Annotated in this window: 49 protein-coding genes and 1 pseudogene; 31 read left to right on the top strand and 19 right to left on the bottom strand. The window is 65.4% G+C overall.

Annotation, left to right across the window (positions count from 1 at the left end; all coding sequences use genetic code 11):
• From NP3_RS39345 to NP3_RS39325, 5 genes are all read right to left on the bottom strand, one after another.
• On the bottom strand, window positions 1-1,151 hold a 1,151-nt coding region (locus NP3_RS39345), incomplete at its 3' end, for an ABC transporter substrate-binding protein (protein WP_245721293.1).
• Between the two features lie 23 nt (window positions 1,152-1,174).
• Complete coding sequence (locus NP3_RS39340) at window positions 1,175-2,302, bottom strand: ABC transporter ATP-binding protein (protein ID WP_063046790.1); 1,128 nt, start codon at window positions 2,300-2,302, stop codon at window positions 1,175-1,177.
• A gap of 8 nt (window positions 2,303-2,310) precedes the next feature.
• Window positions 2,311-3,204 carry an alpha/beta hydrolase family protein gene (locus NP3_RS39335; protein WP_063046789.1) on the bottom strand — a complete coding sequence of 298 codons (894 nt, stop codon included), beginning with the start codon at window positions 3,202-3,204 and terminating at the stop codon, window positions 2,311-2,313.
• Window positions 3,201-3,725 (bottom strand): YiiD C-terminal domain-containing protein, encoded by a 525-nt coding sequence (locus NP3_RS39330; protein WP_063046788.1) that lies wholly within the window; start codon window positions 3,723-3,725, stop codon window positions 3,201-3,203. The genes NP3_RS39335 and NP3_RS39330 overlap by 4 nt, the downstream gene beginning before the upstream one ends.
• An 11-nt stretch (window positions 3,726-3,736) precedes the next feature.
• On the bottom strand, window positions 3,737-4,894 hold the full coding sequence (locus NP3_RS39325) for an acyl-CoA dehydrogenase family protein (RefSeq protein WP_063046787.1): 1,158 nt from the start codon (window positions 4,892-4,894) through the stop codon (window positions 3,737-3,739).
• Window positions 4,895-5,038: 144 nt separating this feature from the next.
• Here NP3_RS39325 and NP3_RS39320 point away from each other — a divergent pair, with 144 nt between their 5' ends.
• The 3 genes from NP3_RS39320 (at window position 5,039) to NP3_RS39310 (ending at window position 7,364) form a co-directional block, all read left to right on the top strand.
• Window positions 5,039-5,965 carry a PDR/VanB family oxidoreductase gene (locus NP3_RS39320; protein WP_063046786.1) on the top strand — a complete coding sequence of 309 codons (927 nt, stop codon included), beginning with the start codon at window positions 5,039-5,041 and terminating at the stop codon, window positions 5,963-5,965.
• Window positions 5,966-6,060: 95 nt separating this feature from the next.
• Window positions 6,061-6,759, top strand: coding sequence for a DUF8020 domain-containing protein (locus NP3_RS39315; RefSeq protein WP_063046785.1), 699 nt, complete (start codon window positions 6,061-6,063; stop codon window positions 6,757-6,759).
• Window positions 6,760-6,962: 203 nt separating this feature from the next.
• Window positions 6,963-7,364, top strand: a complete 402-nt coding sequence (locus NP3_RS39310; protein WP_245721292.1) for a DUF4913 domain-containing protein — start codon at window positions 6,963-6,965, stop codon at window positions 7,362-7,364.
• Window positions 7,365-7,373: 9 nt separating this feature from the next.
• On the opposite strand, the gene NP3_RS39305 is transcribed toward NP3_RS39310, so the two are convergent.
• Window positions 7,374-8,594: an ROK family protein gene (locus NP3_RS39305; RefSeq protein WP_063046783.1), complete on the bottom strand. Its 1,221-nt coding sequence runs from the start codon at window positions 8,592-8,594 to the stop codon at window positions 7,374-7,376.
• Between the two features lie 146 nt (window positions 8,595-8,740).
• Between NP3_RS39305 and NP3_RS39300 the strand changes: the two genes are divergently transcribed.
• The 9 genes from NP3_RS39300 to NP3_RS39260 all read left to right on the top strand — a co-directional run bounded on the left by NP3_RS39300 (window position 8,741) and on the right by NP3_RS39260 (window position 19,031).
• Window positions 8,741-9,787: a substrate-binding domain-containing protein gene (locus NP3_RS39300; protein ID WP_063046782.1), complete on the top strand. Its 1,047-nt coding sequence runs from the start codon at window positions 8,741-8,743 to the stop codon at window positions 9,785-9,787.
• Entirely contained in the window at window positions 9,778-11,298 is a 1,521-nt protein-coding gene (locus NP3_RS39295; protein WP_063046781.1) for a sugar ABC transporter ATP-binding protein, read from the top strand. Before NP3_RS39300 ends, NP3_RS39295 begins: the two co-directional genes overlap by 10 nt.
• Window positions 11,295-12,335 carry an ABC transporter permease gene (locus NP3_RS39290; RefSeq protein ID WP_063046780.1) on the top strand — a complete coding sequence of 347 codons (1,041 nt, stop codon included), beginning with the start codon at window positions 11,295-11,297 and terminating at the stop codon, window positions 12,333-12,335. The genes NP3_RS39295 and NP3_RS39290 overlap by 4 nt, the downstream gene beginning before the upstream one ends.
• A 19-nt stretch (window positions 12,336-12,354) precedes the next feature.
• Window positions 12,355-13,239 carry an SMP-30/gluconolactonase/LRE family protein gene (locus tag NP3_RS39285; protein ID WP_063046779.1) on the top strand — a complete coding sequence of 295 codons (885 nt, stop codon included), beginning with the start codon at window positions 12,355-12,357 and terminating at the stop codon, window positions 13,237-13,239.
• The gene (locus NP3_RS39280) at window positions 13,236-13,847 is read left to right on the top strand and encodes a bifunctional 4-hydroxy-2-oxoglutarate aldolase/2-dehydro-3-deoxy-phosphogluconate aldolase (protein WP_063046778.1); all 612 of its coding nucleotides are present in this window, start codon (window positions 13,236-13,238) and stop codon (window positions 13,845-13,847) included. The genes NP3_RS39285 and NP3_RS39280 overlap by 4 nt, the downstream gene beginning before the upstream one ends.
• A 282-nt stretch (window positions 13,848-14,129) precedes the next feature.
• Complete coding sequence (locus NP3_RS39275) at window positions 14,130-15,074, top strand: sugar kinase (protein WP_063046777.1); 945 nt, start codon at window positions 14,130-14,132, stop codon at window positions 15,072-15,074.
• A gap of 10 nt (window positions 15,075-15,084) precedes the next feature.
• On the top strand, window positions 15,085-15,840 hold the full coding sequence (locus NP3_RS39270) for an SDR family NAD(P)-dependent oxidoreductase (protein ID WP_063046776.1): 756 nt from the start codon (window positions 15,085-15,087) through the stop codon (window positions 15,838-15,840).
• Window positions 15,837-16,982: a galactonate dehydratase gene (gene dgoD / locus NP3_RS39265; RefSeq protein WP_063046775.1), complete on the top strand. Its 1,146-nt coding sequence runs from the start codon at window positions 15,837-15,839 to the stop codon at window positions 16,980-16,982. The genes NP3_RS39270 and dgoD overlap by 4 nt, the downstream gene beginning before the upstream one ends.
• Window positions 16,983-17,168: 186 nt before the next feature.
• The gene (locus tag NP3_RS39260; RefSeq protein WP_245721295.1) at window positions 17,169-19,031 is read left to right on the top strand and encodes an APC family permease; all 1,863 of its coding nucleotides are present in this window, start codon (window positions 17,169-17,171) and stop codon (window positions 19,029-19,031) included.
• Window positions 19,032-19,216: 185 nt separating this feature from the next.
• On the opposite strand, the gene NP3_RS50955 is transcribed toward NP3_RS39260, so the two are convergent.
• The 3 genes from NP3_RS50955 to NP3_RS39245 all read right to left on the bottom strand — a co-directional run bounded on the left by NP3_RS50955 (window position 19,217) and on the right by NP3_RS39245 (window position 21,535).
• A complete protein-coding gene (locus tag NP3_RS50955) occupies window positions 19,217-19,282 on the bottom strand; it encodes a DUF2510 domain-containing protein (protein WP_245721294.1) in 66 nt (21 codons plus the stop codon).
• 432 nt (window positions 19,283-19,714) lie between these two features.
• On the bottom strand, window positions 19,715-20,920 hold the full coding sequence (locus NP3_RS39250; RefSeq protein ID WP_063046772.1) for a lipase family protein: 1,206 nt from the start codon (window positions 20,918-20,920) through the stop codon (window positions 19,715-19,717).
• A gap of 84 nt (window positions 20,921-21,004) precedes the next feature.
• Window positions 21,005-21,535 (bottom strand): CGNR zinc finger domain-containing protein, encoded by a 531-nt coding sequence (locus NP3_RS39245; RefSeq protein ID WP_063046771.1) that lies wholly within the window; start codon window positions 21,533-21,535, stop codon window positions 21,005-21,007.
• A gap of 39 nt (window positions 21,536-21,574) precedes the next feature.
• Between NP3_RS39245 and NP3_RS39240 the strand changes: the two genes are divergently transcribed.
• The 6 genes from NP3_RS39240 to NP3_RS39220 all read left to right on the top strand — a co-directional run bounded on the left by NP3_RS39240 (window position 21,575) and on the right by NP3_RS39220 (window position 27,120).
• The gene (locus NP3_RS39240; protein ID WP_063046770.1) at window positions 21,575-22,537 is read left to right on the top strand and encodes an EamA family transporter; all 963 of its coding nucleotides are present in this window, start codon (window positions 21,575-21,577) and stop codon (window positions 22,535-22,537) included.
• A 102-nt stretch (window positions 22,538-22,639) separates the two neighbouring features.
• On the top strand, window positions 22,640-23,656 hold the full coding sequence (locus NP3_RS39235) for an NADP-dependent oxidoreductase (RefSeq protein ID WP_063046769.1): 1,017 nt from the start codon (window positions 22,640-22,642) through the stop codon (window positions 23,654-23,656).
• Window positions 23,657-23,680: 24 nt separating this feature from the next.
• Complete coding sequence (locus tag NP3_RS39230; protein WP_063825036.1) at window positions 23,681-24,109, top strand: MerR family transcriptional regulator; 429 nt, start codon at window positions 23,681-23,683, stop codon at window positions 24,107-24,109.
• A 79-nt stretch (window positions 24,110-24,188) separates the two neighbouring features.
• A complete protein-coding gene (locus NP3_RS39225) occupies window positions 24,189-25,625 on the top strand; it encodes an amidase (RefSeq protein ID WP_063046768.1) in 1,437 nt (478 codons plus the stop codon).
• Complete coding sequence (locus NP3_RS48580) at window positions 25,622-25,780, top strand: hypothetical protein (RefSeq protein ID WP_157124851.1); 159 nt, start codon at window positions 25,622-25,624, stop codon at window positions 25,778-25,780. Before NP3_RS39225 ends, NP3_RS48580 begins: the two co-directional genes overlap by 4 nt.
• A gap of 110 nt (window positions 25,781-25,890) precedes the next feature.
• Entirely contained in the window at window positions 25,891-27,120 is a 1,230-nt protein-coding gene (locus NP3_RS39220; protein ID WP_063046767.1) for a cytochrome P450, read from the top strand.
• Here the strand turns inward: NP3_RS39220 and NP3_RS39215 are convergent.
• Window positions 27,100-27,993: a LysR family transcriptional regulator ArgP gene (locus tag NP3_RS39215; RefSeq protein WP_063046766.1), complete on the bottom strand. Its 894-nt coding sequence runs from the start codon at window positions 27,991-27,993 to the stop codon at window positions 27,100-27,102. The genes NP3_RS39220 and NP3_RS39215 overlap by 21 nt on opposite strands.
• 65 nt (window positions 27,994-28,058) lie before the next feature.
• Here NP3_RS39215 and NP3_RS39210 point away from each other — a divergent pair, with 65 nt between their 5' ends.
• The 5 genes from NP3_RS39210 (at window position 28,059) to NP3_RS39190 (ending at window position 33,491) form a co-directional block, all read left to right on the top strand.
• On the top strand, window positions 28,059-28,688 hold the full coding sequence (locus NP3_RS39210) for a LysE/ArgO family amino acid transporter (RefSeq protein WP_063046765.1): 630 nt from the start codon (window positions 28,059-28,061) through the stop codon (window positions 28,686-28,688).
• Window positions 28,689-28,793: 105 nt separating this feature from the next.
• Window positions 28,794-29,597: a hypothetical protein gene (locus NP3_RS39205; RefSeq protein ID WP_063046764.1), complete on the top strand. Its 804-nt coding sequence runs from the start codon at window positions 28,794-28,796 to the stop codon at window positions 29,595-29,597.
• A 38-nt stretch (window positions 29,598-29,635) separates the two neighbouring features.
• Window positions 29,636-30,433, top strand: coding sequence for an N-acetylmuramoyl-L-alanine amidase (locus NP3_RS39200; protein ID WP_063046763.1), 798 nt, complete (start codon window positions 29,636-29,638; stop codon window positions 30,431-30,433).
• Between the two features lie 116 nt (window positions 30,434-30,549).
• The gene (locus NP3_RS39195) at window positions 30,550-32,814 is read left to right on the top strand and encodes an MMPL family transporter (protein WP_063046762.1); all 2,265 of its coding nucleotides are present in this window, start codon (window positions 30,550-30,552) and stop codon (window positions 32,812-32,814) included.
• A complete protein-coding gene (locus tag NP3_RS39190) occupies window positions 32,811-33,491 on the top strand; it encodes a TetR/AcrR family transcriptional regulator (RefSeq protein ID WP_084509555.1) in 681 nt (226 codons plus the stop codon). The genes NP3_RS39195 and NP3_RS39190 overlap by 4 nt, the downstream gene beginning before the upstream one ends.
• A gap of 26 nt (window positions 33,492-33,517) precedes the next feature.
• On the opposite strand, the pseudogene NP3_RS50950 reads toward NP3_RS39190, so the two are convergent.
• Window positions 33,518-33,844 (bottom strand): annotated as a pseudogene (locus NP3_RS50950) (anthrone oxygenase family protein); the annotation flags it as partial.
• A gap of 96 nt (window positions 33,845-33,940) precedes the next feature.
• Window positions 33,941-34,795, bottom strand: a complete 855-nt coding sequence (locus tag NP3_RS39185; RefSeq protein ID WP_063046794.1) for an SDR family oxidoreductase — start codon at window positions 34,793-34,795, stop codon at window positions 33,941-33,943.
• 60 nt (window positions 34,796-34,855) lie between these two features.
• Here NP3_RS39185 and NP3_RS48575 point away from each other — a divergent pair, with 60 nt between their 5' ends.
• On the top strand, window positions 34,856-34,993 hold the full coding sequence (locus tag NP3_RS48575) for a hypothetical protein (RefSeq protein WP_157124850.1): 138 nt from the start codon (window positions 34,856-34,858) through the stop codon (window positions 34,991-34,993).
• Window positions 34,994-35,107: 114 nt separating this feature from the next.
• On the opposite strand, the gene NP3_RS39180 is transcribed toward NP3_RS48575, so the two are convergent.
• From NP3_RS39180 to NP3_RS39160, 5 genes are all read right to left on the bottom strand, one after another.
• Window positions 35,108-35,353 (bottom strand): hypothetical protein, encoded by a 246-nt coding sequence (locus tag NP3_RS39180; RefSeq protein ID WP_063046760.1) that lies wholly within the window; start codon window positions 35,351-35,353, stop codon window positions 35,108-35,110.
• Window positions 35,354-35,854: 501 nt separating this feature from the next.
• On the bottom strand, window positions 35,855-36,064 hold the full coding sequence (locus tag NP3_RS39175; protein WP_063046759.1) for a DUF397 domain-containing protein: 210 nt from the start codon (window positions 36,062-36,064) through the stop codon (window positions 35,855-35,857).
• 45 nt (window positions 36,065-36,109) lie between these two features.
• Window positions 36,110-36,319, bottom strand: a complete 210-nt coding sequence (locus NP3_RS39170) for a DUF397 domain-containing protein (protein ID WP_063046793.1) — start codon at window positions 36,317-36,319, stop codon at window positions 36,110-36,112.
• A 48-nt stretch (window positions 36,320-36,367) separates the two neighbouring features.
• The gene (locus NP3_RS39165) at window positions 36,368-36,577 is read right to left on the bottom strand and encodes a DUF397 domain-containing protein (RefSeq protein ID WP_063046758.1); all 210 of its coding nucleotides are present in this window, start codon (window positions 36,575-36,577) and stop codon (window positions 36,368-36,370) included.
• Window positions 36,574-37,464 carry a helix-turn-helix domain-containing protein gene (locus NP3_RS39160; protein WP_063046757.1) on the bottom strand — a complete coding sequence of 297 codons (891 nt, stop codon included), beginning with the start codon at window positions 37,462-37,464 and terminating at the stop codon, window positions 36,574-36,576. The genes NP3_RS39165 and NP3_RS39160 overlap by 4 nt, the downstream gene beginning before the upstream one ends.
• A 323-nt stretch (window positions 37,465-37,787) precedes the next feature.
• On the opposite strand from NP3_RS39160, the gene NP3_RS39155 reads away from it, so the two are divergent.
• The 4 genes from NP3_RS39155 to NP3_RS39140 are packed head-to-tail and all read left to right on the top strand — an operon-like array spanning window position 37,788 to window position 39,033.
• Complete coding sequence (locus NP3_RS39155; RefSeq protein WP_063046756.1) at window positions 37,788-38,138, top strand: hypothetical protein; 351 nt, start codon at window positions 37,788-37,790, stop codon at window positions 38,136-38,138.
• Window positions 38,138-38,476: a hypothetical protein gene (locus NP3_RS39150; protein WP_063046755.1), complete on the top strand. Its 339-nt coding sequence runs from the start codon at window positions 38,138-38,140 to the stop codon at window positions 38,474-38,476. Before NP3_RS39155 ends, NP3_RS39150 begins: the two co-directional genes overlap by 1 nt.
• 6 nt (window positions 38,477-38,482) lie before the next feature.
• Entirely contained in the window at window positions 38,483-38,812 is a 330-nt protein-coding gene (locus NP3_RS39145) for a hypothetical protein (protein ID WP_063046754.1), read from the top strand.
• On the top strand, window positions 38,809-39,033 hold the full coding sequence (locus NP3_RS39140) for a hypothetical protein (protein WP_157124849.1): 225 nt from the start codon (window positions 38,809-38,811) through the stop codon (window positions 39,031-39,033). The genes NP3_RS39145 and NP3_RS39140 overlap by 4 nt, the downstream gene beginning before the upstream one ends.
• A gap of 96 nt (window positions 39,034-39,129) precedes the next feature.
• On the opposite strand, the gene NP3_RS39135 is transcribed toward NP3_RS39140, so the two are convergent.
• On the bottom strand, window positions 39,130-39,873 hold the full coding sequence (locus NP3_RS39135) for a glucose 1-dehydrogenase (RefSeq protein WP_063046752.1): 744 nt from the start codon (window positions 39,871-39,873) through the stop codon (window positions 39,130-39,132).
• 108 nt (window positions 39,874-39,981) lie between these two features.
• On the opposite strand from NP3_RS39135, the gene NP3_RS39130 reads away from it, so the two are divergent.
• Complete coding sequence (locus tag NP3_RS39130) at window positions 39,982-40,440, top strand: MaoC family dehydratase (RefSeq protein WP_063046751.1); 459 nt, start codon at window positions 39,982-39,984, stop codon at window positions 40,438-40,440.
• A 63-nt stretch (window positions 40,441-40,503) separates the two neighbouring features.
• Window positions 40,504-41,412: an alpha/beta fold hydrolase gene (locus NP3_RS39125; protein ID WP_157124848.1), complete on the top strand. Its 909-nt coding sequence runs from the start codon at window positions 40,504-40,506 to the stop codon at window positions 41,410-41,412.
• Between the two features lie 53 nt (window positions 41,413-41,465).
• Here NP3_RS39125 and NP3_RS39120 read toward each other — a convergent pair whose 3' ends face one another.
• Complete coding sequence (locus NP3_RS39120; protein WP_063046750.1) at window positions 41,466-42,863, bottom strand: WS/DGAT/MGAT family O-acyltransferase; 1,398 nt, start codon at window positions 42,861-42,863, stop codon at window positions 41,466-41,468.
• A 240-nt stretch (window positions 42,864-43,103) separates the two neighbouring features.
• On the opposite strand from NP3_RS39120, the gene NP3_RS39115 reads away from it, so the two are divergent.
• On the top strand, window positions 43,104-43,552 hold a 449-nt coding region (locus NP3_RS39115; protein WP_169814661.1), incomplete at its 3' end, for a metal-dependent hydrolase.

Genomic DNA, 43,552 nt, shown 5'->3' with positions numbered 1-43,552 from the left:
CCGGTACGCAGCGGCAGATACCCGATGCCCTGCGAGATCTTCGTGTACGCCTCCTCACTGGTGAGGAACTTGATGAGCTCCCACGACGCCCGCTGCTTGGCCGGGTCGTTGGACAGAATGTGCAGCGACGCACCGGAATTCGTCGGCACGGTCGGCTTGCTGCCGAAGCTCGGCATGGGTGCCGCGCGCAGATCCCACTTGTCCTTGGCGCCGGTGACGAAGGTGCCCTGGATCGCACTGGTCTCCAGGATCATGCCGATCTCACCGCGGGCGAACGCCTCATAACCCTGCTTCTGGTTGAACTTCGGCATACTGCCCGAATCGACCAGCGCCTTGCTCATCTGGGTGACCTCGACCGCGGGCGCGTCCGCGAACGACAGCGTCTTGCGATCCTCGGAGATGACCCGGCCGCCGTTGGAGCGCACCATCGACTGGAAGCACCAGTCCTTGGCGGTCTTGGTCAGGCAGTCGATGTACACACCGCCCTTACCGGTCTTGCCGGTGATAGCGGCGGCCGCATCGGAGACCTGCTGCCAGGTGGCCGGCGGCTTGGCCGGATCGAGTCCGGCCTCGTTGAACAGCGAGGCGTTGAAATACAGGACGGGCGTGGAGAATACGAACGGAACACCGTAGGTGTGGCCGTCCCAATCCGCGAGCGTGCGCGCCTTCGGGGCGTACGGGTACTTGGCGCCGTCGAAGTTGTGCTGCACTTCCTGCTTGGAAACCAGCGTGTCCAGCGGCTTGGCGCCGAGCTGATGGATGGTGTAGTCCAGATCGCTGAAGCCGAGCTGCGCGACATCCGGCGGGGTGCCCGCGACCATCTGGTTCTGAATGCTGGAGATGGTGTCGGTGGCCGGGTTCGGGCTGTTGCCCTGCGGCTTCTGCGCGGTCACCTTGATATTCGGGTACTTCTTGCCGAAATCGGCGATCAGCGCGTTGAAGGTGTCGGTCCACGCGCCGGCGAGTCCGTAGTTGTAGGACTCGAACACGATGGACACCTGCTGATCCGGTTTCAGTTCCGGGATCTGGGCGGTGTCGGCATTCGAGTCGGTGGTGGTGCTCCCGAGGCCGCCGCAGGCGCTGAGCGCGACGGTGGTTGCGAACACCAGGCCCAGTACGGGCAAGGTGCGTTTCACGGTGGTTCTCCTCATCGATGAAGGGTGATTGTTACGAATCAGGCGACGGCGACTACGGCGCTATCGGTAACCGAATCATGTTGCGGCTCTTGCCAAGTCATGCGCAGTCCGGATTCGGGGTGGAACAGGTGCAGGTGTGCGGGATCGACGCGCAGTCCGATCGGTTCGTCGGCGCGTACTCCGGCCGGGCGCGGTGCGCGGGCGCACAGCGTCTGCTCGCCGGTGCTGAAGTGGATCAGTTCCTCACTGCCCAGGTTCTCGACCATCCTCACGTGCCCGCGGATGGCGGGGTCAGCCGAGTCGATGCGCAGTTGTTCGGGGCGGATTCCGGCGACGACCTCGATGTCGGCATCGAAATCCGCTGCGGTTATGGCTAATTCGGTGTCGATGCCATCGGCGACCAGGAACAGGCGGCCGTCGCGCTGGGTCACGGCCGCGGGGAAGAGATTCATCGGCGGGGCGCCGAGGAATCCGGCGACGAAAATCGAGCGGGGCCGGTCGTAGAGTTCGGTCGGCGTGCCGACCTGCTCGACCTGACCGTCATTGAGCAGTGCGATCCGGTCCGCCATGGTCATTGCCTCGACCTGGTCGTGAGTGACGTAGAGGAAGGTCGCTCCCAACCCGCGATGCAGCGAAATCAGTTCGGCCCGAGTGGCGCTGCGCAATTTCGCATCCAGATTGGACAACGGTTCGTCCATCAGGAACGCACCCGGATCGCGAACCATGGCGCGGGCCAAGGCAACTCGCTGTCGCTGCCCACCCGACAACGCGGCGGGTTTGCGGCGCAACAACTCGTCCAACCCGAGCGCTGCCGCCACCTCCGCGACCCGGGCCGCGATTTTCGCGCGCGGTGTGCGCCGCGCCCGCAATGGAAAGCCGATGTTCTTCGCCACCGTCAGATGCGGATACAGCGCGTAACTCTGGAACACCATGGCCAGGTCCCGCTGCTGCGGCGCCCGATGGGTGATATCGGTGTCGTCCAACAGGATTCGGCCGCCGGTCGGATCCTCCAGACCCGCGATCATCCGCAGCAGGGTGGATTTGCCGCAGCCGCTCGGTCCGAGCAAAACCATGAACTCACCGTCGGCGATATCCAGGTTCACCTCCCGCACCGCATAGGTGGTGCCGAAGTGCTTGGATACCTGCTCGATGCGCAGTCGTGCCACCAGATCTCCTAGACCGGCAGCTCGCCCGCGACGACCCAGGTCGCCACCCGGGCCGCGATCGCCGGTGCATCCTTGACCCACTGGAAATGGTCACGGTGGTCGACCGGCGCATTCTCGTCGATATGCCACTGGGTGACCCGGGCGTTCGGCATCCGGGAGACCAGGAAGTCGACATTGGACTTCGGGCCGAGCACATCCTCGGACAGCGAGATGACCAGCACCGGCAGTGTCATCCCGCGCAGCAGCGTGTTGTACTGCCGCGCTGTGCCTTTCGGGCGGTAGTAGCTGGTCAGCGAGTGCATCGACCAGTCCCGCATCACGCGTCCCGGCATCGGTGCGGGGATCAGCACGCCGCCGGGCCAGTGCCCCTTCCAGCGCGATACCAAGCCGATCCACTGGATCTGGCTCAGTGCCTCGAACCAGCGGCGCGGTCCGAACGCCCACCAGAACACGGTGCCGGTCCCGATGACGGTCACTCCGGCGACCTGATCGGGTTCGGCGGCGGCGAAAAGCAGTGCGAGCTGTCCGCCGAGACTGTGTCCGAACAGGTGGACCGGGGCCTCCGGAAAGCGTGTGCGCACCGCGGAAACTATCGCGGGAAGATCGATTTCCAACATCTCGCGATAGCCGAAATCACTGTGCAGCCCGAATTCCGGCTTCGCCTCACCGTGCGCGCGCAGGTCGCAGGTGGCGACCGAAAGCCCCTGGGCGTTCAGCTCTTTGGCGAGGGCCAGGTAGTTCTTCGCCTTCATCGCCATGGCGGGCAGGATCAGCACCACCGGCGCATCGGCCTTCTTGGCGGGCAGGAAGCGGACGGTGAACTCGACGCCATCGGCGGTCGATACCGTGGCCGACTCCAAGGCCTGGAATTCCGAACTTTTCTGGGGTGCCGTACTGGTCACTGGTCGGCCTCCGTGATCGCGATATCGCAGACGTAGTCGAAGGTGAATTTCGCGACGACAACATCGGCGTCGTCGAGCAGCACCGCCTTGCCGGACAATTCGAACCGGTTCGAGGCGGTGGCGGCCAGTACCTCGGCGAGTTCACGCTGGTCGACGGTGGCGATGGCGCGGATCCGCCCGACCGCCGGTTTGCGATAGGACGCCGTGCCCGCGCGCAGCACCAGTCGCTCGACGGTGTCCAGGCGAGTCGCGGCCGCGCCGACGAAGGCCGCCGCGCCGCCGATATCGGCGGCGGTGAACAGCGCACCGGCGTGCACGGTGCCCATGTGGTTGCGCACGGTGTCGGCGGCGGGAATCTCCACGACCGCGCGCTCCGGCGAGATCTCGGTGATCAGGGTGCCGACGTGTCGTCCGAACGGCACCATATCCTGCGATACCGCCCGCAGATATTCGTAATCGACCGCATCGCAATCGAGTTCGGGATAAGCGGCGGCGAATCCGACGATTTCACGCGTTGTCATTGTTGTCTCCTTCAGCGATTGCGCAGTGCGCGACGGGCAATGGACCAGCGCAGCACCTCGGATGGCCCCTCATAGATGCGGAAGGCCCTGGCCTCCACCAGGAACCGGGCGACCAGATAGTCCTCGCAGACACCGAGTCCGCCGTGTAGCTGCACGGCCCGGTCGAGCACTCGCCAGACCGCCTCGGAGACAAAGGTTTTCGCGATCGATGCATCGTGGCGCGCCTGCGAGGATGTCGGCCCCTGCTCGTCGATGGTCTCGGCCGCCGTGCGGATAACGCCACGGGCCGCGGCGATATCGATTTCGCTGTCTGCGACGAGGCCCTGCGCCAGACCGTGATCGGCGATCGGCACACCGAAAGCCTTTCGGGTGCTGATGTGTTCGATGGCGAGGTGGTGCGCGCGCACAGCCAGCCCGAGCCAGTTCATGCAGAACACCAGGCGTGAGGGCGCGAGCCGGACCTGGGCCAGCACCAGTCCCTGACCGACCGCGCCCAGCACGGCGGAATCCGGTACCGCGCAGTCGACGAAGGCGATCTCGCAGTGTCCGCCGGGTGCGCTGGAATGGTCGAGCGTCGGCATCCGGCGGCCGACCTTCAGACCTGGATTGTCCTGGTCCACCAGGAACATGGTGGGTCCATCACTGGTCTGCGCGACACAGATGGTGAACGCGGCGCCTTGCGCGCCGGTGGTGAAATGCTTGGCGCCGTTGATGATCCAGCCGTCGTCGGTCTCCTCGGCGACGGTCTGCAGCATGCCCGGATCGGATCCCGCGCCCGGTGCCGGTTCGGTCATCGCGATGGCCGAACGCACCTCACCGGCGGCCAGCGGCGCGAGATAGCGCTGCTGCTGCTCGGCATCGGCCACGTGGGCGAGCAGGTGGATGTTTCCGTCGTCGGGCGCCCAGGCGTTCACCGCGATCGGGCCGAGCAGACTGGCTCCGGCCGCTTCCAGCACCCGCGCCTGGGCCCTGGTGTCCAGGCCGAGTCCGCCGTACTCCGGGGCGGACAGCGGGCCGAATACGCCCGCCTCTTTCGCCTTCTTCTGTAATTCGAGCCGCAGCGCGTCGTCCATTACGCGCCCGTCGACAACGACCTCGCGTTCCACCGGAATTACCTGGTCACGTATGAACTGGGTGGTCTTGTCCACCAAATGCGCCACAGTGGTCATGGCGTCAGTTTCGGTGGGCGGGCGGCGTCTGAGTCGGGTCGATAGTCAACGTCGATTGTGCGAATCGACTGCGCATTCGTCCGGTGCGCAGCGGCGGTCTCTCGGCGACGGTAGTCGCGAAGACGAGATAGCCGAGGGGACCAGATGACGGACATTCCGGTACGGGTGTCGGCCCGCCGTGACGAGGCCGAGGGTGTGTTCTCGCTCGAGCTGACCCCGGTTGCGGGCGGTCAGCTGCCGTCGTGGGAGCCGGGCGCGCACATCGACGTGACGGTCGGCGCCGCCGGGGTGCGGCAGTACTCGCTCTGCGGTGATCCGGCGGATCGGCTGCACTGGCGGATCGCGATATTGCGCGAGCCCGACGGGCGCGGCGGGTCCGAGTATCTGTACCGGACGGCGCTGGTGGACTCGGAGCTGAGTATTTCGGCTCCCCGCAATAATTTCGAGCTCGTCGAGCGGGCAAGTTACGTGTTCATCGCGGGTGGTATCGGAATCACACCGATCCTGCCGATGGTGGCCGCAGCGCAGGCCGCCGACGCTGACTGGGAGCTGTACTACGGCGGACGCACTCTCGCGCATATGGCCTTCGCCGAGGAGATCGTTCGCCACCCGCACGCCCGACTGCTGCCACAGGACGAGCACGGACTGCTGCCGATCGCCGACATCGTCGCCGAACATCGTGATTCCGCGATCTACTGCTGCGGACCGGAACCACTGCTCGCAGCCGTGGAAACCGAAGGAGCACTGCATGATTCGGCTGTCTTCGTGGAACGCTTCGTGCCGCGATCGGTGGACACGCCGCGCGGCTCATTCGAGATCCAATTGGCAAGCAGCGGAACCACTTTCCGCATCGGCGCGGACGAGTCCATTGCCGATGTGCTCGACGCCGCCGGTATCGGCATCATCACGTCCTGTCGCGAAGGCACCTGCGGCAGTTGCGAAACCGCCGTGCTAGCAGGCGATATCGACCATCGCGATTCGGTGCTCACCGCCGAAGAGCAGGCCTGCGGCAACACCATGATGCTGTGCGTTTCGCGGGCCAGATCGGACGTGCTCGTCCTCGACCTGTGACCGGCGAACCCTGAGCTGTCGGCGCTATCGGCGACCGGCATGCGGCGCGCTCGCGCGCCCGACCTCCCCGAAGAATCGAGAGGAAAGAAGTAAGGATGAGGAAAATCGTTGCGGTGGCCGCCGGATTGGTCGCCGCAGTCGGCATCGCCGCCGGTACCGCCGGCGCCCAGACCGACGGTGACGAAGCGGTCGGATTCACGGCCTACGCCACCGACACCCAGTCCATTGTCAAGACCGATGGCGGCTCCATGGTCATCGAGGACAACGTCTTCAAGATCAAGGCGAGCAACGGCACCGTGCTCACCGGCATGCCGCTGAAGTTCCGCGTCGACGACTTCGAATTCCCGATCGTGGCCGATATCGCCGACCACTCCGCCACCCTCACCCCGCAGTTCGACATCGCGCACGCGGCTTACAAGCCGGTCGCGCTGCCGTTCGAGGACAAGGCGCCGTGGAAGAACGAATACGACCGTGAGCAGGCCGCCTGGTCCCGCATGACCAGCACCATCACCATGGGCGCCACCCTCGGCACCCTGATCGGCGGCCTCAGCGGCGGCGCGGTCGGTTGCGTCCTGGGCGGTATCGCCGGTGCGACCGTCGCCTCGGCCGCCATCGTCGGCCTCTTCGGCGCCTTCATTCCGGCCGCGGCCATCGGCTGCCTCGGCGGCATCGTCGCGGTCGGTGCCCTCGGCACCCTCGCGGGCCAGATCCTGATCACCGCTCCGGTGGCCATCGGCGCTGCCATCCAGTACTTCTCCACTATCAACCAGCCGCCGTTCCCGCCGGCGAAGTAGATAGCGAAGAAGAACCCAACGGCGTTCGTTGGGGGACACCCGACCCCGCCCGGTTCCTCACCCCGGGCGGGGTCTTCGCTGTGTGGTAGCGGTACGGCCCGGCGAAAGATGTCGGTGGCCACGAGTACTCTCGGACTCCAAATGTATGTGGGGGCCGGATGTTTCGCGGCGGCGACATCGAGAATTCGGGAGGTGTGTCCGCTGTGAGCGAAGCGCGGCAGTCGTCGACGATTTACGGAAACGTAGTCGAGTTCGTCGAGAATTACCTGAGTCCGGTCTATCTGCGGCACGTGAGCGATCTCGGCGACATGGTGTGGTGTCCGGAATGGTGGAAGCATGCTGAGGCGGGGGCGCGGCTGGAGGCGCTGTGGCGAGCTTGGGAGTATTACCGGCTCGACGGCCGAACGGGTATGAGCGTGTGGTTCCTCGATCACGCCGACCCACACATGTTCGAATTGCTCGACCGACGCGGCCCGTTCGAATACTGCGGGGCGGTCGGCGGCCACCATGACACGCTCGCTCCGCTGCCGTTGCGGTCACCGCCACCGAATGTCTTTCGTGATCCGACGGTGACAGATTTCGAAACCGATTCGGGCAGTGCATAAGTCAAGCGCCTATGTGGTGGAGCGGATGGCGCGGCGGGCGGCTATGGAGCCGAAGGTTTCGCGGTCGGCGAGGAAGCCTTCGAGGGCGAAGGTGGCGGCGCCGAGGCTGACGGGGTTGTGGGGGAGGGCGCACAGTTGCAGGGTTACCGCGGTGAAGGGGTCCGACATGGCGTGGTGGGCGGCTACGCGTCGGGTCGCGTCGAGGAGGCGGTCGCCGAGGACGTTGGCGACGAGGTCGCCGAAGACCATGGTGCGGGGGTTGAAGAGGTTCACCAGGTTCGCGACGGCGACACCGAGGTAATTGCCGGTCTTTTCGATGACCTCGCTCGCGATGGGGTCGTCGCTGGCGCCGATGGCCGCGATGGTGGCGGCATCGTCGGCCGCGAGTAGCGGGCTGGCCGGGGCGATTTCGCGCAGGGTCTGCACGATGCCGCGCGCGCTCACATAGGCCTCGACGCAGCCGTGACGCCCGCAGCGGCATTCGCGCCCGTCGACGACGAGATTGGTGTGGCCCCATTCGCCCGCACTGTTGGTCACGCCGCGATAGAGCGCGCCATCGATGACGACGCCGATGCCGACTCCGGCACGCAGCGTGACCACGATCAGATCGTCCACATCCCGCCCCGCGCCGAACCAAAGATGCGCTGCCGTACTGGCTTTCAGCGGATTGTCGAGATACAGCGGATGTGGCACCCGCGGTTGCAGCAGCGATTTCAACGACACGTCGTGCCAGTCCCAGTACGGCGAGAACACCGAAACGCCGCCCTCGGGTTCCACCAGTCCCGGAACGCTCAATCCGACGCCGAGTACCCGCTCCGCATCGTCGGCGGTCAGTTCGCCGATGCCGCGAACGATCAGCTCGGTGACATCCTCGGGCCGGGTGGCCGCGGGATCCACCGGAATCTCCACCGACCGCAGCACCGTCATCGCCAGGTCGAAAAGGTCGAAATGAATGCTGGTTTCGGCGATATCGACCCCGACCAGGGTGCCGCGCGCCGGGTTGATCGCCAGCTGTGCACGCGGCCGCCCGATGCCGGGCGCGTCGTAGCCGAGTTCGGCGAGCACCCCCACATCGAGTAGTTCGGCGATCATATTGCCTACCGTCGCGAACGAGAGCCCGGTGGCGCGGGCGATCTCCTGACGGCTGGTGTGGCCCTCGGCGGCATAGACCGCCTGCAGTACATAGAACCGATTCCGGCGTCGGATGTCGCGCGCGGTCAGCTGGTACACGGTCGGGCCATCTCCTTCCGATTGATATTCGCAGACGCTACCCGAGCAGTTCTGACAACACTATTTACAACGGTTAGCCGAAGTCCTACTGTAACCCAGGTCACTACAAGACGCCGAGCGCCCGGCGCAGCATCAGAGGAGCACCCATGTCCTGGACCCGCCGAAGCCGTTGGACCAGAGCCGTTTTCTGCGGGGTATCGCTCGCACTGGCCGCGTCGGCCTGTTCATCGGGCAAGGACGATTCGCAGGCGACCGGTCCGCAGCACACCACCGGCGCGATCAGCCTGGTCTACGCCCAGAAGCAGGGCGATCAGGAGTACTTCATCGGCGAGGCCGAAGGCGCGAAGGCCAAGGCCAAGGAACTGGGCATCGATCTGAAGGTGGTGAACCTCGGCAATGACGCGAACAAGGCGGTCACCGAGGTGCAGAACGCGGTGAACCAGAAGGCCAGCGGCGTGATCGTGGTGGTACCCGATCCTTCGGTCGGTCCGCAGGTCGCCCAGCTCGCGAAGGCCGGTGGTGTCGCGCTGCTGACCTCTGATGACCAGGTATGCACGAACGGGCCGGATCCGACGTCCTGCGCGAAGGACAATCTGGTGCCACGGGTCGGCTTCAGCGGCACCCAGATGGGCACCGAGGTCGGCACCCGCGCCGGTCAGGACTTCAAGAAGGCCGGGTGGAAGCCGGAGGAGACCGCGATCATCGACGCCTGGAAACAGGACGTGACCGTGTGCACCGACCGGGTCAAGGCCAACCAGAAGGCCTTCAAGGATGCCGCCGGTGTGGACGTCAAGGTGATCGAGGTCGGCACCGACAACACTCCGTCGGACGCGCAGAACAAGATCTCGGCGACGGTGTCGGGCAATCGGTCGGTGAAGAACTGGATTGTCATGGGCTGCAACGACGAGAACGTCAGCGGCGGCGTCGCGGCGATCCAGAACGCCGGATACTCGGCCGACAATGTGCTCGGCGTCGGCCTCGGCGCCTACCTGGCCTGTAAGGAATGGCGTGGCGGCAAGCCGACCGGCTTCAAGGCGGCACTGTTCATCAACGGCAAAGACGTTGGCGCACTGTCGGTTCAGACGATCTACGACTACCTGAAGAACGGCAAGCAGATGCCGCCCGAAGCCTATGCCCCGACCAAGATGGTCGACTCGACCAACTGGCAGCAGGCGGGCGTCACATGCAGCTGACCGGACTGCGGGTATCCGGGCTGAGCAAGAGCTTCGCCGGGGTGCCGGCCCTGCGCGAAGTGAGCCTGGATTTTCCCGCTGGCGCGGTGACCGCCCTGATGGGTGAGAACGGGGCGGGCAAATCCACCCTGATCCGCATCCTCGGTGGCGATCACCGCCCGGACGGTGGCCGGCTCGAGTTGGATGGTGTGCGACTCGAGCTGGCCACCCCCGCCGACGCGCGGTCGGCCGGAATCCGGGTGATCGGCCAGGAGCCGGAGATCGTGCCGCACGTTTCCGTCGCCGAGAACGTCTATCTCGGATCGCTGCCGCGGCGCTCGGGCCGACTGCTCGATCGGGCCGCCCTGCGCGAACGGATGCGCGCCGACCTCACCCGGCTCGGCTTCGACCGTGACCTCGACCCGGACACCATCGGATCGAAACTCACCGCGGCGCAACGGCAGTTGGTGGAGATCATGCGCGCGTTGACCACCGATGCCAAGGTGATCGCCTTCGACGAGCCGACCTCGTCGCTGTCGGACCACGAGACCGAATCGCTGTTCGCGCTCATCGGTCGATTGCGTCGGCAGGGCCTCGCGGTGATCTATGTGTCGCATCGGATGCGGGAGATCTTCCGGCTGGCCGATCGGGTAGCGGTGCTGCGTGATGGCGCGCTCGTCGGTGAGCGCGCGACCGCCGACACCAGCGACCGCGAGATCGTGCGGATGATGGTCGGCCGGGATCTGTCGACGTTGTTCGCGCGCAAGCACAATACGCCGGGCCGGGTTGTGCTCGACGCGGATGCGGTGACCACCGACGACGTAACGGACGTGAGTCTGCAGGTGCGCGCCGGTGAGGTGGTCGCGTTGGCCGGGCTGGTCGGCGCGGGTCGCTCGGAACTGGCCGGTGCGCTGGCCGGTGATCTGCCGATCCGCTCCGGCGAGGTGCGGGTGGACGGTAGGAAACTGCGTCTGCGGCAGCCGCGGGACGCGGTGCGGGCTGGGATGGGGTACGCGCCCGAGGAGCGCAAGGCGCAAGCCCTGCTGCTGCATCGCGGTGTGCGCGACAATATTTCGCTCGCGATGCTCGACCGCTTACGGCGACTGCGGTTCGTCCGGGGCGGTGCGGAGCGGCGGCTCGCTCGTCAATACGTCGAATCACTCAGGGTGCGAACACCTTCCATCGAACAGGAGGTGCGCAAGCTCTCCGGCGGCAATCAGCAGAAGGTCGTGCTGGCGCGCTGGCTCGCCCGCAAACCCAAGGTGCTCATCCTGGATGAGCCCACTCGTGGCGTCGATGTCGGCGCCAAAATCGAGATCTACCACGTCATCGAGGAACTGGCCGAATCCGGTGTCGCGGTGCTGGTGATCTCCTCGGAGCTACCCGAAGTGCTCGGCCTGGCCGACCGCATCGTGGTCATGCAGCACGGCCGGGTCACCGGCGAACTGGACCGCGAAGAGGCCAGCGAGGAGGCGGTTCTCGCGCTGGCCATGGCCGCCGACCTGTCGCATACATCGCGAGGAAACCCATGACAGACCAACAACTTTCGATTCCGGTGGAGACCGCCGCGCCCTCGGCGCTTGCTCCCGGCGCAGCCGCCCGTCGTCTGGTGCAGGCGATCGGCACCGGCAACCTCAGCCTCATCGGCGCGCTGGTGGTGATCGTCGCGATCTTCGCCTGGCTCAACGACGGTTATCTGGATCCGGCCAATCTCGCCGGAATCGGCGAAGCGGTAACGGTTTTCGGTCTGCTCGCCGTGGTTCAGACGGTCGTGATCATCTGTGGTGCGCTCGATATTTCGGTCGGCTCGCAAGCCGGTGTCGCCTCGGTGATCAGCGCGATGGCATTTACCGCGACCTCTGGCAATGCCTGGTTGGGCATTCTGGCCGCGATCGGTGTCGGGCTGGTGCTCGGGGCGATAAACGGGCTGATCATCGTCTACGGACGCGTCAATCCGGTGATCGCGACACTGGCCACCCTGGCCGCGTTCAAGGGCGTCGCGCAGTTGATATCCGGCGGTAAGGCACAGGGTTTCGTGCTCGGCGACGACGTATTCATCTTCATCGCTCGCGGCAAGATCCTGGGTCTGCCGGTGCCGGTGGTGATTCTCGCGGTGGTCGCGATCGGTATGCATGTGCTGCTGAAGTACACCGATATCGGCCGCAATATCTATGCCATCGGCGGCAATGACACGGCCGCACGGCTTTCCGGCATCAATATCAACAAGTACCTGATCGCGGTGTTCGTGCTCGCGGGTGCGGTGGCGGCGATCGCCGGAATCATCCTGACCGCGCGAACCGGCTCCGGGCAGCCGGTCTCGGGTAGTGAGGGGCTCGAGCTGAAGGCGATTACCGCGGCGGCTCTGGGCGGGTGTGCGTTGAAGGGCGGTAAGGGCACGATCGGGGGGACGCTGCTGGCCGTCGTGCTGCTCGGTGCGCTGGACAACGGGCTGAACGTTGTTGGTGTGAATACGTTCTGGCAGAACGTCGCTCAGGGCTCGTTGCTGGTGGCGGCGGTTGTTATTCAGCAACGACGCAGCGGGGAACGTGCCGTCGGATTGCCGACCTAGCATCCGTCAGGAGCGAATCATGATCGAACTGAAAGCCGACCGCTGCTCGCCGAGGCCGGGCAGATTGTGCGAGGGACCGGTCTGGGATGACCGCACCGATGAGGTGCTGTGGGTGGACATTCCGGCAGGCCGTATCCATCGCGCCACACTGCGCGACGGCGACCTCGTACAGCGGTCCACCGTGGCGGTGGGGAAGCGGGTCAGCGCGGCGGTGCCGTGCGCATCGGGCGGGCTGATCGCGACTGCCGTCGACACCTTCCTGCATATCGCCGACGGCACGATGACCGAGGTCGCGGCACTGTCGCTGCCCGATGACGGGGTTCGGCGGCGCATGAACGACGCCAAGGCGGACCCGTGGGGGAGACTGTTCGCCGGGACCATGTCGGAAGACGAAATCCAGGGCACCGCGGCGCTTTATCGACTCGATCCCGATGGCGAGCTGAGCACTGTGCGGCAGCAGGTGACGATCTCCAACGGACTCGGCTGGAGCCCGGACGGCGCCACTCTGTACTACGCGGACAGCCCGACACATCGAGTCGAGGCATTCGACTACGACTCGGCCACCGGCACTCTCAGCGGTGGGCGTACCTTCGCGGAATTCCCGGACGGTCTGCCCGACGGATTGACCGTTGACGCACGGGGTTTCGTCTGGGTCGCGGTGTGGGGTGCCGGGCAGGTCCGGGCATTCGATCCATCGGGTCGGCCGCACGCGGTGATCGATGTCGGCCCGGCGCAGGTCTCCAGTTGCGCCTTCGCCGGTCCGGACCTGGATGTCCTCGTAATTACCACGGCCGCCGAAGGTTCCGCCGATCCGAATGCCGGGCGGCTGTTCACCTGCAGGCCGGGTGTGACCGGTCTTCCGGCGAATACCTACTCCGATGCGAGATTGGTGAGCAACCCATGACCGACCACGGCCTGATCCTGGATCCGCCGGTAATCGCGATCCTGCGCGCCCCGACGGCCGCTCGGTTCGCCGAAGTGGCTGCCGTACTGCACGAGTCGGGCATCACGGCGGTTGAGTTCACCCTCAACTCGCCGGGAGCGCTGGACGCACTGCGCGATTGCTCCGGAGCGGCCCACCCGGTCGGTGCGGGCACGGTGCTCACCGCGATCGATGCCGCGCGAGCTGTGGATGCGGGCGCGGCATATCTGATCACCCCGACGGTATGCCCCGACGTGATCGCGGAGGGCCGCCGCCTGGGTGTCCCGGTGATCTGCGGTGCGTTCACGCCCACCGAGATCCACAGTGCGTGGCAGGCGGGCGCGACCATGGTCAAGGTCTTTCCGGCCTCGGTCGGCGGTCCCGGCTATCTGAAGGCGATTCGGGGTCCGCTGAACGAGATCCCGTTGGTGCCGACGGGCGGCATCGGGCTCGCCGATGCCAGAGCGTATTTGGATGCCGGGGCCAGGGCGCTCGGTATGGGGTCGCCGCTTGTCGGTGACGCGTGCGTCGGCGGTGATCTGGATGCGCTGCGTGAGCGCGCGTCGATGGTGCGGAAGGCGTTGCTATGAAATCCGTTTCGCGCGATCCGATTCCGGTCGCGTATCGGTGCGCGAGGGGAGTTGCCATCGGTGGCGTTCTGCAGAATCGAGATCGACGTACCGGGCAAGATCGCCGCGCTGCGGGCTTTCCAGGAGGTCGACCGCGCCATGGTGACAGTCGAACCGATTACCTGAGCGCGCCAGCTCTCGCCGGATGTGCGGGCGGGAGGCGATGCGTGTGAAATACCTTGCTATCAGGGCTGAGTTGCGGGAATCGAATGCTGAGGACCTCAGTGCGCGAAGGTCGTGGCAATGACAGGCGGATTGATAACTCTCGGCGAAGCACTCGGTGTTGTAGCCGCGACTGACCCCGGTCCATTGGCTCCCGGTGCCGCAATGCGGATGGATTTCGCGGGCGCGGAAGCGACGGTCGCGATCGGCGTTCGCAGGCTGGGGCATGAGAGCGCGTGGGTGGGCAGCGTCGGTGCTGACGCCGTCGGCACCATGGTGCTCGACCGACTCCGCGCCGAACAGGTCGACATCTCGCGGTGCCGAATCGATCCAGAACTGCCGAGCGGTCTCATGCTGCGCGAGCGACGAACCGCCGCTCACATCCGAGTCACCTACTACCGCAAGGGTTTCGCGGGCACTCGACTGTCACCCACCGATATCGACACCGCACAGATCGCCGCCGCACGGGTGCTGCATCTCACCGGCATCACCCCGGCACTGAGCCCGTCTGCCCGCGATGCCGTCCACACCGCACTCGACGCCGCTGTCGATGCCGGGGCGATCGTCTCCCTCGACATCAATTACCGCCGCGCATTGTGGTCGGAATCGGATGCGGCCGTGGAACTTTCGAAGCTGGTGTCGCGCGCCGATATCGTCTTCGCCGGTACCGACGAAGCTGCCATCCTGACACCGGCCGCGACTCCCGCCGCGATGGCGGAATCGCTTGCCGCACTGGGTCCTTCGCAAGTCGTGATCAAACTCGGGTCCGAAGGCGCGCTCGCACTGCACAACGGCGAGCTGATACCGCAGCCTGCGGTGGACATCCGCAGCGTCGACCCGGTCGGTGCGGGCGATGCGTTCGTCGCGGGCTACCTCGCCGGTGTGCTCGACAACGGGTCCGCAAGGCACAGCCTGCAATTGGCCGCAGCCTGCGGCGCATTCGCCGTATCCGTACCCGGTGATTGGGCTGGTCTGCCGTTCCGGCACGAGCTCGGCCTGCTCACCGGCGCCGACATCAACCGATGAAGGGAACAGCATGAGTCGTCTGGCAGACCGGGTCGCGGTCGTCACCGGGGGCGCATCCGGCATCGGTGCGGCCACCGCACATCGGCTCGCCGCCGATGGCGCCGCGGTCGTCATCGCCGATATCGCCGAGGCGAGTGGGCGCGAGGTCGCCTCCAAGATCCGTGCGGCCGGTCATCGAGCCGAATTCGTTCGCTGCGATGTGTCTTCGGAGGATTCTTGGATCGAGCTGCGCAATAGCGTCAACGAGCTGTTCGGACCGCTGGACTTCTTGTGCAGCAACGCATCCCGGCAGGCCACCGTCCCGGCACATGAATTGAGCAGGCAGGCATGGGATGACGGCCTCGCGGTCAACCTGACCCCGCTGTTCCTCGGCCTGCGCACCTTCATCGACGATCTGCGCAGCCGCGGCGGCAATGTGGTCGCGGTGTCCAGCGTGCACGCCCAATTCGGGCTGCCCGGATACCCGGTCTATGCCGCCGCCAAGGGTGGGTTGACCGCATTGGTCCGGCAACTCGCCGTCGAGTACGGGCACTCCCACGTGCGGGTCAACGCCGTGCTGCCCGGCCCGATCCTCACCCCGGTCTGGGACGACGTCGACGAGGCAGGTCGGCGGCTGTCCGCCCAGGCAACCGCCCTGGACCGGATGGGCGCGCCCGAGGAGGTCGCCGCCGCGATCGCCTTCCTCGCCTCCGACGACGCATCTTTCATCACCGGTGCCAACCTGGTCGTCGACGGCGGCTGGAGCGTGCGAAAGGAGTCCCGGTGAAGATCACCGCACTCACCACCTACCTGGTCGCACCGCGCTGGTGCTTCCTGAAGATCGAGACCGACGAGGGCATCACCGGCTGGGGTGAACCGGTACTCGAGGGCCGCGCCCACACCGTCGCCGCCGCGGTCGGCGAACTGGCCGACTATCTCGTCGGCAAGGACCCGATGAGTATCGAAGCGCACTGGCAGGTGCTCACCAAGGGCGGCTTCTATCGGGGCGGACCGATCCTGTCGAGTGCGGTCGCGGGCATCGACCAGGCACTGTGGGATATCACCGGAAAGGCGCTGGGCGTTCCGGTTTGGCAGTTGCTTGGCGGTGCGGTGCGCGATCGTGTCCGGGTATACAGCTGGATCGGTGGCGATCGTCCCGACGATGTCGCGCGGGCGGCGGTAGAGCGAAAAGAGCAGGGCTTCACCGCGATCAAGATGAACGGCTCCGCCGAACTGGAGCCGATCGATACCCCGCGCGCGACCCGAGGCATTGTCGATCGAGTCGCGGCGGTGCGCGAGGCAACCGGCGACGATTTCGATATCGCCGTCGATTTCCATGGCCGCCTGTCCATTCCGATGGCGCGGCGGGTGCTGCCGTTACTCGAACCGTATCTGCCGTTCTTCGTCGAGGAACCGCTCGTCCCGGAGTGCAGCGGCCAGATCGGCGAGATCACCCGCGCGACAAGCATTCCCATCGCCACCGGTGAACGGCTCTATTCGCGTTGGGATTTCAATGCGGTGCTCGATCAGGGCATCGCCGTCGTCCAACCTGATCTCTCGCACTCGGGTGGCATCTCCGAGGTGCGCCGCATCGCCGCCCTCGCCGAGGCCCGCGATATCGCCCTCGCCCCACACTGCCCCCTCGGCCCCATCGCCCTCGCCGCCAGCCTCCAGGTCGGCTTCGCCACCCCCAACCTACTCATCCAGGAGCAAAGCCTCGGCATCCACTACAACACCGGCTCGGACTTGCTCGACTACCTCGCCGACCCGACGGTCTTCGCCTATCGCGACGGCTATGTCGACCTGCTCCAAGCCCCCGGCCTCGGCATCCAGATCGACGAAGCCGCGGTGACTCGCGCCGCCGAACGGGGCCACCGCTGGCGAAATCCGATCTGGCACCGTAAGGACGGTTCCTTCGCCGAGTGGTGACCCCCTGGGGCGTCGTTATCCGTCTGGTGTTTCCCGTAGATTTGCCCGGGTCGGCGACAATCCGGCACCGGACAAACCTCGCAAGGGAATATCGTGACCACTACCGACGAGCGCACGCGCTCACCCTTCTCGTCCTGGCTCCTACAGGGCGCGACCGATGAGCGCTACTCGCAGCACGCGGGCCCCATGCGCAAGCCGGGTGATGCCGAACACGAGCGGTCCTGGTGGCAGGTGATGTGCCTGACCGGTGTCGACTACTTCTCGACCCTCGGCTATCAGCCGGGCATCGCGGCCGTCGCGGCCGGTGTGCTGTCGCCGCTGGCCACGCTGGTGCTCGTCGCGCTGACGCTGTTCGGTGCGCTACCGGTGTATCGGCGAGTGGCGCGGGAGAGCCCGCACGGCGGCGGCTCGCTGGCCATGTTCACCGAACACCTACCGCGCTGGACCGGCAAGATCTTCATCCTGGTGCTGCTCGGTTTCGCGGCAACCGATTTCGTCATCACCATGACGCTCTCGGCCGCCGACGGTGCCGCTCATATCGTCGAAAACCCTTATGTGCCCGCGGGTCTGCACGATCACAACCTGCTCATCACGCTCGCCCTGCTGGCATTGCTCGCGGCGATCTTCCTGAAGGGTTTCGCCGAGGCCATCAAGATCGCGGTCGCGTTGGTCGGAGCGTACCTCTCGCTGAATGTCGTTGTCGCCGTCGTCGGTTTGTATCACGTGCTCACCGCCGGTGATCTGGTCGTCGACTGGACGCACGCGCTGACCGCCGAGCACGGCAATGTCGCGGCGATGATCGGCGTCTCGCTGCTGGTTTTCCCGAAGCTGGCGCTCGGCTTGTCCGGATTCGAGACCGGTGTCGCCGTGATGCCGCAAATCAAGGGTGCGCCAGGGGATTCCGAGGAAAACCCGACCGCTCGCATTGCCGGGGCGCGCAAGCTGTTGACCACCTCCGCCCTGATCATGAGCAGCTTCCTCATAGTGACCAGTTTCATCACCGTCGTGTTGATTCCCGAGCGGGAGTTCGAAGCGGGTGGGTCCGCGAACGGTCGAGCGCTGGCCTGGCTAGCGCACGAATACCTCGGCGATATGTTCGGCACGGTGTACGACGTGAGCACCATCGCGATCCTCTGGTTCGCGGGCGCGTCGGCCATGGCGGGGCTGTTGAATCTGGTGCCGCGCTACCTGCCTCGATACGGAATGGCGCCGGAGTGGGCCCGTGCGGTGCGGCCACTGGTGCTCGTGTTCGCGGTGATCGCGTTCGGTATCACCTGGTACTTCAACGCCGATGTCGACGCGCAGGGCGGTGCGTATGCGACCGGTGTGCTCGTGCTCATCACCTCCGCGGCGGTCGCGGTGACGTTGTCGGCCGCGCGGAAGGGGGAGCGCAACAAGGTAATCGGCTTCGGCGCGATATCGGCGGTCTTCGTCTACACGACCATCACCAATATCTTCGAACGCCCCGAGGGCGTGCAGTTGGCATCGCTGTTCATCTTGACGATCATCGTCATGTCTTTCGTCTCGCGCGCCCGGCGCTCCTTCGAATTGCGGGCCATCGAGGTGACTTTCGATGAAACCGCCGCCCGCATGATCGACCAGGCCGCGGCCGAGGGCATGATCCGCATCGTCACCCACGACATCGACCAGCGCAGGCCCGAGGAGTACCGGGAGAAGGAAGCGGATCAACGCCTGGAGAGCCATATCCCCGCGGATGCCCCGATCCTGTTCCTCGAGGTCATCGTCCGCGACGCCTCAGACTTCAGCACCGACCTGCGCGTGACCGGACTCGACCTCGAGGGCTACCGCATCCTCAGCGTCGAAGCCACCGCCATCCCCAACTCGATCGCCGCCATCCTGCTCGCCATCCGCGACCGCACCGGCCTGGAACCGCACGTGTATTTCGAATGGACAGAAGGCAACCCGCTGGTCAACCTCCTGAAGTTCCTCTTCGTCGGTGAGGGCGAGGTCGCCCCGGTAACCCGCGAAATCATCCGCCGCGCAGTCCCGAACCCCGCCGACCGCCCCCACGTCCACGTCGACAGCTAGTGCCCCGTCCAGATAGGTTGCCGCACCATCCGGTCCGGCTCGCTCGCCGAGCGCAGTCGAAACGCGGCATGACACGCCAAGCAGCACCGCCATCTGACTGCGCTCGACGGACCTCGATTACCTCAGAAGCTAGCTGGACGCGGCACTAGCCCCCATCATTGCCGCGGCTGCGTGTAATTCGTCCACTAATACCCGTCGAACCACCGCACCAGCCTCGGATTCGCATGGTCCGGATACCACCCCGGCGCCATCGCAGATGCCTGCGATCTCCCTCCCGACCCGGACTTCACAATCAACACGATGACCACCGGCACCGCCACAACCGCAAGCAGAATCAAGATGTGCAACAAACTGACAGCACCCATGCGGTCAGTATGTAGTACGCCCACTCACCACGGGAGTTTGCCCTGGACAGATGATCATCATGCATTGGCTGTGTTGCTTCTCGGCCGATGCCGCCACGAATCCATGGTGAACGCCTGTCCATAAGTGGTTCGGCGTGGCGGTCGGGACTGCCCAGGCGTGCGGCATTCGCCCATCTCGCTGATCCCGATGGTCGGGCTGTTTTGGTCGATTCCGTACCTGCACCCGGGCTCGACTGGTCAGGCGGCCTTGCGTTCTTCGGACTTCAGATCATCAGCTGGGTCGAGCAATCCTGGGATTTCGTCTGGATCTGAAACTGATCAGCATCCGTTCGGTGCCGGAGCTCCCGCGAAACGATCCGCGAGGTATTGAGTCGCATCCTGTTGGCGGACAAGGCCTTCCAATACGTGGTCGAGCCAGGCGTCGCGGACGAGCTGTACGCTCGCTCCGCCCGCGCACCACTGGCGTGTCATATCGTCGGCTTGACTCACCGGCACGATTTCGTCGAGAACGCCGTGGAAGCTGTAGATCGGGACGCGTGGTACGAATCGGCCGAGTGTATTGCGCGCCAGGACATCAGCGACGCGTGGATCGCCGAGGAGGTCCGGTATGGCCGACAGGCTACGGAGGTTGGTGAACGCGAGACTGGTCAGCGATTGCTCGGTGCACATCTGCCGGATCTGTGAGAACACCTGTGTGCCTCGAGGATTGAGCAAAGACGCGATACCGGCCTCGGGATACTCGGCATCGATACCCGCCAGCGTTGCGATCACCAGTGGGCTGGCCGGGCCCGCACCGTTGAATCGGCTGAGCAGCATCAGGTCCGACGGTATGCCGCCCAGTGTGGCCCCGACGAGGGGGAGTTCGGGTGCATAGGACGGCTGCAACTGTGCTGCCCACCCCGAGATGGCCGCACCACCGGAATAGCCGGTCAGTCCCCAGGGAGTTGCCGCGGTGAGACCTCCGGGCTCGAATTGTCTGGCCGCTCGGATGCCGTCGAGCACGATGTGACCGCCGGAGAAGCCCGCCGAGAATGCCGCCCTGGGCCCCTCGTGGTCCGGCACCGTGACCGCCCAGCCCCGGTGTAACAACGCAACGGGAACCGATGTTTCGTTGGCTTGCAATCCGATGCCGGAGCCACTCTGCATAGTGCGTGAGGGCGCGCATTGCTCGGCTACGGCATCCTCGGCGAACTGGACCGAGACCGCGGGCCTTGGATCCGGGCCCGGCCATGGCGTTGTGGGAACGAGAAGGGTGGTAACCCCCAGAATCGGCTGTTCGTGAGAGTCGTTGCTACGGAAGGAAATCTGCCATGTCCGGGTATCCGCCGGTAAGCCGGGAACGGCGAGTTCTACCGGCCTGGCCGCCACGATTGCGCCGGGTTCGAATGCCGACAGCGACGCGGGCGCTTGGTAGAACGAGTCCTGCTGCGTTGCAGTCGATTCGGATGTGGCTGGTTCCGCATGCACCGTTGGCGAGCCCGCGAGTGCACAGATGGTTCCGACGATGAGCACCAGAAACCGCATGACACACCTTCTCTGGGGAGAATTCAGTGTCAGCAAGGTAGTACGAAACTCTCGCGCCGAAAGAGCGCTTCCACTGACCGGGATTCACTTCTTCCTGGCGCGGTAGGCGGCGACAGCATTGCGATTTCCACAGGCCGTGCTGCAGTAGCGGCGCGATCTATTGCGGGACAGGTCGAGAACCAGGCCCTCGCAGTCCTCGTCAGCGCACCGGGATAGCCGACTCAGCTCGTCGGAGCGGACCAGATCGATCATTGCCATAGCGGTCTCGACGGCGATGCGAACGGGCAGCGGAGCCTGCGCGGGCACCGCGTGGATGTGGTAGTCGACATCGCCGTGGCGGACCAGTTGCGGCAGGGCTCGATGCGTCGCCAGCGTCTCGTTGATCAGCCGCACCGTCGTGTCGCGATCGCTGGTCAGCATGCGGCGTAGCGGCGTACGCAAGGCGCGCACCGCAGTGAGCTCGGCGGCGTCGCCGGAGTGCACGCCGGTGTAGACGTGCTTGACGAAAAACTCGTCGAGCTGGCCGATCTCGGTCAAGGTATCCGGCTCCTCCGCCGAGTTCACCAGCTCCACCGCGGCAACCAGGGCCGCCTCAGTGTCATGAGCAAAGGCCATGTTGACATATTACCTCACCTGACCTTAGCGTCATTAGTCATGGCTACGATGACTCATGACAACACCGCGCAGCGCCTACGCACCGGGTTGCTCTGCGCGGTGGTGTCAGCGTCCTCGTTCGGGCTATCGGGATCGCTGGCTCGCAGCTTGATGAATGCGGGCTGGAGCTCCGCATCCGTGGTGGCGGTCCGGGTGCTGCTCGCTGCCGCTGTGCTGGTTCCGATCGCGGTGGTGCAGTTGCGCGGTAACTGGGATCTGTTGCGCCGCAACGCGTCTTTGATCACCGCGTACGGACTGCTCGCCGTGGCCGGTACCCAACTCGCCTACTTCAACGCCGTTGCCCATATGCAGGTCGGCGTGGCACTGCTCATCGAGTACACCGCACCGGTCGCCGTGGTGGGTTGGCTGTGGCTGCGTCAGAGCCAACGACCCAGCACGGCAACGGTTCTCGGCGCATTGCTCGGCATGACCGGCCTGGTCCTGGTCATCGACCTGCGCTCCGGCCTGGCCGCCAGCGGCATCGGCATCGCCTGGGCCCTCGCCGCCATGATCGGCGCCGCCGCCTACTTCCTGCTCTCCGCCCACGGCGACGGCACTCTGCCCGGCACCGTACTCGCCGCCGGAGGCCTCCTCCTCGGCGGACTCGCTCTCCTCGCGGCAGGCGCGATCGGCATCGTCCCCCTCCATGCCACCACCGATCCGGTTGTCTTCCAACACCTCACCGTCTCCTGGTGGCTCCCAGTCCTCGCGCTCGGCACGATCACCGCCGCCCTCGCCTACGTCTCCGGCATCGCCGCCACCCGACTCCTCGGCTCCCGCCTCGCCTCGTTCGTAGCACTCTTCGAAGTCCTGGCCGCCCTGGCCTTCGCCTGGGTCCTCCTCGGTGAATCTCCCCGCCCGCTCCAACTCCTCGGCGGCGCCCTGATTCTCACCGGAGTAATCACCGTCCGCCGCGGCGAAACCGCCCCGCAGGCCCCCGCCTCGAGCCGACAGGAACGGTGATGCGGCCGCACAGGCTCGAGCTGTAACCACATCTGCCGCAACCGGCGAGGTCAACCCACGGGCTTGACCTTCACGTAAACGTCAATCTCTAGCGTCGCTCCCATGACTGTTACGACGCGAACCGCACGGGCTGTCCAGCTTTCCGCACGACCGGACGGATTTCCGGAATTATCCGACTTCCGACTAGTCGAGCAGCCGGTGCCCGATCCGGCGCGGGGACAGGTGCTGGTGCGGAATATGTACATGTCGATCGATCCCGGGATGCTCATGCAGATCGGCGCCTATCCGGGAATTCCCATGCCGCCGTTCGCCGTTGGCGCCACGATGTTCGGCGACGCGATCGGCGAGGTCGTCGCCTCCGCGGATCCGAATGTTCCGGAGGGCGCGCTGGTGCTGCACCGGCTCGGCTGGCGCGAGTACGCGATGGCCGAGGCGAGCGCGATCCGGGTCGTGGATCCGGGCGCGTACCCCTCACCGTCCAGCTATCTCGGATTCGGGCTGGTCGCCTACGCGGGCCTGACGGCCGTGGCGGGTCTGCGTGCCGGGGATACCGTCTTCGTTTCCAGCGCGGCGGGCGCCACCGGTGGCATGGCAGGCCAGATCGCGCGGTTGCTCGGCGCGGGCCGGGTCGTCGGTAGCGCAGGCTCGGCGGAGAAGGTGCGCCATGTCATCGGCGAGCTCGGCTTCGACGCTGCGTTCGACTACCACGACGCACCCCTGGCCGAGCAGTTGCGAGCGGTCGTGCCGAACGGAATCGACGTGTATTTCGACAATGTGGGTGGTGCTCAGTTGCGGGCGGCGATCGAGGTGATGAATGTGGGCGGACGCATCGCGCTCTGCGGCGCTCTCACTCGGCAGCGGTCCGGCGGTCTGCCCGACGAAGGTCCCGGAGATCTGCTGCCGGTGATCGGCAAGCGGATCACGCTGCGTGGCTTCACCATGCTCGACCATCTGGATCTGGCGGCGGAATTCGGGCAACGGTTACGGCGCTGGATTGCCGATGGGCAACTCGTGCAAACCGAGACCGTCGTCGACGGGCTGGAGAACGCGCCGCGTGCGTTGCTCGATCTGGTCCGCGGCCACTACACCGGGAAGGTGGTCGTACGACTCGCGCGTTGACCCTACCGACGGAAGGGAAACGAGATGCTGATCGGTGAACTCGCGGCGCGCACCGGAACGACCACCCGCGCCCTGCGCTTCTACGAAGAGCAGGGCCTGCTCACCTGCGAGCGCACTACCTCGGGGTACCGCACCTACGACGAAAACGCGATCAAACAGGTGAACAACATTCGCGAATTGCTCGACATCGGTTTCACCGTCGACGATGTCCGGGCCTTCCTGCCCTACCTGGACCTCGACCTGCCCGCCGTATTTCCCTTCGAACCGCGCTGCGCGACCGGGTACGCGGCCGTCGGACCGCCACGAGTTGCCGAGTTGAACGAGCGCATCACGCGGTTGACGGAACTGCGGGACCGGCTGCTCGACCGCATGCCCTGGCTCGCAGGCGACGCCCCGACCGCCCAGCACGACGAAATCCCGACCAGGAATAGCGCGGCCCCGGATCGATTGTGACTGTGAAGGGGAAGTGTTCCGAATTCGCCCGCGGACGGGATCGGCATGGCAGGATCGGGGTGCCACGAATGGGGATGGGATGACTGAAACTGATTCGACAGCAACGGCATTCACCACGATCGCAGACGCGCGGGCGGGGCTGCGGCGCGGGGAAGTCAGTGCGGCCGAGCTAGTGGAAGGGGCGCTGGCGGCCGCAGATGCGCACGACGAGACGCTCGGGGTGTTCCTGGCCCGGTTCGAGGACCGGGCGCGGGCGCAGGCCGCCGGGGTTGATCGCAAGATTGCGGAGGGGGAGGCGCTCGCGCCACTGGATGGGATTCCCCTTGGCGTCAAGGATATTTTCGCGCACTCGGCCGGGCCGACCACGGCGCAGAGTTCGGTGCTCGACCCGGCATGGGCGAAGTCGGCCGGGGACGCCGCGGTCGTGCGGCGGCTGGAGCAGGCCGGTGGCATCGTGGTCGGAAAGACCACCACGATGGAATTCGCCATCGGTGTCCCGGATCCCGAGAAGCCCTTTCCGATACCGCGGAATCCGTGGGACGCGCAGCGGTGGGCGGGCGGATCCAGCTCTGGTTCGGCCAGTGGGCTTTTGACCGGGGCTTTTCTGGGTGCGGTCGGCACCGATACGAGCGGCAGCCTGCGCATTCCGGCAGCCTTCTGCGGCATCACCGGATTCAAGCCGACATTCGGCCGGGTGCCGAAATCCGGTGTGGTGCCACTGGCCTACACACTCGACCATGCGGGCCCCTTGGCTCGCACGGCGGCCGACTGCGCCTTGCTGCTGGAGGTATTGGCCGGTCACGATGCCGAAGATCCCTACAGTTCGACCGAACCCGTCGCCGACTACACGGCCGCGCTCACCGGTGACCTGCACGGAATCACCATCGGCGTCGACAATCTCGACCGCTTCGTCGGCGACGGGCACGATCCGCAACAGCCACAACGATTCTCGGCCGCCATCGATGCCCTGCGCGCCGCGGGCGCGGCCATAGTCCCCGTCGAGGTGCCGATGTACGTCGAGGCAACGGCCACGACTTTGATCGTCTTGGCCGCCGAGTCGGCGGCATACCACCGACCGACCCTGCGCTCCCGATACCACGATTACGCCCGCGGCAGCCGCGTCGTCTTCGCCGCGGGCACCACGGTGTCCGGTGCGGATTATGTTCAGGCCCAAAGGGTTCGACATGTCGCGCAGCGCAAGATGGCAGAGCTGCTCACCGAGGTCGACCTGGTGGCGACCCCGACCGGCCACCTCGGCGCCCCACGTATCGATGCCATGGAGCAGCTGAATCCGGTGAGCGTTCTGGCCGGATTGCATACGCCGTACTGGAATGCGCTCGGCAACCCCACCATCGCGGTACCGATCGGGCTCACCGCCGACGGTGTTCCCCTGTCGATGTCGATCAGTGGCAAGCATTTCGACGAGGCATCCGTGCTGCGCGCGGGTGACGCCTTTCAGTGCCGCACCGATCACCACCGCCTGACCCCCACGCTGAGCCGAAAGGTATTGCCATGAGTTCTTGGCCCGCCTCCGCGGAGGAGAACGCGGCGATTGCCATGTTGGAGCAACTCCTGCAGGGGATGACAGGTCTGCTGCAATCGGTCGACGAGGCCCGATATATCGATCCCAGTGGCGGCTATGTGCCGTACCGGGGAAAACAGCCGAACTGATTCGGCATCGAGTACGCCGCAGGGGTGGGGCGGCGAATTCGGCTCTACCTCCGCGGTTTTCGACGTAGGCGGCATGCCCGTCGATTGTTCCACCGTTTGGAGTTTGATTCGTGACCACCCAGCAGTCTCCCGTTCCGCACGGCTCGCCCTTCGATACCGGTGGTGAACGCGCTCCGCTGTACACCCCGGAGTTCGCCGCCGACCCACATCGCGCATATCGGGAGATGCGCCGCAAGTACGGTTCGCTGGTGCCGGTGGATCTGGCTCCCGACACCCCTGCGACCCTGGTGATCGGCTATCGCGCCGCTGTGCGAATTCTGCACGATCCCGAGCACTTTCCGCGCGATCCGCGTATCTGGCAGAAGGACGTTCCGCCGGACTGTCCGGTCCTACCGATGATGGATTGGCGCCCAAGCGTTTTACACAGCAACGGCGCGGTGCACGCCCGCTATCGGGAGGCCGTGAACGCGGCCATCGAGGCGGTCGACCTGCACGCACTGCACACCACGGTCGCCGAGATCGCCATCCCGCTGATCAACGCGTTCTGCACGACCGGATCGGCCGATTTGATCAGCCAGTACGCACTGCCACTCGCCTTCACCGCGATCAATGCCGTCCTCGGCTGTCCGCCCGAAATCGGGGGCCGCACCGCACTCGGCCTGGCGGCGATGTTGGATACGGTCAACGCCGCCAAGGGAAATGAGCTGGTACACGAGGCGCTGACCGAGCTGATCGCGCTCAAGAAGGCCGAACCCGGCGACGACATCACGACCCGACTACTTCAACACCCCGTCGGCCTGGACGATCTCGAGGTGCTCGAACATGTGATGCTCCTCTACGGCGCGGGCATCGAACCGGCCCAGAATCTGATCGCCAACACCTTGCTGCTGATGCTCACCGACGAGCGCGTCGCCGACAATATGCTCGGCGGCAGCCTGTCCACCCGCGACGCGCTGGACCGGGTGCTGTTCACCGATCCACCGCTGGCGAACTACTGCATCACCTATCCGCGACAGCCCATCCTGATCGACGAAATGTGGCTGCCCCCACACCAACCCGTCCTCATCAGCATGGCGGCCTGCAACAACGATCCCGAAATCGTCGGCGAGCACACCGGCAACCGCTCACATCTGGCATGGAGCGCGGGCCCGCACGCCTGCACCGCGAACTCCATGGCGTACTTGATAGCTCAAGACGCGATCGACCAATTGCTCGATGCGATACCGGAACTCGGACTCGCCACCCCGGCGGCAGCCCTCACCTGGCGTCCGGGCCCGTTCCACCGCGCACTGACCGCCCTGCCAGTGACATTCCCGAAGTCACCGCCGTGGAGCATCTGACAGCGCCTCGGCCGCAGCAGCCGCAATAGCACCGGCAACCCCACTGAGCGCAGGCGACTCGACCTTCCACTGCTGCCAATAAAGTGGCACATCGATATACGAATCCCCATCGATGGGCACGAAGGCCCGACTACCCCGAGTCTGCAGATCCGGCAGCATCCCCCACCCCAGCCCGATCCGAACCGCCTCCGCGTACCCCGCCGCCGACGGCACATAATGCCGCGGCGGATCCACCGGCTGCCCACACCGCCGCCGCAGATGTCGATCCTGCAGATCATCCTTGCGATCGAAAAGCACAACCGGCGCAACGGAATACGCCTGCGCGGTAGGCCCATTCGCGAACCAGGTCCGCGCGAACCGTGGATTCGCCATGGGCCGATAGCGCATCGCGCCGAGCCGCTCCACCCGGCATCCCTGCACCGCCGCCGCGGTGGCGGTGATCGCGGCCATCACCGTCCCGTCGCGCAGCAGTCGAGTCGTATGCTCCTCGTCTTCACGATGTATCTCGAAACACACACCGGTGGGCGCCTGCCGCAGCGCGGGCATCACCCATGTTTCCAGCGAATCGGCATTGACCGCGATCGGCACCCGGATCGGCCGATCCGCGGGTCGATCGGTATCGCCGAGTTCGCGTGCGGCATCTCCGGCGAGTAGTTCGATCTGCCGCGCCAACCGCAGCACCGCGAGCCCGGATTCGGTGGGCCGCACCGGTTTTGTGCGCTGCAGCAATATGCGACCGGCCGCATCCTCGAGTGCCTTGATGCGTTGACTGATCGCCGAAGGCGTCACGCGCAGACTGCGCGCAGCCGCATCGAAGGTGCCCTCGGTGACCGCCGCATTGAGCGCGCGGAGCTGATCGAGCTGCAAGTCCATTAAGAAATCGTAAAGGTACTTCAGAATCTTTAGCTGGTCTGGTCACAGCTGCGGATCTAGCGTCGATGCATGTGACGGCATCATCAGCGGCCCTGGCGGCCATCTCGGGACTCGGCTTCGGACTCTCTTTGATCGTGGCGATCGGCGCGCAGAACGCTTTCGTCCTGCGACAAGGTCTGCGTGGTCAGCATGTGCTGGCGGTAGTCGCGGTCTGCACCGTGTCGGACATCGTGCTGATCGCCGCGGGAGTCGGCGGGCTGGGTGTCGTGGTCGAATCCGCACCCGTGCTGTTGACGGTGATCCGCTACGCCGGAGCCGCATTTCTACTCGGCTACGGCATTGTCGCCGCCCGCCGCGCCTTCGCGTCATCGAGCCTGACCGCCGAGTCCACCGGCGCCACCGTCGCGCTCGGCGCGACCGTTCTCACCTGCCTGGCCCTGACCTGGCTCAATCCGCACGTCTACCTGGACACGGTGCTGCTGCTCGGCTCCTTCGCCAATACCTATGCCAGTCCGGACCGCTGGTTCCTCGGCGCGGGCGCGATGGCCGCCAGCATCATCTGGTTCGCCTCGCTCGGCTACGGCGCCCGCAAACTCGGCCCGCTGTTCGCCCGCCCGGTCGCCTGGCGCGTGCTCGATTCGGTGATCGCGGCCGTGATGTTCGGCCTTGCGCTGGGCCTATTACTCACCGGCTAAGCTGGCATAACTGCAACGCTGGGGGATCGGCTCGCGATCAGTACCTGACTGGTTCGGCCGAAGCAGGGTGGGGGTCGCCGCCCCGGCGGGAGAGGTGGGCAGGCCGTGAATTATCCATACGGGGAGCAGCCGCGGCAGGATCCGGCGCCGTGGGGGCAACCGGTGGACTATCCGGCTCAGCAGGGCTGGGCGCAGACGGGCTACCCGATGGGGTATCCCAGCGCGCCTACACCGGGCCCGCCGCCGAAATCGAAGACCGGTGTGCTCGTCGCGGTGGTGCTCGGGCTGGTCGCGGTGCTCGCCGTGGTCGGCGTCGGGCTGGTCGCCATCACCGCGCGAGATAAGGACCGAACGCAGGCCTCGGAGGCCACCGCCACCGTCGTCCCGGCGACGAGCGCGCCGCGCACGAGCACCCCGCGAACGACCACGGCAACGCCGCGTCCGGGCCAGCCGTCCGCGGGCAAGCTCACCTACAGCGACTTCGCCCATGACTGGAATTTCAAGTTCGACAGCGTGGAACTGCACGCCGACTGGGTCGAGGGCCGCGACCACGCCAACTGCCGCGATTTCGAGGTGAACGGCAAGCTCAGCGGCCTGGGCTGCGAGTACGCCGCCGAAATGGTGTACCGGGCCGAGAGCGGCGGGCTGAAGATCACGCAATTCGTCATGGCGATGTCGAGCGATGGCCAGGCCACCGCCGCGCTCGGCAAGTTCACCGACGAGGACCTGCACCTGCGACCGGGCACCTACATCGACAATTTCGCCACCGGAAAATGGCGCGACGGGACCGAGAAGGAGTTCGTCGTGGTCACGGTGGCCACCGCCAATGCGGCCGTCCCTGCCGACACGGTCAAGAAGTATCTGCAGTACCGGCACGCGGATACGCTCGGCGCACTGGCCTTCCGCTAGCCGTGAACCAGCCGCAAGCCTGTGGCAGTGTCGATGTCATGCGATTGCGAAGCTGGAAGACGACCGCCGCGATCTGCGCGTGGGGCATGTTGCTCGGCGGATGCGCGCACGACGCATCGGGTTCATCGGCGCGCACCACGGCGCCGCAGGTCGGCGACGAACCGGCGACGTCCCCGCCGCGCTTCATCGCCGATGACCGCGTGGTGGTCATCGATCCCGGCCACAACGGCGGCAATGCCGCGCAGCCCGGCGAGATCAACCGTCAGGTGCCGGACGGTCGCGGAAAGACCAAAGCGTGCAACACCACCGGCACGTCGGCCACCGATGGCTACACCGAACACGAATTCAACTGGGATGTCGCCATCCGGGTCCGGGATGCCTTGGCCGCCCGCGGAATTCGCGTCGTGCTGACTCGCGACGACGATGCGGGCGTCGGTCCGTGTGTCGACGAACGCGCCGCCATCGGAAACCGCAGTGGCGCAGCGGCTGTCGTCTCGATCCATGCCGACGGCGCCGCCGCGGGCGCACACGGCTTCCACGTCGCGTACTCGTCGCCGCCACTGAACCCGGCCCAGCACGAGCCGTCGCAGCGACTGGCAACGACATTGCGCGACACCATGATCGGGTCCGGCTTCGTCCCGTCGACCTACGTCGGCTCCGATGGCATGAACCCGCGCGCGGATCTGGCGGGTCTCAACCTGTCCGAACGTCCGGTCGCATTGGTCGAGTGTGGAAATATGCGCGATCCGGGTGACGCCGCGCTGATCGAATCGCCCGACGGTCGGGCGAGGTACGCGGACGCCATCGCCAATGCGATCGTCGCCTTCCTCGGGTAGTTGCCTAAACCGTGATCGGGATCACTATTTGTTAGCTGTGCGCCCCTATCGACACTGAGTTAACGGCGTTACGCTAACGCTGTTACCCAAGGGTGGTCGAACTAGGGGAGTCGCTCATGCTCGTACGGATCGCACATCTGGCCACCAGGCATCCGCGGACGATCCTGCTCGCCGCCGCGCTATTGGCAGTACTCTGCGGCGCATTCGGCGCCACGGTGATCTCGCACATGAAGACCGGCGGTTTCACCCCGGACGATGCCGAATCGTCGCAGGTCGCCAAGCTGATCGCCGATAACTTCGGTGGCGCGGAACCCAATCTCATCCTGCTGGTTCGCGATGATGCCGGTGCGGACAGCCCGGCTGCCAAGGCCGCGGGCGCGAAGGTGGTCGACACCCTGCGCTCGCGCGGCGATGTGATCGGCATCCAGTCCTATTGGAGCGCTCCGCAGTCGTTCGCATCCGTGTTGCGCAGCAAGGACGGTAAGAGCGCACTGGTGCTCGGCTACATCACCGGCGAGGAGTCCATGGCCCAAAAGGCCGCCGGTGCGATCGCCGAAGAGGTCACCGGCACCAGCGACGGCGTCAGCGTCTATCAGGGCGGCCTCAGCTCCCTCTACCACGAATCGAACGAGCAGATCACCCACGATCTCGCGGTCGCCGAGAGTGTGGCGATCCCGCTGTCGTTCATCGTGCTGATCCTGGTCTTCGGCAGCTTGGTCGCGGCCTTCCTGCCGCTGGCCGTCGGGATCTTCGCGATCTTGACCACCCTGGCGATCCTGCGCGCCCTCACGGTCTTCACCGATGTGTCGATCTACGCGCTGAACTTGACCACGGCAATGGGTCTTGCCCTCGCGATCGACTACAGCCTGTTCATCGTCAGCCGCTTCCGCGAGGAACTCGGCAATGGACTCGATGTCGAGGCTGCGGTGGTGCGCGCGGTGCAGACCGCGGGACGCACGGTGCTGTATTCCGCACTGACTGTCGCGCTGTCGGTGGCCGCGCTGGGCGTGTTCAATCTGTACTTCCTGCAATCCTTCGCCTACGCGGGAGTCGCGGTGGTCGCCGCGGCCGCCGCCGCGTCGATCTTGATCCTGCCCGCGGTGTTGATGGTGCTCGGACATCGAGTGAATGCACTGGATCTGCGAAAGCCGTTGGGGCGCTTGTTCGGCTGGGATCCGCACGCCCAGCGCACACCCGAGCAGACCTTCTGGTACCGCACAGTCCAGTGGGTGATGCGCCATGCCGCACCGGTCGCTATCGCGATCATCGTGCTGATGCTGGCGATCGGATCCCCGTTCCTCGGTGTGAAATTCGGCTATCCGGACGATCGAGTGCTCAATGCGGGCGCCTCCGCCTCCAGTCGCACGGTCGGCGACGCCCTGCGTTCGGACTTCCAATCCAATGCCGCGACCAATGCCACCGTGGTGCTCGACGACTACCACGGAAGCCCGGCCGCCATCGGCGACTACGCCGCCGCGCTGTCGAAGGTGGAAGGCGTGTCCGGAGTGCTCTCGGGTTCCGGCCTATACGCAGGCGGACTGAAGGTGGCGCCGGGATCGCCCCAGATGACGAACGATACCGGCGCATTCTTCACTGTCGCGACGACAGTCGATCCCTTCACCTCCGCGGGCAAGACGCAACTGGACCGGCTTCGCGATGTCCCGAGCCCGGGACCGGCGCTCTTCGGCGGCAGCGCCGCGATCAACCGCGACTCCCTCGACGCACTCGGTGCGCGACTGCCACTGGCCGCTGGGCTGATCGCGCTCACCTCATTCGTAGTGCTGTTCCTGTTCACCGGTAGTATGCTGCTACCGCTGAAAGCTCTTGCCCTCAATACGCTTTCGCTGACCGCCGCGTTCGGAGCGATGGTCTGGATCTTCCAGGACGGACACTTGTCCAGCGTTTTCGGCAACAGCGCGACCGGATATCTGGTTCCGACCATGCCGATCCTGATGTTCTGCCTCGCCTTCGGAATGTCCATGGACTATGAGGTATTCCTGCTCTCGCGCATTCGCGAGGAGTGGCTGGCCTCGGGACAGACCGCCGCGGACAACACTCGCGCGGTGGCCCTGGGTGTCGCGCGCACCGGCCGGATCTTCACCGCGGCCGCACTATTGATGGCCATCGTGATGGCCGCGATGGTCACGTCGAAGGTATCGTTCATCCAGATGACGGGCCTGGGGCTGACGTTGACGGTGCTCGCGGACGCAACGCTGATCCGCGGTCTGCTCGCGCCCGCACTCATGCGGCTGCTCGGCACCGCGAACTGGTGGGCGCCAGCGCCGCTCGCCCGGCTGCACGCCAAGATCGGCCTGAGTGAGGGCGAAACCGCTCCGGGCACAACCGAATCCGAAAAACACCAACTAGCCGGACGAGCGTGACTTCTACCCGCAGGAAGCGTTCGGCACGTGGCTCCGGTGCGGAGCTACGCGCCGAAATACTCGACGCCACAAAGAAGCTGCTGGCTGATGCCGGTCACGTCGACGCGGTTTCCATCCGGGAGATCGCCAAGATTGTCGGTGTCACCCCGCCATCGATCTACCGCCATTTCGCGGATAAGGATCAGCTGATCGAGTCGGTGGTGGCCCAGGTCTTCGAAGATCTGGACGCGGAAATGCTGGCCGCATCCGATCCGAGCGACTCGCCGATGGAGCGTCTGCGTCAGCAGGGTCTGGCATATGTCCGCTTCGCCAGGGAGCACCCGAAGCAGTACCGCTTGGCCATGACGCCCGGCGAGACGGCGGGCGCGGTCGACCAGGTGTTGAGCAGCAGTGCCTTCGCCCATCTCGCGGCGACCGTCACCGAGTGCATGAACCTCGGCGTGGTCACGCCGGGTGACCCGGTGCCGGTCGTCTTGGAGTTGTGGTCGGCCGCGCACGGCGTCGCCTCGCTGCTGATCGCGAAACCCTATCTGCCGTGGGGAGATGTGGAGGCATTCACCGATCGGGTACTGCGCTCGATCTGTGTCGGGCGGGTCGTCATCGATAATGTGCTCGGCGAAGACGTGTCTCCCGACGCGGTTGCCGAGTGGGTGGTGGCGAACCGTCGGGTGCCCTGAGCCGCGCTCAGCGCCGCGAAGGCGAGAGTGGCGGCTACTGTGCGGAGCGCATGTGAGAGCTGCCAACGATCACGGATGGTTGCCCAGTCGCTGGGCGGCATGGTGACGATCCAGTCGCGTTGGTCGGCATTGATCGGTAGGTTCACGATGATCGTCAGGATCAGGACGCCCGCGAGCAGTGCGAACGCGATGATCGGGAGCCAGTGGGCCGCACCGCGGTCGCGGAAGCGGGCCACGATGATGAGGGCGGTGGCGATCAGGGCGGGTAGCAGGGTGACGGTGGCGAGGACGTCGAGCCATTCCAGTTCGATCTGCCTGACCTGGGTGTAGACGGCGGAGGTGGCGTCACGCATCGATAGTTCGAGGACGAGGACGGCGATCAGGAATCCGGCGAAGATTCCGCTGAATATCTGGGCGGCGAAATTGGTGATTGTGCGCATGTTCCGCACTCAATTCCGGAACGTGGCAGCGTTATCGGCGGCCCACTCGGCGAAAGTTCTTGTGCGGCCTAGTGTTTTCTCGACATTGTCGGTGAGCGGTGCGGGTTGGCCGACGCCATCGGCGTAGCGGGTGAGCAGGGAGTCGACGAAATCCTCGGGAAAGCCGCGCGCCACCATGCCTTGTCGAACCACAGCGGCGGGAACTTCCTCATAGCGCAGCGGCCTGCCGATGACCTCGCCGATGATCCGAACCATATCCGCATGGCTAAGTGATTGCGGCCCGGTCAATTCCACTCGTCTGTTGACCAGATCGTCGGTCAGGAGGGCATGCGCCACGACCGCCGCGATATCCCCTTCGTGCAGCGGACTCTCGGCGAATTCGGCATAGGGTCCACGCACCACATCACCCGCTCGGATCTGCGCATTCCACCCGCTCTGCAGCACATTGACCGCAAAGCTGCTGGCACGCAGGCTCACCCACTCCAGACCGCTGTCCACCACCGCCTGCTCGGCCTCCCTGTTCCGGTCGCCGCGGAATCGGGACGGCTGTGCGGCGAGCGGGTCGTCGATATTGATGGCCGAGAGGGCGACGAGCCGCCGCACACCACGCTTACCAGCCAGTTCCGCGAATGCGAAGGCCGCATCGCCGACGGCGCGTGGGTGTAGGAATGCCGCGGACGCACCGTCGAGGGCGTCGGCAAGGGTGTCCGGCCAGGCCGGATCGCCGCCCACGACCTCGACACCGGCGGGCAGCTCGACATTTTCGGGGGACCGGGTGACGGCGCGTACTTGAACTCCTTGTGCGGCAAGCAGTTCGACGAGCGGACGGCCGACGGTTCCGGTGGCTCCGGTGACAAGGATCATGACCACTCCATCTTTGGAAATCATATCGTATGAATCTCATACTAGATTGATTGGAGTGTCATGCGATATGACTTCCGTAACATCGAGCCGCAGCTGCGCGTCCGAGCGGATGCCGCGTCCGAACTGCTGGACCGGCGCCCGAAGCCGGGCATGGTGTGGTCGGCGCTGCGAGACCGTATCGGGGTTTCCGTGCGGTGAATCGGCTGGAACGGAATTACACGACCGCTCAGGACTTCAGGTCTGCGGACCGGATACTCAGTCGAACTCCGCGAGGCGAACAGCGTACGGCTGCGCGGCGAGCGTCAGTGAGTATCAGCGGCTGGAGGCCAGTCGCGACGCACTTCGTGCCGTCGTCGTCGCGCGTCCGCGTTCGCTGATCTGCCAGCACCCGCTGTGCGAAATGGCGACGACCAGGCCGCGTGCACGCAGCCGCGACAGCGCACTGCGGGTGCTCCACCCCGTCAGCTGTGCCTGTCGCTGGATCTGAACCGCCGACAGCAGGCCGCCGGGACGAAGAATGCTCAGCACCACCGATTGTGCTGCCTGCCCGAACCTCATGCGTCCTCCTCGAAAGGCTAGACATGCCGACGGTGTACGCGGAGCCGCGCCGACGCGCGCACACGGGGGAATGTCATAAAAGGCTAATAATCGACATCGCGTGATGTCAACAGCATGTGATGTCAACATTATTGGGACTTATGGGGATTCAGTCATGCCGACCGCCGCGGAGGAGCCCGGAGGCGAGTCGTGAGCGCTGGCGCGGTCGTGAGCTCGCCGACCGTACGACGACCCGGCCTCGGTCAACAGCAAGAACTCTCAAATCCTCCACAGACGAACTGGTCGAGGCCAGTGCGGCTGAACGATCGCAAGCAGAGGATGAGGGGGCTCAAGGGTGGGCGACGCGGCAATCCGCGCTGAAGTGCCATCGGCTCGGTGGTATTCGCGACTTTCATGCCAGCAAATCTGTTGTGCAGGATGGCCTGCCGTGACAATAGCAACGGCCCCGCGTCGACGTCATGGTCGCGCGGGGCCGCTTTGTGGTCTTCGGTTTTGCCCGGCTCAGGCGGGGCGGTTGAACTCTCCGTTGGTGACGCCAGCCGTGAAGGCATCCCATTCGCCCGGGGCGAAGATCAGCGCTGGGCCGGTGGGGTTCTTCGTGTCACGAACGCCGACTCCGCCTCCATCGAGCCACGCCACCTCGACGCAGTCGGTCTGGCCGCCGCTGTAGCTGCTCTTGAACCAATTCACTTCAGATAGTTCGGTGTTCACGCTGACGACTCCTTGCTGCTCGCTCGAGCTCGCGTTGAGGCCTGGTCAGGCAGGGCGCTGGAATTCTCCGTCCGTGATGCCAGTGGTGAGGGCATCCCATTCGCCCGGGGCGAAGTTCAGCGCTGGACCGGTGGGGTTCTTCGAGTCACGAACGCCCACCCTGCCCCCATCGAGCCACGCCACTTCGACGCAGTCGGTCTGGCCGCTGCTGTGGCTGCTCTTGAACCAATTCACTTCAGATAGTTCGGTGTTCACGCTGACCACTCCTTGCTGCTCGCTCGAGCAGGTCTCGCGTTGTGCCGGTCAGGCAGGGCGCTGGAATTCTCCGTCCGTGATGCCAGTGGTGAAGGCATCCCATTCGCCCGGGGCGAAGATCAGCGCTGGGCCGGTCGGGTTCTTCGAGTCGCGAACGCCGACGCTGCCCTCATCGAGCCACGCGACCTCGACGCATTCGGTTTGGCCGCTGCTGTGGCTGCTCTTGAACCAGTTCGCCCCGGATAGGTCGATATTCACGCTGCATAACTCCTTGCTGCCCGCCTGAGCAGGTCACGCGATCTCGTTTCATCCAGGCACGCACTCCGGATGGCTGTAGCAAGCTCAGCATAACGCCGCACATCGTCCACATTCTCGAGATATAGGTCAGCCTTACCGGCACCTTCGAAATAGACCAGCGGTGGCTCCACTGTCAGGCCTTTGGAATCGGTGCCGAAGTCGAGGATCATGAACGGGCCGTGCAGCAGTCCCTGCATGCACCCGCTCGCGAACGGGTGGATCCGAATCGAGACGTTTGGCAGTTTGCTGATCTCGGCCAGGTGTCGCAGCTGTGCGGCCATGATGCGAGGGTTGCCGACGACGCGGTGTAGAGCTGATTCGTGAAGCAACAGTTCGAGTTTCACCGGGGCGGACTTGCGGGTGATGATGGCCTGCCGCTTCAATCGCAGCTCCACCCGGCGGTCGATGTCTTCCGGGCTGCTGTCGCGGTAGAACGAACTGATCAGAGCACGCGCGTAGTCGGCTGTCTGCAACAGGCCAGGGACGATCTCATGGTACGCAATCAGCTGGCGCGCAGCGGTTTCGAGCCCGAGGTACATATTGAATGTGGAATCGCTGTAGAGACCGTCGAATGCCGTATGCCAACTCTTGACCTGTGCCTGTTCGGCGAGTTTGAGCACGCGGCTGGTTTCGTCCTGCGGGACTCCGTACGTTTCGCACAGAGCTCTGATCTCGCGAATCTTGACCTTCGCCACCTGCGCGGTTTCGATTCGATGTAGCCCACTCTTGCTCAGCTCGGCCAACCTCGCGGCCTGGTCGATGGATAGTCCCTGCCCCTCGCGGGTTTCGCGAAGGAAGCGCCCAAGCTGTCGCCGGGGCAGGGTTGAAGGATTATCTTCACTGGTCAAAGTACTTGCACCTCCTGCAGATCTGGGATGGTCGCGATTCGAATGTGGCACGTGCTGCACGCCCGAATGGGATATGTCCTGCGGATTTGGGACGACTTTCTTTGGGAGTCCCAGGAAGCTCGTCTCAGCATAGCGCTCGTGGTGTGCTTGGCCCCGACGTTCGGATGACATCGCAGGTTGGAGCACCGAGAACAGCGCCAATCTGCACCGACCACAACAACTTCAGCTGTCCGCCTCGCGGCTCGAAGTTCCCGCGAGCGGATACCGCGATCGTTGTCGCCGGACGCCGACATCCAGCACACCGACCAGGTTCCGGGGGAGCCATGACACCTACGCAAACCATCAGCGCCAAACCGAAGGCCATCGGGTTCGTCCGCGATGACGTGTCCGGTCCGGATACGCCACGCCACGCCTCCGACGTGCAGCGGCACGCGAATATGCTTGGCTACCAATACATTTACACCGTTCGGCCACCGGGCGATATCGACGATCCGATCGGATATGTACTCGCGATGGCGGCCGGTCTCGAAATCGAGGTGATCGTTGTCTTCGACCTCGAGCACGTCGGCTGTCGGCCCGCATTGATCTGCGACGCGGGTTTCGATCTGGAAACCGTTTGCCCGCAAGGTATCTGGATGCGCTCCAGGTCCGGCGTCGAACGGGGAGCAGCCTGATGGCCGACGACACGATCCTCACCCCGCCCACCATCTGCGGCCGCGCCGAGGTGGAGTTGGCGCACCAGCAGATGCGGCGACACCGCGCGTGCCGGATCGAGCGGTGCGCGTGGAAGTGGGCCGCCTACTACACGCTCGTACGGCACGGCCGGATCGCGCCGCAGGCGTTGAGCCCGCGCGAGCGCGCCCACCGGCGCGGCATCGCTTTTCCGGCCGAGACCATCGAGCGCTGCCTGCCCATCGGTACGCCCGGACTCCAGACGTTCCAGCAGGTGCTCGACGGGCTCACCCAACTAGCGCTACCGCCGATCCACCCGGGCGAGGATCGCGGGCGGTGAACAACCATGGGCGCATGGCAAGTGGTGCACAGTGTGCTCGCGGTCATCGGAGGCGGCGCGTTCGCCATGGTCGGGGTGGGCTGCGTGTGGCCGGTCGACAGGCCGCGACGCCATCGGCCCGCCGCGGGCCGTCTACGTCCGATCGAATGGCCGAAGGCATGGACGTGCGGCCCGCCCGAACCCCCATTCACACTGGCCGACGCCCATCTCGCGATGCAACTGCACCGCGACCACGACTGCGCCCGCAAGCACGCCGCATTCGACGCATTGGTCGAAGCGGGACGTATCCGCCCCGATTCCGCACGCCGCCACCGACTGTGGGGGAGACCCTGGTGAACCATGGGCGATCACGCGACACCGCGGACGACGGCCTCCGGCGAGAATCCCAGTGGGACAACGTCATCGCCGCACTGCGTGCCTTCCCCGAGCATCACAACATGTCGGTGTTTCCACCCGGCGCATCACGGGCGACGGGATGCGGCTCGGTGCATGTATTCGAGCACGCCGCCCGGATCACCGAACCGGACGGCTGTCCGCGCGACGACAGCAAGCGCTGACGGAACTCGGCATCGACCTGCGGCCGAGTCGGGCAAGTCCGGTGATCCCAGGGCGATCGGTTGGCTGAGGGAGCTAGCCCGCACGCACGGCAGCGATCAGGAGAACGTCTTGTGCGGAACTCCTACGGTCAGACCGCCATCGATGACGAATTCGGCGCCCGTCGAATAGGACGACTCATCGCTGGCCAGATAGGTCACCAGTGCCGACACCTCGGACGGATCGGCGGCGCGTCCCAGCGGGATCTGTAGGAAGTCCTCCGGAATGCCGTCGGTCATCGGTGTGCGGATCATCCCTGGATGGATCGAATTCACCCGAATTCCATACTGCGCCAACTCGAGTGCGGTCGACTTGGTGAGTCCACGGACCGCGAATTTGGTGGCGGTGTACCCGTGCAGGCCGGGGCTGCCGCGCATCCCCTCGACCGAGGAGATATTGACGACCGAACCGCCGCCTGCCTCGATCATTGCCGGTGTAGCAGCCTGCATGCCGAGGAAGGTGCCGGTCAGATTGATATCGATGATCTTCTGCCACTCGGACAATTCGAAGTCGACGAGCAGGTTGCCATTGACGATCCCGGCATTGTTCACCAGGACATTCAGCGCTCCGAAGCGCTGCACGGCCTCGGCGACCGCATCCTGCCACTGCTGCTTCTCGCGCACGTCGAGGTGGACATACGCGGCGTTGTCGCCGATTTCCTTGGCCAGGGCCGCGCCCTCCTTGTCGAGGATGTCGCCGAGCATCACCCGCGCGTCCTCGGCCACCAGTGCCCGCGCGTGCGCGGCGCCCATGCCCCGCGCACCGCCGCTGATCAGTGCCACCTTGTCGGTCAACCGCCCCATCGCGGCCTCCTCTCGATCTCGTCGACTTGCAGAAACACGTTACTGATAATTGCCGGTCGCATCGCGCCTCGGTATCGACCAGTGGGACTCGGCGCTACCGTGCGATCCATGAGTGAACCGACCGTCTTCAGCATGGAATCACTGCGCACCGCAGCGGGTACAGATCTCGGCGTGAGCCGCTGGATCGAGGTCCCGCAGGATCGCATCGACGCCTTCGCCGAGGCGACCGAGGACCGGCAGTGGATCCACATCGATACCGAGCGTGCCGCCACCGGCCCGTACGGCACCACCATCGCACACGGCTACCTCACTCTCTCGCTGCTCCCGCCGCTGATGGCCGACCTGATCGCCATCAAGGACGCCTCGGCGCGCCTCAACTACGGCCTGAACAAGGTCCGCTTCCCCTCGCCCGTGCCCGCCGGTTCCCGCATCCGGGGCCACGCCCGGATCGTGAGCGTCGACGAGGTACCCGGCGGCCTGCAGATCGTCATCCAGGCGACCATCGAACGTGAAGGCGGCGATAAGCCCGCCTGCATCGCGGAATACATCGTCCGCGCCCTCGCCTGAACAGCGCCTATGGCATCATCGATGTAGAACACGTTCTAATAGTGCCGCGCGAGGAGGCCGACGATGACGAATCCGAATCCCGCGGTGGTGGCCATGCGGCGGTTCTCCCGGCGTTCGGGGGTGCCCGATATCGCGCAGGTGCCCGGCGGTCGGCTCGTCGAGCTGCCGGGGCGCGGGCGCACCTACGTCGTCGATATTCCGGGCCCCGATGGCGCACCGACCCTGATTCTGCTGCACGCCACCGCCTGCACGGGCTACCTGACCTGGTTTCCGGCGCTCGACGCGCTGGCCGAGCGCTACCGCGTGATCGTCTTCGATCAGCGCTGGCACGGCCGCGGTATCCGCTCGGAGCGGTTCTCGGTAGAGGACTGTGCCGACGACGTCGTCGCGGTGGCGGACGCGCTCGGCATCGAGCGGGCGATGCTGGCCGGATACTCCCTCGGCGGTGTCGTGGCATTGCTTGCCGCACACCGGCATTCGGATCGGGTGAGTGGTCTGGTGCCGTGTGCGACGCCCTATCGGTTCCAGGAGAAGTTGCGCGAGCGCGCATTTCATCTGACCTTCGGCGCATTGGCCGGAGCAATCGGCCCTTATTCGTACCGCCGTGCCGCCGAGTACGTGGGTCGGTTACCCGAGTTGCCGGAGCACACCTGGGCACCGGGAAAACTGAATCGCTGGGCGCTCACCGAATTTCGCAGCAGCAGCGGTTGGGCCATGGCACAGGTCATCGCCGAGGTCGGCCGATTCGATGCGACCGCTTGGCTTTCCGAGCTGAGGATGCCGACCGCCGTCGTGATCACGACGCGGGACCGTGCGATTCCGGTCTATCGGCAATTGGAGATGGCGACCATGATTCCCGGTGCGAGCATTCATCTGGTCAAGGCCGGTCACGCATCCTGCGTGCTCGAGGCCGACCGCTTCGTGCCGGTACTGCTGCAGGCCTGCGCCGCCGTTGCCGCAAGGCGGAAATAGACTTCGAATGCGGCCCTGTCCGGCGGCGATGGCGAACAGGGCGGCGGAGGGCATCAGCCCAGATCGCGTGCCGCGGTCAGCAATTCATCGACGACGCCGGGGACCGCATCGGCGATCGCCTGCAGATCGGGCACCAGTTCCCGGCAGGCGATGAATCCGAAGTCCAGATCACCGTTGTTGGACAGCACGGTCACGGTCAGTCCCGCGCCGTGGAAAACCGGCCCGAACGGATACATGGCCTCGACCTGAAGTCCGAGGAAATACAACGGCATCGGCGGGCCAGGAACATTCGATACCACCAGGTTGTGCACCACCGGATGCAGCTCGGCCAGCTTCAGCGACGAGTAGACGCGCGCGGCCAACTGAAAGGTGTTCGGCGGAGCGTACTTCGACCAGTCCATCAGGAAGTCCGCGCCGACGAATTCGTGTTCCTGTTTGGCGTCGCGGTTGGCCTCGGCCACCTGCCGCAGGCGCTCCACCGGATCGGCGATATCGGTGCCGAGCTGACAGAACAGCGAGGAGACCTTGTTGATGCCCGCGGTGTGCCGGGAAGCGTCGTGCACCGACACGGGCACGGAGGCGATCAGGGATTTGTCCGGCAGCTCGTCGTGCTTCTCCAGATAGGTGCGCAGCACGCCCGCCACGATGGTCAGGACGACATCGTTGACCTTCACATCGAAGGCGGTCTTGATCTCCTTGATCGCGCCGAGCTCGGTCTCGGCACAGGCCACCACGCGATCCGAGCTGATCGCGCCGTTGAAGGGGGTTCGTGGTGCGGTCAACGGTAAAGCCATGCCCCCCTGATTATTTCGACGTCGCTGTGCGAAACCGGCAACCATGCCAAGGGTTTTCGGCACCATGCCGACCAGGCCGAGCTTGTTGGGCAGGTTCAGCACCGCCTCGGCCGCCAGCTTCAAGTCACTGGGCTGCGGCTCGGCATGCCACTCCTCGGCCGGTTCGGGCTCGCTGAGACCTGGCTCCAGATCGCACAGATGCATCATCATGTTGGCGCCGGTAATGCCGTCCACGGCGGCGTGGTGGTACTTGCAGATCACCGCCAGTTTGCCGTCCGTCAGGTGCTCCACCACGCTCATCTCCCACAGCGGACGGCTGCGGTCCATCGGCACACTGGCGATCTCGCCGACCAGGTCCGCGAGTTCCCGGCGTTCCAGTGGGCGCGGCGTTTCGATTCGTCGGATGTGGTGGTCCAGATCGAAATCCGGGTCTTCCACCCAGACCGGATGATCGAGGTTGAACGGCACCTCGTGGATTCGCCGCCGCATCTGTGGGATCAGCGGTAACCTGCGGCCGAGTTCTGCTTTGAATTTTTCGAAGGTGTAGTGCGCGCCCCCTGCGGCGGGATCCAGGATCAGCAGTGCACAGACGTGCAGATGCTGGGTCCCGGTCTCGAGGTACAGGAAGCTGGCATCCAATCCGGTAAGGCGCTCCATAGCCAAAGCCTACTAGAACGTGTTCTAGTTTACTGCCGGATCGCAGGGATCTCGGTCACAGCGGAGCTTTCTATTGTCAAGCGGGCTTTTCGGCGCCGTTCGCGCTGGCCAGACATGTGTGTAACCAAGGGTTTCATATATGTGTATGATCATTGCTACGGCCATGAAGGAAGGTACGCAACGTCGCGGGTCGTGGCTCTTTTCGAGCTGTGGCGCGGCGGGTGAGATCGAGGAGTATCGATGAAGCTACTTCGTAGGGTGCGCCAGGACGCCGATCCCGGTGAGGTTGCCCTCAACGCGCGCAATGTGCGGTTCGACTGGGCGGATACCCCATTGCACTGGATGCCCGCGGAACCCATCGCCTCGCATCTGATCAATGCCTTGAACCTGTTGCTGCCCGAGGGTGAGCGGATGTTCTGCGCCGCGTACTCCGAAGCGCTGCCCTACGTCAAAGACGAGAAGCTGCGCGAGGCCATGCTCGGCTTCATCGGTCAGGAATCCATGCACGCCGTGACGCATGACAAGGTGCTGCACGAGGTGCTCGCCGCGAACGGCATCGATCCGGAACCGTATGTGCGGCAGGCGGAATACCTGTTCCGCAAGTCGCTCGGGCCCAAGAACGTCGATGGTGTCGCCCAGCGGCAGGTCATGGTGGAGCGCCTGGCATTCATCGCCTGCCTGGAGCATTT

This window comes from Nocardia pseudovaccinii NBRC 100343 (assembly GCF_001613225.1).
GTDB lineage: Bacteria > Actinomycetota > Actinomycetes > Mycobacteriales > Mycobacteriaceae > Nocardia > Nocardia pseudovaccinii.
Note: the sequence above shows the minus strand (reverse complement) of the source record. Positions and strands in the feature narration are given on the sequence as shown.

Bases quoted from the DNA above. Each gene is read 5' to 3' on its own strand.
- NP3_RS39210 (WP_063046765.1), top strand. From the start codon at position 28,059: ATGCATGTGACGGCATCATCAGCGGCCCTGGCGGCCATCTCGGGACTC.
- NP3_RS39315 (WP_063046785.1), top strand. From the start codon at position 6,061: ATGAGGAAAATCGTTGCGGTGGCCGCCGGATTGGTCGCCGCAGTCGGC.
- NP3_RS48575 (WP_157124850.1), top strand. From the start codon at position 34,856: ATGCGATATGACTTCCGTAACATCGAGCCGCAGCTGCGCGTCCGAGCG.
- NP3_RS39330 (WP_063046788.1), bottom strand. From the start codon at position 3,725: ATGACAACGCGTGAAATCGTCGGATTCGCCGCCGCTTATCCCGAACTC.
- NP3_RS39185 (WP_063046794.1), bottom strand. From the start codon at position 34,795: ATGATCCTTGTCACCGGAGCCACCGGAACCGTCGGCCGTCCGCTCGTC.
- NP3_RS39300 (WP_063046782.1), top strand. From the start codon at position 8,741: ATGTCCTGGACCCGCCGAAGCCGTTGGACCAGAGCCGTTTTCTGCGGG.
- NP3_RS39325 (WP_063046787.1), bottom strand. From the start codon at position 4,894: ATGACCACTGTGGCGCATTTGGTGGACAAGACCACCCAGTTCATACGT.
- NP3_RS39245 (WP_063046771.1), bottom strand. From the start codon at position 21,535: ATGGCCTTTGCTCATGACACTGAGGCGGCCCTGGTTGCCGCGGTGGAG.
- NP3_RS39320 (WP_063046786.1), top strand. From the start codon at position 5,039: ATGACGGACATTCCGGTACGGGTGTCGGCCCGCCGTGACGAGGCCGAG.
- NP3_RS48580 (WP_157124851.1), top strand. From the start codon at position 25,622: ATGAGTTCTTGGCCCGCCTCCGCGGAGGAGAACGCGGCGATTGCCATG.
- NP3_RS39225 (WP_063046768.1), top strand. From the start codon at position 24,189: ATGACTGAAACTGATTCGACAGCAACGGCATTCACCACGATCGCAGAC.
- NP3_RS39155 (WP_063046756.1), top strand. From the start codon at position 37,788: ATGACACCTACGCAAACCATCAGCGCCAAACCGAAGGCCATCGGGTTC.
- NP3_RS39230 (WP_063825036.1), top strand. From the start codon at position 23,681: ATGCTGATCGGTGAACTCGCGGCGCGCACCGGAACGACCACCCGCGCC.
- NP3_RS39275 (WP_063046777.1), top strand. From the start codon at position 14,130: ATGACAGGCGGATTGATAACTCTCGGCGAAGCACTCGGTGTTGTAGCC.
- NP3_RS39200 (WP_063046763.1), top strand. From the start codon at position 29,636: ATGCGATTGCGAAGCTGGAAGACGACCGCCGCGATCTGCGCGTGGGGC.
- NP3_RS39125 (WP_157124848.1), top strand. From the start codon at position 40,504: ATGACGAATCCGAATCCCGCGGTGGTGGCCATGCGGCGGTTCTCCCGG.
- NP3_RS39235 (WP_063046769.1), top strand. From the start codon at position 22,640: ATGACTGTTACGACGCGAACCGCACGGGCTGTCCAGCTTTCCGCACGA.
- NP3_RS39195 (WP_063046762.1), top strand. From the start codon at position 30,550: ATGCTCGTACGGATCGCACATCTGGCCACCAGGCATCCGCGGACGATC.
- NP3_RS39285 (WP_063046779.1), top strand. From the start codon at position 12,355: ATGATCGAACTGAAAGCCGACCGCTGCTCGCCGAGGCCGGGCAGATTG.
- NP3_RS39150 (WP_063046755.1), top strand. From the start codon at position 38,138: ATGGCCGACGACACGATCCTCACCCCGCCCACCATCTGCGGCCGCGCC.
- NP3_RS39250 (WP_063046772.1), bottom strand. From the start codon at position 20,920: ATGCGGTTTCTGGTGCTCATCGTCGGAACCATCTGTGCACTCGCGGGC.
- NP3_RS39120 (WP_063046750.1), bottom strand. From the start codon at position 42,863: ATGGAGCGCCTTACCGGATTGGATGCCAGCTTCCTGTACCTCGAGACC.
- NP3_RS39295 (WP_063046781.1), top strand. From the start codon at position 9,778: ATGCAGCTGACCGGACTGCGGGTATCCGGGCTGAGCAAGAGCTTCGCC.
- NP3_RS39240 (WP_063046770.1), top strand. From the start codon at position 21,575: ATGGCTACGATGACTCATGACAACACCGCGCAGCGCCTACGCACCGGG.
- NP3_RS39145 (WP_063046754.1), top strand. From the start codon at position 38,483: ATGGGCGCATGGCAAGTGGTGCACAGTGTGCTCGCGGTCATCGGAGGC.
- NP3_RS39260 (WP_245721295.1), top strand. From the start codon at position 17,169: ATGCGCAAGCCGGGTGATGCCGAACACGAGCGGTCCTGGTGGCAGGTG.
- NP3_RS39215 (WP_063046766.1), bottom strand. From the start codon at position 27,993: ATGGACTTGCAGCTCGATCAGCTCCGCGCGCTCAATGCGGCGGTCACC.
- NP3_RS39180 (WP_063046760.1), bottom strand. From the start codon at position 35,353: ATGAGGTTCGGGCAGGCAGCACAATCGGTGGTGCTGAGCATTCTTCGT.
- NP3_RS39280 (WP_063046778.1), top strand. From the start codon at position 13,236: ATGACCGACCACGGCCTGATCCTGGATCCGCCGGTAATCGCGATCCTG.
- NP3_RS39270 (WP_063046776.1), top strand. From the start codon at position 15,085: ATGAGTCGTCTGGCAGACCGGGTCGCGGTCGTCACCGGGGGCGCATCC.
- NP3_RS39130 (WP_063046751.1), top strand. From the start codon at position 39,982: ATGAGTGAACCGACCGTCTTCAGCATGGAATCACTGCGCACCGCAGCG.
- NP3_RS39135 (WP_063046752.1), bottom strand. From the start codon at position 39,873: ATGGGGCGGTTGACCGACAAGGTGGCACTGATCAGCGGCGGTGCGCGG.
- NP3_RS39290 (WP_063046780.1), top strand. From the start codon at position 11,295: ATGACAGACCAACAACTTTCGATTCCGGTGGAGACCGCCGCGCCCTCG.